Raw genomic sequence first — 57671 nt, 5'->3', positions numbered from 1 at the left:
CCCCGTGGCTCGACGGCCTCGACCGGCGCTGGATCGACTCCGGCTGGTTCGCGGGCGCCGTCGGCCCCAAAAGCCTGCACGGGGCGACCACCACGGTAACCGCGCTCATCGACTCGCTCACCACCACCGACGGCCCCGACCCGCACGCCCGCCCGCTGCACCGGCTGCTCGACCAGGGAGCCGACCCCGACACGGCCGCCGAAGCACTCGCCGCGGCCGTCGCCCGCGCGGCGGCTGACGCCCTGCGCGAGGTCCACCTCCACTCCGGCGGCCAAGACGGGCACGTCTCCGTCGACATCCCCGCCACCGCCGCGGGCCACGCGCGGACCGCCGAGGTGGCGGGCATGCGCGCGGCGGCCCTGCTGCGCCGCCCCAACACGATGGTCGCACTGCCTGCCACCCCCGCGGGCCTGGCGGCGACCCGCCGCTGCCTGGCCCGCGGGATAGGCGTGCACGCCACCGACGTGTACTCCACCACCCGCTACCGGCAGGTGGTCGAGGCCTACTTCGACGGCCTGACCGCGGCCCGGACCGCGGGCCTGGACCTGTCGACCATCCCCTCGCTGGTCGGCGTCCCGATCGGCCGCCTCGACGAGGCCGTCGACACCCGGCTCCGCGCGCGGCCCGCGGCCCCGCTGCCGGGATCCGCGGGCCTGGCCACCGCGCGGCTGCTCTACCACGAGTACGAGCGGTCACTGGGCGGCGACCGCTGGCGGGCCCTGCACGCGGCCGGGGCCCGCAAGCAGCGGCTGCTGTGGCACACCGCCCCCGGCGCCGTGGGCCGCGTGGTCGGCTGGGGCACGGCCACCGCCCTGCCCCGAACCGCCCTGGACACACCGGGGGAGTTGTTCGGCGACACCCTGCTCGGCGAGCACACCACCGCCCAGGCCGTACTCGACGAACTGCGCGGAACCGGAGTGGACCCGGACGCCATCGCCCGGCAACTGGAGCGGGAGGCCGCACACCGCGCCACCCGCGACTGGCACCGACTGATCCGGCTGCTCCACGACCGGCTCACCAACCCCACACCGACGCACCCGCGGTTGACGACCCCAGTACATTCGGACGTCAGTCGCCCGCGCGAAGGGGAACCGCGGGCCTGACGCACTGAGGGCGTGGGGCGTGGTTGAGGGGCATTCCGCCGTCGATTCCGCCGTGCTGGCGATGCTGGAACTGCTGTCCGGCACCGCCCAACCACACGAATACGACACCGCGATCACCCACGCCGTCACCCAGGGCGCCGACCCCGCCGTGCTCCACCACGCCAAACGGGTCGCGCTCGACGTCGCCGAACAACTGACCCGCCACCGCCACCGCGAAGCCGACTTCACCGCACTCGTCGACACCGCCCGCGAGTTCACCATCGCCACCGACGTCGACACCCTGCTCAAAATGATCACCCGCCGCACCCGCCTGCTCCTCGGCGTCGACATGGCCTACATCAGCCTCCCCGACGGCGACTCGATCCACATCCGCACCGCCGACGGACACACCTCCGTGCTCAGCGTCGGCCTGCGACTCCCCGGCGCGGGCGGCGTCGGCAACGAGGTCCTGCTCAACGCGGCCCCGTTCTGGACTGCCGACTACCTCAACGACCCACGCATCCACCACAGCCCCGCCATCGACGAGGTCGTCGAGGCCGAGGGCCTGCGCACCGTCATGGCCGTCCCCCTGTTCTCGCGGAACACACCCTTCGGCGCCCTCTACGCCGCCTCCCGCACCGTCCGCCGGTTCACCACCGACGAGGTCTCGCTGATGAGCAGCCTCGGCGACCTCGCGGGCGTCGCCATCGAACGCGCCCAACTCCAAGAACACTCCGACGACGTCATCACGCGGCTACGCGAACACCAAACCACCGCCGACACCGCCGCGGCCACCATCCGCGAGTTCACCGCCACCCACGCCAGGATGCTCGAACTGGTCATCGACGGAGCCGACCTCACCACCGTGCTCACCGAGGCCCACCACCACCTCGGCGGCAGCCTCCGCCTGACCACCACCGACTCCCGGATCCTCGTCTCCATCGGCGAACTCCCCGACGACGACCCCGACGCCCTCACCGCCGCCATGATCACCGCCCACACCGGACGCACACCCACCCGCGCACCCGACGGCCTGTGGACCATGCCCCTGCACGCGGGCAACCGACACCTCGGCGCACTGCTCCTGCGCCCCGACCACGAACCCGGCGAACACGAACGCGGCCTGATCCAAGTCGCCGCCCACGCCGCCACCACCTACCTCCTACTCGACAACCACGCGGACGCCTCCGACGACCGGCTCCGCGACGAACTGCTCGACGACCTCCTCGCCCAACCCCAACGCCCACCACACCAGATCCTCAAACGCGCCCTGCGGATGGGCATCGACCTGACCAACCCGCACACGGTCGTCCTCGTCCGCCCCGAAGGCGACGCGCTGGGCAAGGTATCGATCTGGGCCTCGGCCTACAGCCACCGACGCGGAGGCATGAAAACCCTGCACCACGACCGCGTCGTCCTGCTCATCCCCGGCGACGACGCCGACACCGCCGCGCGCGCCGTCCACGACAGCGTGTCGGCGTCGGTGCGAGAACCGACGACCGTCGCCGCCTCGAACCCCGTCACCGACGCCGCCGCGATCCTGCCCGCCCACCACGAGGCCACCCGCTGCCTGACGACCATGACCGCGCTCGGCATGGCAGGCCGCGCGTCCTCCACCGCACAACTGGGCTTCCTCGGCATCCTGCTGTCCGACCACCACGACGTCGACGGCTTCGTACACGCCACCATCGGCCCCGTCCTCGACTACGACCGACTCCGCGACACCGAACTGACCCGCACCCTCGAGGCCTACTTCGCCGAAAGCGGCAGCCCCACCCACGCCGCCAAGAAACTCCACGTCCACGCCAACACCGTCGCCCGACGACTCGAACGCATCACCGAACTCCTCGGCCCCGACTGGCAACACCCCACCCAGGCCCTCGAGGTACAGCTCGCACTACGCCTGAACCGCGTCCGCGCCCCCGACGATCAACCCGCGTAGCTCAACACCGCCTCGCTCAGCGCCGCCACCGCGTGCGCGACCGAAACGAGCGTGACGTGCCGATGCCAACCGTCATACGAACGACCAACGTAATCACGAACACCCAACCCGTCGGTCAACCGCCCGAAATCACCGTCGACCAGACCGACCAACCGCGACAACGACACCAACGCGGCGGGACCCGCCGTCACCAGATCACTCAACCAGTACTCGGGCTGAGCGCCACGCCCGACCCAATGCCCGACCAGCACGAACTCACAGGTGCCCCCAGGCAACCGCACCACCACCGCGGCCGCGGTGTGCTCGGCCGACCGCGCCCCGGGAACACGAACCGGCCTGCGCAGATGCCGCACCCCCGCCACCAGGTGCCTCGCGGCCACCTCACCGGCCCCGCCCCCCACCCGCACCAACCGCGTCGCCGACCCGACCCGCAACAGCACCGGCACACCCGCCGCCCGGAAACGACGCACGACAGCCGCCACACTCGCCGAACGAGCATCGAACACAACCGGACGCGACGGCAGACCCCAAGCCCCCGCGACCTCCAGCGACGCCGACACCGCGCAGCCCTCCACCGTCTCCGCGCCCGCCTCCTCCGGGATGGCCGCCCGGGAACGCCTGTCCCGGTCGTCAAGCCACACCCGCGGCAGATGCAACCGCCAACTCACCGGACCACACCCCGCCTCCGACGCCGCCCAAACCCCCACCGCGTACTGCGCGTTGCGCAGCTGACCGACCCCCCGATCCACACCGACCGAATGCTCACCCGCCTTCGGAATGACCATCGGCCGAACAACCCAAGCCCGCACAGGGACAACCCCGGCGACATACCGCGCCAAGACAGCCCGCACCGGCCGCCAATCCCACGTCGACTCACTGACGAAATGGTGCAACCCCTGCTCACTCACCGCCCCACCACTGACCGCCGCCAACTTCCGAACCGACTTACGCCCCTCCGCACACAACAACCCCCGCACATACACCGCCGCCTTGACCCGCTGGTCGACCCGCGGCAGACAACCGAAAAGCTCACCACACAACTCCGCGAACAACGCGTCGTCCACCGGCGCCCCGCGCGGACGCCTCGGATGAGTGGTCACAGGTGCCCCCTCTGCCTAGGACAGCCACCGCGGCCGACCTGTGGAAGTGGTGACAACACTGGCCACAGCGAGAGCAGCTGCCCAGGTGCGGCAGACACCGACCTCGACGACCCGGTGGTGGCCCAGCCACCACCCCCGGCAGCCAGGACCCCGCGGGATCGAGCCGGGGGAGAGTCAGGTGGTGGCCGGACCACCACCGGACCGCCCCCGAAAGCCCGCCTGGCCAGAATCGACCGGGGCCACCTCACCTGCCCGCCCCCGTGAGCGGGAAGAACGTCGCCCGCATCCACAGGTGACCAGACCACCACCCCCGTCCACCGCACTACATTCGGCGGCGACGGCAACCTCAACGCCGATCAAACCGACACCAGGACCGGAGAAGCACCAGACATGCACTACCTGATCCGCCCACCCGAAAGGACGTCATGGCGGATGGCCACACCCGACGTGGAGCACCTGCTCCACAGGCTGTGGCCGGACGCGGAGATCACACTCAAGCCCGTGGGGCCGCGGATGACGCTGACCTGGAATGTGGAACTCGACGACTCACGCTGGTTCGACGGCTCCCTGTCGACCAGCGGCATCTGCCTCTCCGCCGCCCGCAACCACCCGCACCTCGCCCGCCTGGCGTTCCACGCCAAGCGGGAACTCGCACCCGAACAGCCCCTGACCCTGTTCGACGAGTCACTCGACTTCGCGCTCCCGCTGGAAGGACTGACCGAGGAAGAGATCCTCGCCGCCCTGGCAGGCGACTAGACCCGGGGCCGACCCACCCCACCAGCAGCGGGGGAGTACCCCCCAAAACCTCACTCAGTCCGGAAACGCGACACCAAAGCGTTCAACCGCGCCGACAACAACGACAGATCACGCGCCGCCGAGCGGGTGTCGCCCGCACCCTCCGCCACCGAATCCGCCACCGCCGCCACCTCCGCGATGTGCGTCGAGATGTCCGACGAACCCGACGCCGCGGCGGCCAGGTTCCGGTTCATCTCACCCGTCGTCGCCTCCTGCTCCTCCACCGCCGACGCGATCGTCAACTGGTGCTGGTTGATCTCCCCGATGATCCCGTTGATCTCCGCGATCGCCGCCACCGCCGCACCCGTGTCCGCCTGGATCGCCTCCACCCGACGCGAGATGTCCTCCGTCGCCTTCGCCGTCTCCTGCGCCAAGTCCTTCACCTCACCCGCCACCACCGCGAAACCCTTACCCGCGTCACCCGCCCGCGCCGCCTCGATCGTGGCGTTCAACGCCAACAGGTTCGTCTGCTCCGCGATCGCCGTGATCGCCTTCACCACCGCGCCGATCTCCGAACTCGACACCCCCAACCGGCTCACCGTCTCCGCCGTGCCCGCCGCCGCCGTCACCGCCTGCTCCACGACCCGCACCGCCTTGCCCGCCGACTGCGCGATCGCCGACACCGCCACACTCATCTCCTGCGAACCCGACGCCACCGACTGCACATTCGTCGTCACCGACGCCGCCGACTCCGCCACCTCACCCGTCCGCGCCCGACCCGAATCCGCGTCCTTCGCCATCCGACCACTCGTCGACGCCACCCGACCCGCCGCCGTCCGCAACTCACCCGCCGACTGCCCGATCTCCGCCAACGCCGACCCCACACTGTCCAACGCGTCGTTCAACGACCCGGCCATCCGAGCGACCTCGTCCCCACCCGACACCCGCACCCGCGCCGTCAAATCACCCCGCGACAACCCCAGCAGCACCTCCGACACCGCCCCCAACTGCCGCACGATCCGCCGCGTCACCACCACACCCAACGCCACCGCCGCCAACAACGCCAACCCCAACACCACCAACGTCCACAACTCACCCGAGGACCGCACCGAATCCGCGTCCGCCCGCTGCGCCGCGCTCTCCGCGTCCCGCCGCGCCTCCAACCCGTCCAACTCCGCCACGGCCTGCTTGATCTCCGGCTGCACCCGCTTGGTGTACGCCTCCCACCAGCCCGCCGAGTCCCCCGCCTCCGCCGCCGGGAGCAGCAGCTTCCCGTACAGGTCGCGCACCTGACCCCACTGCAGCGTGAACTCCGCCAGATCCGTCGAATTGCCCGCCAACGCGTTGTACTTCGCCGTCGCCGCGTCCAACTCGGCCTCGTCCTCGGTGATCGCCTTCGCCCACGCCGCCCGATCCCCGGGCAGGGCCGCCACGTGCGCCATCAGGTCCATCCGGACCTTGATCTCCTGCTGGTGCACCAGCGACTCCTGCAACCCCGCCGCCACACCCCGCTCGTACAGCACATCCGACGTCGCACCCATGTTGTCCAGCGCCACGCGCGTCATCACCGTCGCGGCCACGATGCCCACCGACGCCACCGCCAACACGGAGAAGATCTTCGCGCGCACCGAGCGGTCGTCCAGCAACCCCATGACCCATGCCCCATTCCCTGTCGCGACGGCGTGATCCACTCATCGACCGCACCACGGGGGACATGAGCGTTCCCTAGTCCTCACCAGCCAACTCGGCCAGCAACCGGTACGTGCGGTTGCTCGCCGCCGCCGCGCGCCGCTGCTCACCGGTCGCGTCGATGTAGTTCTGGCTGGTGTTCAGGCTCGCGTGCCCCAGCAGCACCATGATCTCCACCGCGTTCGCACCGTCCTCGGCCAACCGCGTGGCGAAAGTGTGGCGCAACGCGTGCAGATTCGCGCCCGCAGGCACCCGGTCGTGCATCCCCGCCGCCCGAAAGCACGCCTTCACCAGATAATCCAACGCTCCGCGACCGATCCCCGCCCCATCACCACCCAGCACCAGGGGAGACTCGTCCGAGAACCGCGCCGCGGGGAACCGCGCCTCGCACGACGCCAGGTACGCCTCGATCACCCGCTCCAACGGCACCTCGATCGGGATCGACCGCTCCCGGTTGGCCTTCCCGTGCACGAACAGTCGCCGCTCACCGGGCCTGCCCACCACCGACGACCGCCGCAACGCCCGGATCTCCGACGCCCGCAACCCCGCCACCAGCCCGAGCGCGAGCACCAGCAGGTCCCGCTCCGACCACGGCGCCCGGGCCTTGCGGGCACCACCGGCGACCGCGGACAGCAGCTGCTCCGGCGTACCCTCGCCGCGCAGCGGCTTGGGGGAGAGGGGAGCGGGTCGGGGGCGGCCGATCGCGCCCATCGGGTTGCCCGCCACCAGGCCGTCGGCCACGCAGAACTGGAAGAACTGGTTCCACGTCGACCAGGCCCGCGCCACCGAGCTCTTCGCGTGCGTGTCGGCGAACAACCCGAACGCCTCCCGCAACACCTGGGCCGTCACGTCGTCGGCCAACACCCGCCCGACGTCGCCGACCCCGACCACCTGGGCGATCAACCGACTCACCCCGGCCAGATCCCGCCGATAAGCCGCCGTCGTATGCGGCGAGTCCTTCCGGGACCGCCGAGCCAGAAAGAACGCGTCCTGCGCTTCGACCAACCTCACCAGGTGTACATACCTGATCACCCCGACAGTCCGCGCACCGGCTGGATCATGGATAACCGCAATTATGCATCAAACAGACGTTCGAGAGCCAGGAGGTCACCGCCGGGGACCAGACCACCCGCCGACGAGTTCGCGCAGACGCGACACCGTCGCACGGCCCGGTTCGCCCGGTGCCCGGCTACGTGACGGCCAGGCGCTGATGGACGTCCACAGGCGCCCAGACGGGCCACTGGAGGCTGTCAGGGCCACATCTCGTCACACACCGGTAAAACGTCACGGTGACGCATAGTTGAGCACCTTCCGGGTGCCGACCTGCGGGTTGACGGGAGTTCGATAATCGACATTATGTCAAGTAGCGTCCGGAGGGCCGTCCCACGCGCCTCCCCAACGGCTCCCCGTCAGGCGTCCGAAGCCGCCGATTCGAGAACCGCGCCAGCTGGAGCGTCCCTCTCGTCACTCACGAGCCCCGCCGCCCGTCCCGGCGATCACGATCAAGATGTTCGCCGCAGCGCGTCTGTGCCATGCGATCACGCGCCGATCGGCGCGGGCATTGCGTGATCGCTCGCTGGTCGCCATCAGTCGACGGCACGGCCAGTACTGCGCGAGCAGGACGGACGCCGGCCGCTTCTACCTCAGCCATGGCCACCACCCGGACCTACCCAGGCGCGCAGCACAAACCTGTGCGGGAGAAAGCGACGCAGAGTGCGAACGCCGAGGTTCGACCCGTCAACCCGGACGCCGACCACCACCACGCGCCACCGCTCGTACCGCCGCGGAACGGCAGGTCGCCGCTCAAGCCTTGATTGCGGAGAGGGAGAAGCACCCTCACAAGCACATAGAACTCGGTACAAGCCGAGCATTCGGCTGAGCAGGCGGCGAGGTGGCAACGGGTCACTCTGCTCCGTGGCTACTGCGAGGCGTTGGAGCGTCGAATCGGCGAAGCCCCGCGTGATGACGAGGGTCTCGACGGTGCCCGGGCTTGGTTGGCCTGGGCGCATGAGTACGTCGCTGGCGCGGATCCTTTGAAGGATCTGCCTGTTATACCGGACGTTCCGGAGTTGGCGGGGGCGGATCTTGAGCCCTTCCTCGGCGGCTGGAGTCCGTACGGGCCGGAAACCGGCCAGTCGCGCTGGCGGTGATACGGATGGCGACTTGGCGTTGACTCCCCCGCCGCTCGCGTTGTCGTTTGAGTGCGATGTCTCCGGGTGGAGTTCGTCCCGGGTGAGCCGGTGGGGTGACGGTGGTCGGTGGGCTGCGACCTGGGCTCGGACCGTGTTCGCGCCCGGATGGTCCGTCTCGGCGAGGTGCGGCAGCGGGCGCCAATTGTGTGCGGCCGTCCATTGAGGACCGATAGGTTGGCTCGAGGTCACTTGAGGATGGTCCGTGATGGAGGGTGTGTCGGTGGCGAGGGAGACGTCCGCGCAGGTGGTCGAAGCCGTGTCGGTGGCGGCGCGCGGTGTGGTCAACGGTCGGGTGGTCGGTGTGGATCGGCTGCGCGGCGGGTCGAAGAAGGGTGTGTACCGGGTTCGGTTCGATGGCGGGTCGAGTGTGGTGGTGTACCGGTGGGCCGCTGAGGAGAACTTCTGGCCGGAGGTCGCCGAGGTCGACGTCTTCGCGGACGCGAGTGGGATGGACCTGTTCCTGGCGGCGGGGCGGGTTCTGGACGAGGTCGGGGTGCGGACGCCTCGGGTGTTGGCCGTCGGGGTGGATGTGGTGGTTGTCGAGGACGTTTCGGGTGGGACGTTGGAGTCGGTGCTCGGGACGGATCGGGCGCGGGTGGCGCTGGGTGACCTGGCGCGGTTCTTGGGGGCGATGCGTGGTCGCCGCTCCCCCGGGTTCGGTCGTGTGGATCGGCCGTTGATCACGGGTTCGTCGTGTGAGCGGGTGGTGTTCGACCGGGCTGTGCGGGATTTGGCGGAGGCGGCGGGGCGTGATGGCCGGGTCGAGCGGGCTCACGATGATCTTCGCGAGCTGGTGGTCGCGCTGCGGGAGCGGGTGGCGCCGCGTGCCGAGTACGGGTTGATCCACGGTGAGTTGGGGCCGGATCACGTGTTGGTGGGCGCTGATGGTGGGGCGGTGTTGATCGACGTCGAGGGGTTGATGTTCTTCGATGTCGAGTGGGAGCACGTGTTCCTGCGGTTGCGGTTCGGTCCGCACTACGCGCCGCTGGCGTGCAGCGACCTGGATGGGGCTCGGTTGGACTTCTACGGGTTGGCGATGCGGTTGTCGTTGGTGGCGGGGCCGTTGCGGTTGTTGGATGGGGATTTCCCGGATCGGGAGTTCATGGTGCGGGTTGTGGAGCGGAATCTGGGTGAGGCGTTGGCGCTACTCCCCTGACTTGTGGACGGTGGTGGTGTCGATGTCGGCGGGGGTGCCGTGGGTGTCGGTGGGGTGCAGCCGCGGGAGTGGTTGGCCGTGGTGGTCGATGAGGGTGGAGTGGGGTTCGTCGGGGGTGTAGGCGTGGCGTTCTCCCCATTGGCGGAGGGCGACGATGACGGTGAAGAGGTCGCGCCCGGTGGGGGTGAGTGTGTAGATCTGGCGTTTGCCGGTGGGGGCGGTGTGGCGGTGGAGGATGCCTCGGTCGATCAGGCGGTGGAGTCGGTCGGTGAGGATGTTGCGGGCGATGCCGGTGCGTTGTTGGAAGTCGGTGAAGGTTCGGGCGTTGTCCATGGCGTCGCGGATGATGAGGAGGGTCCAGCGGTCGCCGATGAGGTCGAGGGCGCGGGCGACGGGGCAGGTGGGGTCGGTCCAGGTGGTGGTCACCGCGCCTCCCGAAGAGTTGCTGTTTGAAACCATTCTGCCCTACCGTCGAATCAGTTGCAAAATGCTACTGATCGTGGGTGTGGATGGGCACGTGGAGGCTGGTGTTCGCCGCGGTGTGCGCGGTCGCGGTCGCGGGGATCTACGCGGCCCAGCCGCTACTCCCCCTCGTCGGCGCCGACCTGGGCGTGGCGCGGGCCCACCTGGGGTGGGTGGTGGCGGCCGGGCAGGTGGGTTACCTGGTCGGGTTGGTCGTGCTGGTGCCGTTGGGCGACGTGGTCGACCGGCGGGTGCTGCTGGTGGGCCACCTGGGGATGACGGCGGTCGGCGCGCTGGTGGTGGCGTCGGCGGCGCGGGCGTGGGTGTTGTTCGGGGGCCTGGTGGTCGTGGGTCTGTTCGCGGTGGTGGTGCAGACCGCGGTGGCCTACGCGGCGTCGTTGTCCGCGCCCGGGGAGCGGGGCCGCACCCTGGGTGTGGTGACCTCGGGTGTGGTGATCGGCATCCTGGGGGCGCGTGTCGTGGCGGGTGCGGTGGCCGGGGTGTGGGGTTGGCGCGGTGTGTACGTGGTGTTGGCGGTGCTGCTGGTGGCGTTGGCGGCGGTGGTGTGGCGGGTGTTGCCGCCGGATCCCCGGGTGGGTCGTGACGGGTACCGGCGGGTGTTGGTGTCGTTGGGTGGGTTGTTCGGTGAGCGCCTGTTCGTCTCGCGTGGGCTGATCGCGTTTTTCCTGTTCGCGTCGTTCGGCGCGTTGTGGGGCGGGTTGGCGTTGCCGTTGGCGGGGGCGCCGTGGTGGTTGAGTCCGGCGCAGATCGGGCTGTTCGGTGTGGCCGGGTTGGCGGGCGCTGTGGGCGCGGCGAGGTCGGGTCGGTGGGCGGACGGCGGGTTGGCGGGCGCGGTCACCGGTGGTGGGTTGGTGGTGCTGGTCGTGTCGTGGTGGGCGATCGGGCAGGTGTCGTTGTGGTGGTTGGTCGTCGGCGTGGTGGTGTTGGATTTCGCGGTGCAGGTGGTGCACGTGAGCAACCAGCACCTGTTGACCGCGGCGCATCCGGAGCGCACCAGCAGCGTCGTGGGCGGGTACATGGTGTTCTACTCGCTGGGTTCGGCGCTGGGCGCGGCCGCGACGACCGCGGCGTTCGACGCCACCGGGTGGGTGGGGTCGAACGCGTTGGGCGCGGGGTTCGCGGTGTGCGGGCTGGTGGTGTGGGTGTGGGCTCGCCGGGTCGCGCTGTAGGCGCGCTCAAGGGGGCGGGGCGCGCCGGTGGTCGGTGTGTGTGGTGCGTGCCTAGGGTCGCGGGAGGACCTGGGAGGGTGGCACGTGGACGCTGCGGCGGTGGTGGAGTCGGCGCGGGTTCCCGCCGCGGTGCGGGTGGCGCGGGTGTTGCTCGCGGTGGTGGCGGCGAGTCACCTGGGGATGGTGTCGGTGTTGTGGGCGAACCGGGGCTCGGTGGCGGGGTCCGAGGTGGTGTCGGGTTCGGTGTTCCACGGTTTCCTGGTGTTGCTGTGCGCGGTGTTGGTGTGGCGGTTGGCGTCGGGGCGCGCGTGGACGCGGCGGATGACGTCGATGTCGCAGGTGGTGTCGGCGGTGGCGATGGTGGTGACGTGGTCGTCGTCGGGGATGTTCCACGGGGTGATCCCGGCGTTGGACGTGGTGCAGCTGGTGGTGGTGGCGTTGTTGTGGGTGCCGCGTTCGGCGCGGGCGTTCTTCTCCCCCGGCGGGTGAGCCTGTTCAGGCGATGAGCCAGCCGGAGGCGGCGGGCGCGGGGGCGCGGGTGACCGGTCGGGTGGTGGGGATGATGGTGATCTCCTCGTGCAGCCGGGTGAGTTGCAGGCCGGTGAGGACGGGTCCGGTGGCCAGGACGCGGAAGGCGCGGCCGCGGCGGTGGCAGGCGCGGTGCGCGCGGAGGAGGACGGCGGCGCTGGCCCAGCTGAGGAAGGTGACGGCGGTGAGGTCGGCGGTGACGCGGGTGGTGTCGTCGGCGGCGGTGCAGGCGCGCATGAGGTGGTCGTGCCAGGGGGCTTCGGTGGCCAGGTCGATGTGACCCGACGCGGTGATGGTGACCGCGTGGGTGCCGCGGTGGACGCTGAGGTTGAGCTCGCGTCGGGGGTGCGGTGTCGTCGGCCGGGCGAAGCTCGGTGCCACGGGTATCCCACGCCTTTCGTCGGTGTGCGGTCTGCTACTCCCCCTGATCCGCGGTGGCGGGCCAAAGGTTGCCGGGTGTGTTCGGATTCGGCGAAAAATCGGGGCGATCTCGGGGCGCGGTGCCTACCCTCGGGGGCATGCGCGAGTTGTCCGGTCTGCCGAAGGCGCATCTGCACGTCCATTTGGAGAGTGCGGTGCGGTTCTCGACGCTGGTCGAGATCGGCGGGCCGGGCGGGTCACCCGGTCGGTTCTCGGGGTTCAGGGAGTTCGCGGACTGGAACTCCGGTGTGCGGGGGTGTTTGCGGCGGGCGGAGGATTTCCGGCGGGTCGCGGTGGAGTTCTGCGCGGATGAGGCGGCGGCGGGTGTGGGCTACGCGGAGGTGACGTTCACGGCGGCGTCGCACGGTGAGCGCGTGGGCGATCCGGAGATGCCGTTGGTGGCGGTGCTCGACGGGTTGGCCGAGGGGCGGCGGCGCCACGGGGTGGAGTTCGGTGTGCTGCTGGACCATTCGCGGCGTCGGTCGGTGGAGCGGATGCGCCGCACGGTCGAGTTGGCGGTGAAGTTCGCCGACCGGGGTGTGGTGGGTGTGGGTGTGGCCGGTGACGAGGCCTATGGGTTGGCGCCGTTCGCGGGGGTGTTGCGGGAGGCCCGGGAGGCGGGGTTGCGGTTGGTGCACCACGCGGGTGAGTCGGCGGGCGCGGTGAGCGTGCGGGAGGCGGTGGAGGTCGGGTTGGCCGACCGGGTGGGGCACGGGTTCCGGGCGGTGGAGGACCCGGAGGTGGTGGCGTTGTTGCGCGACCGCGGTGTGCCGTTGGAGGTGTGCGTGTCGTCGAACGTGGCGTTGGGGTTGGTGGGTTCGGTGGCGGAGCACCCGGTGCGGCGGTTGGTGGCGGCGGGTGTGGTGGTGACGGTGAACACCGATGTGCCGAACGTGACGGGTCGGTCGTTGGCCGCGGAGTACGGGGTGTGGCGGTCGGGGTTGGGGTGTGACGACGTGGCGTTGGCGGGTTTGGCGCGGGCGTCGGTGGAGTCGTCCTTCGCTTCGGAGGGGACGAAGGCAGCGTTGTTGGCCGGGATCGGCCGCTGGTTGGGGTGAGGTGGTGTCCCCGGCGCCCGGGTGGTGTCGGGGTGGCCGCTCCCTCGGCGCCGGTGGTCGCCCGTTGGTACTGGGGAGGGGTTGTGGTGACGAAGAACGAGACGAGTGCGTTGCGGCACGTGGCGGCCGGTGAGGTGTTGTTCCACTCGGGCCTGTGGGGTGTGCCGATGGGGTTCCTGTGGGCTGGTGGCGATGGTTTGTCGGCGGGTCGGTTGCCGCAGTGGGCGGCGGACGCGGTGGTGGTGCTGGAGCGTCGGGGTTTGGTGGCGATCCGGGCCGTCGCGGGTGCGCGTGACGCGGCGGTGCGGGTGACCGAGGCCGGGATGCGCCAGTTGGGTGGTGTCGGCGCGCGGTAGGTCCGGGTGTGGTGTGGGGTCGTGGCCGTGCTGGTCGCGACCCCACCGGGCCGTGCCCGGCGGTGCCGGGGCGTTCGTACTGGTGCGGCGGCGCGGGCGAGGCGGGGTGTGGATGTGCCGAGCGGTGAGCACCGGCGGAGTGGCCGGGGGTGATCACGCGGGTTATTCGCCGGTGGTGCCGTCGAGGAGTTCGCGGAGGATGTCGAGGTGGCCGATGTGGCGGGCGGTTTCCTGGACGACGTGGGCGATGATCCAGCGCAGGGTGTAGCGGTCGTCGGCGCGGGCGGGTGAGTCGGGGGTCAGGCCCGCGATGGCCTTGTCGACGGTGTCCCACTCGTCGCGGTAGGCGGCGAGGACGGTGCTGGGCAGGTCGTCGCCGGTGACGCGCCATTCGGCGTGGACGTCGGTGGGGTCCCACAGCAGCGGGTGGTCGGTGCCGCCCGCGGTGCGGGTGAGCCAGTAGCGCTCGACGGCGGTGAGGTGTTTGACGATCCCGAGGACGCTCATCAGCGGTGAGGTGGCCAGGGGTGTCTCGGTGGCCTGGTCCGGGGTGAGGCCGGTGGCCTTGGTGACCGCGGTGACGCGCAGGAAGGTCAGGAACTCGAGCCCGAGGCGCAGTTCGTCCCGGGCGTCGTTGCGCGGCCAGCGGCGGTCCAGTTCCGGGGTGGTTCCGGTGGCGGACATGGGTCTTGAGTTTACGGCATGGGGGCGCCGATCGCGTCCTGGTAGAAGGTGTCGAGGTCGGCGTCGGGGGCGCCGGGGGTGGTGCCCGTGAGGTGGGCGGCGAGGGCGCGGATGCCGGTGTGCCAGCGGACGAGCGCGGCGACGACGTGGGGTTCGGCGAGTCCGGTGTGGCGCAGGCGCAGGCGGGCGCCACCGGGTCCGGGGTCGAGGGTGACGTCGATGGTGGTGCCGTCGGCGGGGTGGGCGACGGTGGTGGCGCCGGTCGTGGTGGCGGGGGTGTCGAGGAGGTCGGCGAGCAGGGGGGTGACGGTGTCGGCGGGCGCGGTGAGCAGGCGTTCGAAGCGGACGTGCCAGGTGCCGTCGGGTTGGGGTTCGGCGGTGCCGCGCAGCAGGTCGAAGCGGGCGGCGTAGTGCTCGTGGGCGGCGGCCCGGTCGTGGGCGCGGGCGGGGGTGCCGTCGAGGGTGTCGGCGAGTGCGGCCAGGCAGCTGTCCCAGCCCGCGGCGAAGGAGGCGGCGGCGGGGCGGTCGTCGAAGTGGTGGGTGAGGACGAGTCGGGTGCCGGTGCCGGTGGGGGTCAGGGTGAGGTCGAGGAGTTCGCCCTCCCAGGTGAAGGCGAGGCGGCGGGGCGGGTCGTAGGTGGTGATGGTGCCGGTTCCGCCGTCGGTGCCGTCGGCGAAGGTGAAGGTGATGGCCGCGCCGGGGGCGCGGTCGCCGGTGAGGGCGGCGGGGAACCAGTGGGTGAGGTGTTCGGGTTCGGTGATGGCGCGCCAGACGCGGTCGGGTGGGTGGCGCAGGGTCCGTTCGAAGCGCAGGACGTTGCGTCCGGCGTCGGTGTGGAGGGTGGCGTCCATACCGCCGAACTTATCGACCACGGAATATGCCCGTCAAGGCATGTACTGGTGTGGCGGGTGGGGCGTTCACGGCCCGGCGAACGCGGACGAACACCCCGGCGCGGCAGAGGTCGAGCCCGTCGACGAGGACGAGGGCGGGGTCGACGGGTCCGTCGGTCAGGGTTCGGTGACGCGGAACTCGTGGGCCAGGCCCGGGTCGGTGGCCGCCATCAGGGCGTGGGCCTCGGTCTCGACGGCGCGGCGGGCGCGGGCGGTCAGGGTGCCGAAGGGTTCGACGGTGACGGTGGCGGCGCGTTTGCCGCGGTCGAGTGACCACATGGCCTCGACGGTGCCGTCGAGGAGGACCGTGGGGCGGACGATGCCGTTGCCGGTGCCCATGACGACGGTGGCGCGGTGCCGGTCGGGGATGACGTGGTCGCGGACGGCGTGGGAGAGGATGAGGTTGTCGAACCCGGCGACGAGCCGGACCGGCGCGGGGGTGTCGGGGTCGGGGCGCGGCGCGTCGGGCAGGTCGTAGAGGGCGCGGCCGTCCTCGTCGTGGAAGGCGCGCAGGTCGAGGCGGTCGAAGACCTCGCGCAGGCCGGTGAGTCCGGACCAGGTCTGGGCGTCGGCGGGGCTCGCGGGCCCGAACGCGGCGAGGTAGCGGACCGCCAGGTCCTCGACGGTGGACGCCGGGGCGGGCGTCTGCCCCAGCCAGGTGGCGGCGGGGGTGTGGCGGGCCTGCCCGGAGCGGCCCCACAGCCCGCGCGGGGTGACCTGGACGAGGGGGACGCGGGTGCGCACGAGGGCGGCGAGGCGGTCCTGGTCGAGGTCGGGCCAGCGGAGGGCGAGAGCGCGGCCGAGTTCGGCGAAGGTCATGGGGGTCTCGGCGAGCAGCCGCTCCCCCGCCTCGGCGATGGCGTCCTGGTCGACGCCCTCGAAGGCGCGGCCGTGGCCGCCGCGGAAGGCGCGGTCCAGGCCGGGTTGCAGCACCGATCGCAGCGGGAGGCAGTCACGGGCGGTGACCAGGTGGATGGTGGAGCGCATCAGGGCGATCCGCACGACGGCGCGGTCGGCGAGCAGGTCGGACAGGTCGGTGAAGGCGAAGTCGCGCAGCCGCGACCACAGGCCGGTGTAGGGCGGGTGGGGTGCCTGGGCCTGGAGACCGACGAGGTGCTCGACGGCGTCGAGGACGCCCATGGGGGCGCGTTCGAGCAGCAGCTGGCGGGCGAGCAGGGCGCGGTTGCGGGCGCGGCGGGTCAGCACGTCGGTCACAGGCGTGGAGCCTAGGCCCTGTTGCGGACAGGATCCGTCCGCAACGGGTGTCAGACTGGGGTCATGGTGGAGACCTCGGCACGGTTGTTGCGGCTGCTGTCGCTGCTGCAGACCCGGCGGGACTGGTCCGGGGCGGACCTGTCCGAGAAGTTGGGCGTCACCGACCGCACCGTGCGCCGCGACGTGGAGAAGCTGCGGTCGCTGGGCTACCCGGTGCACGCCTCCACCGGCGTCACCGGCGGCTACCGGCTCGGCGCGGGCGCGGCGTTGCCGCCGCTGCTGCTCGACGACGAGGAGGCCGTCGCGGTCGCGGTGGGGCTGCGCAGCGCGGCGGGCGGCGGCGTGGTGGGGATCGAGGAGACGTCGGTGCGGGCGCTGGCGAAGCTGGAGCAGGTGCTGCCCGCGCGGCTGCGCAACCGGGTCAACGCGCTGCAGTCGGTGGTGGTGCCGTTGCGCGGCGAGGGCCCGATGGTGGACCCGGAGCACCTGTCGGTGATCGCCGGGGCGTGCCGGGACCGGCAGACGCTGCGGTTCGACTACCGGGGCCGCGACGGCGCCGAGACACCCCGGCGGGTGGAGCCGTCGCGGCTGGTGCACACGGGGCGCCGCTGGTACCTGGTGGCGTTCGACCTCGACCGCGACGACTGGCGCACCTTCCGCGTCGACCGGCTCGTCCCCCGCGCCCCGGTGGGTCCGCGGTTCCCGCCGCGGGAGCCGCCGTCGGAGGACATGGCCGCCTACGCCTCCTACGGCCTGTCCAACGGCGCCTACCGCTACCAGGGCGTGATCGTGCTGCACATGTCGGCCGAGCGGGCCGCCGAGCAGGTCAGCCCGACCGCCGGGGTACTGGAGGCCATCGACGAGGACAGGTGCCTGCTGCGCACCGGCGGCAACAACCTCGACGCGATGGGCATGTGGCTGGCGCTGCTGGGCTGCGACTTCGAGGTCCGCTCCCCGCCGGAGCTCATCGACCGGATGACCGCGGTGGCCCACCGGCTGACCCACGCGGCGTCGAAGGGGATCACTACCCCTTCACCTGGGTGACACGCGCGCAGTACTCGTTCGGCGGTACCGGCCGTGAGAGTCTGGTGCGGATGCCGACGACGCCTCCCCCGCTGCCCGCCACCGCCTGCGCGGCGCGCTCGCGGGCACTCGACGAGCCCTTCGCGGGCACCGCCGCCACCGCGGTCACCTGGCTGTGCGTGGAACAACCCGGCCCGTGGGGGCGCGACGCGCTCGCCCAGAGCCACCTCGACTCCGGCCTGGCCGCGGAGCTGACCGCGCGCGCCGCCGGGACCGGGGTGCGGGTGGTGCTGATCCGGCGGCCGGGCCCGCACCCGGACCGGCACCGGCCCGCGCCCCGGAGGGTGTACCTGGCGCACACCGCGCCGGGGCGCGCGTTCCTGCGGCGGGAGGTGTTCACCGACCCCAAGCACCTGCTGGACCTGGACTTCGCGGCGGTGGGCGGCGGCGCCGCGGACGGGTTCGGGGAGGTCGTGTCGTGGCCGGTGCTGCTGGTGTGCACCAACGGCCGCCGCGACGTGTGCTGCGCGGTGGCGGGGCGCCCGGTCGCGGCGGAGTTGGCGGCGACGCACGGGGAGGCCGCGTGGGAGTGCACCCACATCGGCGGGCACCGGTTCGCGCCCACGGCGCTGCTGCTGCCCACCGGCTACACCTACGGCGACCTCGACGGCGCGCGGGCGCGGGCGCTGCTGGCCGACCCGGGGGTGGTCGTCGACCGGTGCCGGGGCCGCTCCACGTGGGCGCCCGCCGGGCAGGCCGCCGAGTTGGCGGTGCGGGAGCTGACCAACACCACCCACGCCGATGTGCTGCGGGTGCGTGACCCCGAGCGCGACGAGGACGGGAACTGGCGGGTCCAGGTCGCCCACGTCGACGGGCGCGGCTGGCGGGTGACCGTGGCGGTGCGCGCGGCGGGCCCGGACCGGCCCGCCAGTTGCGGGGCGGAGCCCGGACCGGCCACCGTGCACACGGTTGTCCGCATCGACTAGAGGGAGGCCGCGGTGAAAGTGACCCGCGCGCAGGTCCTGGCCCACCGCGTCGCCCGCCACGGCCTGCACCGGGAGACGACCGCCCTGCACGAGCTGGCGGTGCTGGAGCTGGGGATCCAGGACGCGGGCGGCGGGTCCCCGAGGGTGGCCGCGGCGGCGCGGCTGCCGGAGGGCACCGACCTCGACGACGACCGGCTGGTCACCGTGTGGGCGCACCGGGGCGCGCCGCACCTGCTGCGCCGCGCGGACCTCCCGGCGTTGGCGGCCGCGCTGTACCCGGCCACCGACGCCGACGCCACGGCCCGCCTCGGCGCGTGCGGGACGGCGTTGCGGCGCGCCGGGCACCCGGGGCTGGCGGCGTTCGCGGCGGGGGTGGCCGCGATGCACGCCGTGGTCGACTCCCCCAAGCCGCGCGGCCAGGTCAGCGGCGAGATGACGGCGCTGCTGCCGGGGCCCTTCGCCTACGACTGCTCGGTGTGCGCGGCGACCCACGTCTACGGCAGCCTGTTCCAGCTCGTCGGGCTCGCCGCCGGGGTGCGGGTGCGCGCCGCGTCCCGGCCCACCGTCCTCGCCCCGGTCGACCCCGACTGGGTGATCCCCGCCGGGCCCGCGGGCGCGGGCCCGGTCGCCGACGCCTACCTGCGGCTGCACGGCCCCGCGACCCTCGCCGACCTCGCCGGGTTCCTCGACACCACCCAGACCCAGGCCACACCCGCCTGGCCCGCCGACCTGGCCGCCGTCGACGTGGACGGCGCGGTCCGGCACCTGCCCGAGGCCGACCTGGCCGCGCTGCGGGACGCCCCGGACCCGCCCGGGCCCCGGCTGCTGCCCGCGCTGGACCCGCTGCTGCAGGGCCGCGACCGGGACCTGCTGGTCCCCGACGAGACCCACCGCAAGCGGCTGTGGAAGGTCATCGGCAACCCGGGCGCGGTCCTGGTCGACGGGGAGGTCGTCGGGACGTGGCGCACCAAGGCCGCGGGCAAGGCACTGGGCGTCACCGTCGACGCGTTCGGCACCCTGGCGAAAACCACCCGCGGCCTGCTCGACGCGGAGGCCCACCGCGCGGCGGCGGCGCGCGGGTTCGCCGAGGCCCGCGTCACCCACACCTGAGCGGCGGCCGGTCAGTGCGCGGCGACGCTGTCCCTGAACGCCTTGCCGCTGCTGAACTTGACCACCCTGGTCGGCGGGATGCTGATCGCCTCACCGGTCTTGGGGTTGCGGCCGGGTCCGCATTCCACCGCGCGTGGTGGCGCTGCGCAGGTCCACTACGGGTGAATCGCCGAGCCGGCGCGGCAACAGCGCGCCTACTGCGCGTTCCGGATGACGCCCGCCTGTGGCCGGGGGCGTGCCGCCGCCAGCAGGGCCACGCCGAGGGCCACCATCACCGCGGACATCAGGTACGAGTACCGGTAGCCGACCTTCGCCGCGACGCCCAGCAGCGGGCCCGAGATCATCATCCCGGTCACGGTGGTGTTGCTGAACATCGTCGTCGCCGCTCCCGGGCGTCCCGGCGCCAGCGACTGGAAGTACGAGATCCCCACGCCGGCGACCGCGGCGATCACCACCGCGTTGACCACCTGCGCCGCCGCCACCTGCCACACCTGGCCGGTGGCCACCATGATCGCGTGGTAGACGATCGCCAGCGCCGCGCCGCCCAGGACCAGCAGGTACTGGCTGACCCGGGTGGCCAGCACCCCGAACCACACCATCAGCGGGATCTCCAGCGCCGCGCACAACCCCAGCACCAGGCCCGCCTCGGCCTCGGTGCCGTGCAGGGTCTCCGACACGAACAGCGGCATCGTCGTCACCCCCAGGCCCCCGGCCGCCTGGATCAGCACCAGCGCCGGGACCGCCAACCACAACCGCGACGACGCCCCGCCCTCCCCCGCCGCGTCCGCGGGCGGGGCCGTTGTCTCCGGGCTCGCCCGCGGCAGCCACACCGTCAACGCCGCCACGGCCGCGTAGCAGACCGCGACCGCCGCGAACAGGCCCTTGAACCCCGTCGTGGCCAGCAGCAGCGCCGCCAGCGGCGGGCCCGCCACCCACGACACCGAGATCACCGTGCGCAGCGCGCTCACCACCACCGGCGCCCGCGACGAGCCCGACCGCTCGCTCACCTGCCGGGCGAAGGCGAACACCTGCGGGATCAGCGCCGCCGACACCGCGATCACCGTCACCGACACCGCCAGCAGCGCCCAGTAGTCGCGCACCACCACGAACGCCGCCCACCCCGCCGCGCCCGCCACACCCCCGACCAGCAGCACCAGGCGCCGGATCTCCCGCCGGTCGGACAACCGGCCGATCAGCGTGCTCACCACCACCCCGGCGATCGGCGTGGCCAGCAGGAACCCGCCCAGCGCCACCGGGTCCGCGCCGAGTTCCCGGGTCAGGAACAGCGACAGGAACGGTGTCGCCAACGCCGTCGCGATCCCCACCGCCAGGCACGTGGACGCCAACGGCAGGTACGACCGGACACGGACGGGCGACGGGGAATCGGCGACAGCGGTCACCCCGCCATGGTGACTGGGAGCGTGCCCGACACCGAACGGATTTCCCCGTCACCCGTCCGTGGAGCGCCGATCACCCTTCTGCGACACCAGGAACTCCAACGATGTGATCCAGGTCTCTACGCGGGTAGCGGCCAACCCCTTCGACGGGACACGGGAAACGCCGGCGCGGCTAGCGCGGGGACCGTCGTGTCCGCGTACCCCGACGACACCCACGTGGTCGTGTTGACCACGCCGGACGGGGCGACGCCCGGGCGAGAACCCTCCAACGCCGTCACTTCCTCGCCCGTGAGCGCGCCGGTGCGCTCGTCGAACACCAACACGCGCGGCGTTCGTCTCCGGTGGTCGACGTGCCCGACCGCCACGACCGGTCTCCCCCCGGAAGGGCGCGGGTACCGGCGCCGTCGAGATGTCCGGACACCCGGCGAGGTCGCTAAGCAGCAGGCGCTGCTTCCAGACACCCGCGAACACCTTCATCGCCCGAGCCGCCGAACCGTCGGGGTTCCCCTCCCGCAGACGTTCCGCGACGGCCACCGGATCGGCCGCCACGAGAAATCCGCGGACAACTCCCCCGGCCCGTAGTCGCCCGTCGGGCGAACGCTCGCGCCCTCCTCGACGACGTCCACGCGCCCGGACCCGTCCGCGGCGACCCACTGCCCGCGCTCGGACCCCACGACCGACGCGGCCACCACGCGCCCACCCATCGCCGATTCCGTCGCGCGGTAATCGGCCGACGGTGTGCACGTGGTGGTACGCGCCCGCCCCGGGCGGCCCCGGGGCGTCGCTCGTGTTGTCGGCGAGACGGCGGAGCACGCGGGACGCGGCCTCACTGTCCGGCACGGCTGCGCCTCCTCCTCAGCGCGACCCCGCGGTGGGTCACGCCTCCGGGCGCGGCGGCGGCTGGATGGACACCGTGCGGTCCTCGTCGGTGGCGTCCTCGATCGGCGCGCGGTGCCGGGGCGCCACCGGGGCGGGCGGCACCAGCGGGTCCTCGACGGTCTTGCTGGCCACCGCCTCCGCGGCGCGCACCGCGCGCGCCACCTCCGGGTCGGTGGAGGTGTCGAACCACTGCGCGACCTCCTCCTCATCCGACTGCGGCGACGAGGTCACCGGCTCCTCGGTGGGCTGCTCGTAGCGGAACACGCCGTCGTCGCCGCGGATGCCGAACTGGCGGGCGAAACCCTCCAGTGCCTTGCCGAAGTCGGTCGGGATCATCCACACCTTGTTCGCGTCGCCGCGCGCCATGTCCGGCAGCGTCTGCAGGTACTGGTAGGCCAGCACCTCCGGGGTGGGGCGGCCCGCCTTGATCGCGGCGAACACCTTCTCGATCGCCTTTGCCTGGCCCTGGGCCTGCAGGTAGCGGGCGGCGCGTTCGCCCTGGGCGCGCAGGATCCGGGACTGCCGCTCGGCCTCGGCGGCCATGATCGTGGCCTGCTTGGCGCCCTCGGCGGCGAGGATCTGCGACTGCTTGTTGCCCTCCGCGGTCTTGATCGCCGCCTCCCGCTGGCCCTCGGCGGTGAGGATGATGGCGCGCTTCTCCCGGTCGGCGCGCATCTGCTTCTCCATCGAGTCCTGGATGGACGGCGGCGGGTCGATCGCCTTGAGCTCCACCCGCGCCACCCGGATGCCCCACCGGCCGGTCTCCTCGTCGAGGACCCCGCGCAGCTGGCCGTTGATGTGGTCGCGGGAGGTCAGCGTCTCCTCCAGGCTCATGCCGCCGACCACGTTGCGCAGCGTCGTCGTGGTCAGCTGCTCCACGGCGATGATGTAGTTGGCGATCTCGTAGACCGCGGCGCGGGAGTCGGTGACCTGGAAGTACACGACGGTGTCGATCGACACCGTCAGGTTGTCCTGGGTGATCACCGGCTGCGGCGGGAACGACACCACCTGCTCGCGCAGGTCGATCCGGGCCCGGATCTTGTCGAAGAACGGCACCAGGAAGTTCAGCCCCGGCTCGGCCACGGTGCGGAACCGGCCCAACCGCTCGATCACCGCCGACTGCGCCTGCGGGATCACCTTGATCGACTTGAACACCAGCACCAACACGAAGAACGCCACGACCAACGCGACGACGACCGGTAGCTCCACCACAGCCTCCAACCAACCAGCAACACCCTGCGCCCGACCACTACGGGTGGTCGGCGAACACCACCGCCGTGGCCCCGGCGATCTCCATGACCGTCACCTGGGTCCCCGGCTCGATAACCTGCGTGTGGTCCAGCGACCGCGCCGACCACTCCTGCCCCCGCAACCGCACCCGGCCGCCGTGCTCGTCCACCCGGGTCGTCACCACCGCCCGCGTCCCCACCAGCGCCGCCACGTTGTCCCGCGTCTGCGGCGCGGTGATCCGCCGCCGCAGCACCGGCCGCGCCAGGGTGGTCAGGCCCAGGGCGACCGCGGCGAACACCGCCGCGCTCACCACCGTGGACCCGATCAGCGCCTCCGCGCCCGCACCGGCCACCGCCGCGGCGCCCAGCATCAGCAGCACGAAGTCGCCCGACAGCACCTCGGCGAGCATCAGCAGCACCCCGACCACCAGCCAGATCAGCGCCGCCATGCCGCCATCCTGGCAGATCCGGACCCCGTTCCGGGGATGATCGACCGGGTTGGCGCCGATCACCCCCGGTGCGGCAGGCTCGCGCCGTGACCGACGACGACCTGAAAACCCACCTGCACGGCGAACTGCGCTGGATCGGCGACGCGGTGCTGGCCAAGCTCGACGGGTTGGGCGAGTACGACCTGCGCCGCCCGCTGACCGACTCCGGCACCAACCTGCTCGGCCTGGTCAAACACCTGTCCACTTGGGAGGCCCGCTACCTCGGCGAGGTGTTCGACCGCCCCTTCCCCGAACCGCTGCCCGCGCGCGGCACGGACATGTGGGCCACCGAGCGGGAGAGCAGCGCGGACATCGTCGACCGGTACCGGCGCGTGTGGGCGCACTCCGCCGCCACCGTCACCGACCTGCCCCTCGACGCGCCCGGCCGCGTGCCGTGGTGGCCCGAACCCGACGTCACCCTGTTCGCCGTCCTGGTCCACCTGCTCACCGAGACCAACCGGCACGCCGGGCACGCCGACATCCTGCGCGAGCAGCTCGACGGCGCGGTCGGTGTGGACACCGCGGCCCGCCCGGCCCCCGGTGACCGGCGCGCGGAACCGGAACGGGTCGCCCGGACCTTCCGGCAGCCCTGACCCGGCGCCTAGTCCTCGGCCGGTTCGGTGACGAAGTCGATCAACCGCTCGACCGCGCCGACCAGCGGCGGCTCCAGGTCGCGGAAACCGCGCACCGCGGCGCGGACCCGACGCCACCCGTCCGCGGGTTCGCCCCAGCCCAGCGCCGCGCACACGCCCTGCTTCCACTCCACGCCGCGCGGCACCCGCGGCCACGCCGCGATCCCCAGCACCGACGGCTTCACCGCCTCCCACACGTCCACGTACGGGTGGCCGGTCACCAGCACGTTCCCGTCGCGCAGCCCGTCGACGATCCGGGACTCCTTGCTGCCCGCCACCAGGTGGTCGACCAGCACCCCCAGGCGCCTGCCCGGGCCGGTCCCGAACTCCGCGACCCGCTCGGGCAGGTTGTCCACCCCGTCGAGCGGCTCGACCACGACCCCCTCGACGCGCAGGTCATGGCCCCACACCAGCTCCACCAGCTCGGCGTCGTGCACGCCCTCCACCCAGATGCGGCTCTCCCGAGCGGTGCGCGCACGCAGCCCCGCCACCCGCGTGGACCCCGACGCCGACCGGGCGGGCGCCGCCGCCGTCTTCCCGGGAGCCGGGCGGAGGAGGGTGACCGGTGTGCCGTCGACGAGGAAACCGGCGGGCTTCAACGGGAACAGCCGGTGGCGACCGTGCCGGTCCTCCAGCACGACGTTGCCCAGCTCGAAGCGCACCACCGCGCCGCAGAACCCGCTCGCCGGGTCCTCCACCACCAGCCCGGGCTCGGCCACGACCTCGGGGATCGACTTGCGGGGCTTGCCGGCGAGGATGTCGCCGTAGTCGTGGGAGCGCACGGCCGACACGCTAGCGACCGGCCCCGCCCGCGCCGTGGAGGCCACGCCGGTCAGAGGTGGTCGTGCCCCGGGTCCCCGCCCACCGACGGCGGCGCCTCCCGGCCCGCGCGCAGGACGGCGGGCACGGTCGTCGTCCACCACCCCACGAAGATGACGAGCAGGCATTCCCACCACCGCTGCTCGGTCGCCACCCACATCCAGATGCCCCAGACCACCCCGCTCACGCCCAGCAGCACGCTGAGCACGTTCACGATCATCACAACCACCGGGTGCGCGTCCCGCACGTGCGTCCCCCTCTTGTGACGTCTCGCCGTTCGCCGTGCCCAGTGTGCCGAGCGGTGAACGCATCCGGTGCCGCCGAACAGCGCACGAGATACCTCCTCCGGCCCCGCCGCCGGGGCGGCGCCGCCCGTAGAATCGCTGGTAGACGCACATCTTGCGAGGCGGGGAGGTGCAACGGCAGGTGACCTATGTCCGCTACCGACCCGACCCCGCCGGGCCCGACCGCGTCCTGGACCTCGCCCGCCTCGGCGGCGACGACTTCCGCCTGGTCACCGGCCTGGCCCGGCAGCTGCGCCGCGGCGACCGGGTCCTGCTGTGCCTGCCCGGCGACCGCACCGGCGACGGCGAGCTCTACGTCCAGGACCACGTCGGCGGGCACCGCGCCGTGCACTTCGACCACCGCACCCACGAGCCCGGGCACCCGGTCAGCGCGCGCGGCGAGCACCACCGGCGCCAGCAGGACTACTGGACCCGCGCCGCCGACGAGGCCGGGCTGCCCACCGCGCGCGAGGTCCGCACCCCCGCCGACACGATCCTCGACGTCGCCATCGCCGGGCCGCGCGGCACCGGTGTGGAGCTGCGCCGCACCGACGTCACCGCGGCCGAGGCCACCGCCGACGCGACCGCGTCCTACCGGTCGGGGTGGCTGCCGGTGTGGTTCGCCGACGCCGACCACACCCCGGCCTGGTTCCACCACGTCCCCTCGGTCGGCTGCAACCGGGTCAGCTGGGACGACCTGCCCTCCCGCCGCTCGGCGACCGCGACAGGTCTGCGCACGATCACCGCGGCCCGCTGCGCCTACGACGACTTCGGCCGCTGCCCGGAGTCCCACCGCGGGCCCTGCGGCCGCTACCACCCCAAACCCGTGCCCCTGCGCGGGCTGACCATCGACGACGTGGCCGCCATGGTCCCGGCCGGGGAGCTGGAACCGCTCGTCGAGCAGCACGGCTACGTCTACCTGGTGCCGCCGCGAAGCCGTCGGGTGTTCGAGGAGCTGACCGGCGAGCCCGGCGCCTACGCCCCGGACACGGTGCTCACCGACACCGGTCCCGCGCCCCTGCACTGCACCCGGTGCGGGCAGCGGCTGGGGTTGCTGCGACCGGGCCGCAACGCCTGCCAGGGCTGCCGTCCGCTGCCGATGACGCAGGACTACCCGTACTGACCGCTCACCCGCGGAAGTCCGGGCCGGTGAGGGCGGCGAAGTCCAGGGTCACCGGCAGCACGCCGGCGATCGCGCGCCTGCGGCGGCCCAGTTCGGCGATGACCTCCTCCGGGGTGCCGGTGCCGCCGCGGCCGTACCAGTTGCCCAGGATCTCCAGGACGACGTCGGCGAGCTTGCGGGCCCCGGCGCCGTGCACGGCGTCACCGGAGCCGGTGAACACCCCGGAGTGCAGGGTCAGGTTCCGGGTCGCGTAGAGGCCGTCGAGGACGGTGATCATCCGTTCGCCGCGTTCGGTGAGCCGGTGTTCGCAGGCCTCGGGGGAGCCCAGCAGGGCGCGCCACCGCGCCAGGTCGTGGCGGGCCAGCGGGTGCGGGGTCAGCGCGGCCAGGGCCTCGCGGGCGCGCAGGACGTGCTCGTCGGTGGTCGGGACGTCGGAGACCGTCCACGCCCAGCGGTTGACGTCGAGCCCGCCGGGCGAGGCGTCGTCGTGGGGGTGGCGTGCGGCGGGCTCGAGCGCGCGGGTGAGTCCGGCCTCGGCGTCGGCGAGTTCGCGGCGCAGCGCGGCCAGGCGCGGGTGGCCGGGCGGGCAGCGGCGGACCGAGCGGTGGGTGTGGTCCACGTGGGACCGCGCGACCGTCACCAGCCACGCCCGGTGCGCGGCGGCGGCGCTCAGCGACCAGCGGAGGCGGCGGTGGGCCAGCACGAGTTCCTGGCGCAGGCACTGCAATGACAGTGCGGCGGCGAGGTGGGAGCGGTTCTGCACACCGGACGCCTCGACCGCCGACCACGACAGGGCCGCTGTCGCGTGTGGAGAGTCCGTCGAGGACGCCACGCGGGCCATGCGCAGCGCGCGCCGCACCCGGTCGGGCAGGGCGGTGACGGTCAGCGGGCGGGCCTCGCGGGTGCGGCGGGGCACCGCGGGTGCCTCCTGCCAGGTGTGGTGTCCCTCGGCGACCAGGGCGACCGGGTCCAGGCGCAGGTCCAGGAGCCGGTTGCCGGCGTGGTACTGGTCGAGTGCCTCGACGAGTCGGCGTCGGGCGAGTCGGGCCGCCGACGGCCGGTCGCGGGCCCGCACCCGCAGGGTCACCAGGGTGCCCTCGCCCGGGGGGAGTCCGGCGACGAAGTGCCGCAGCCGGTCGGTGGTGGGGCCCCAACGCGCGTCGGCTGCGGCCCGCAGCGGCCACTGGCGGGCGTCGGGTTCGAACGCGGGCAGGTCCGACAGGGCGCCGGTGCCGCGGACCACCAGCGCGACCTGGTGATCGGTGGCGTCGGGCAGCAGCGCCGACCACACGACCTCACCCTCCACTTCAGCCTCACCCTCAACCTCGACTTCACGGTGAGACTTGAGGCGGGCGGCGACCCGGACCAGGTCCTGGACGACGAACGCGGGGTCGCGGTCCGCCACGGCGAGCAGGCACGCCACCTGGTCGGCCACCAGGTCCCCGCCGCGCTCGGCCCAGGCGCGGGTGAACCGGCGCCGCAGCAGCCCCGGCAGCCCGGCCACCGCCGCGTCCACCCGCGCCGCGAACTCCCCCGCCCGCACACCGGTCCCGTCCGCGGCGATCGCCCGCCGCGCGTCGTCCAACGCCTCGCGCGCGGCCACCAGCACCGGCTCGGACCCCCACGCCGCCACCACGGCCCGCACCCGCTCGGCGGCGTTGACGCACAACCGGTTGAGCTGCCGCGGCGTCGGCTGCCGCTCGACCTCGTAGTGCGCCAGCGCCGCCGCGACCCGCGGCAGTTCGGTCACCAGCCCGGCCAGCCCGGAGGCGTGGCCGCAGAACACCGCCGCCGGGTCCACACCGGCCAGCACCCCTTGCAGCAGCAGCACCCGCCCCTCGGGCACGCCGCGCTCGGCCAGCTCCCCCAGCAACCGCGTGTCGAACGCCCGCTTCCCCATCCCGGCAGTCTCCCACCGGCGCCAACCCGATATCCCCGTTCCGCGGCCGGTCATCCCAACCGCGGCGGCCGTGCGGCGGCCGACGGTCGGGTACGCGTTGCTGCACCGGAGTGACGATCATGGCCCGGTGGGCACCCGGCGTGTGATCGTTCGCCCACCGGAAGTCGAAAGGGGACAGCGATGGGGAAGATAGCGGCCTTGGCCGCCGCGGCCGCCGCCGTGACGGCGACGATCGCCGGGGCCACACCGGCGAGCGCGGGCATCTGGGCCACCTACAACCTGGGCGCCTACGCCGACCAGCAGTACTGCGACAGCGTCTCCGACGGCCTGTGGGACCCGCCCTACTGGTACAGCTACGACTGCCACTACTACGCGTCCGACCCGGACAACCGCGGTCGCGGCGCGGGCTGGTACTTCTGGAACCGTGTCGACATCCGTTGACGGGCGTCGCCCCTCTCCGGCGCGGCCGCCGGACCGGGGGCGCGTCCACTCGGGAGCCCGCCGGTGAGCAGGCGCGCCGCCCAGGCGGCGTTCTCCCGGGAATGGCGGCGGGATCCGGTCCACGATTTCACGGGGCCCGAGGACGTGGCGCTGGCCGTGGTCGTCGCGGACTGGCTCGGCGGTGTCCTCGACGAGGCCGGGGTGGCCCCGCGGCCCGAACCGGGGCCGCTGCGGGACGCGGTGCTGCGGTCGCTGCCGGTGCTCTACCTGAACCGGGTGTTCCCGCAGCGGTACGGCCACCTGCGCGGCGTGTTCCGAGAGGTCTTCGCCGCGCGCGACACCGGCCGCCTCTCCGCGTCCGCCACGGCGCGGGAGTTGCGCGCGGTCGTGGTCGAGACCGTCGCCCCGGTCGTGGAGCACCCGTTCTACCGGTTCGCCTTCCCCGACCTGCCCGATGTGGTCCTGTCGATCGTCCACCAGGTGCTCGAGCGGCTGATCACCGTCGACGGCCTCGGCCGGACCGACCCGGTCGAGGCCCGGCGCCTCGCCGCGCGGCTCGCGCACCTGGGCTTCGCCGACCTGGCCGAGACCCTCGGCGCGTCGGCACCGGCCGAGGACCCCGTGGCCACCGCGCCGGTCGGCGAGGAGCACGGTTGACCGGTTCGCTCAGCGTGCCAGGGCGGGCGGCAGCGGCAGGCCGAGCGCGGTGAGGAAACGCGCGGCCTTGATCTCCACGAAGAGGTCGGCGTCGTCGGTCTTCGGGTGGACGTGCGGCGCGTCGTCGGCGGCGAGGAATCCCTCGATCTCCCCGGCCTTGCCGTCGGTGTCGGCCGCGTCGTCGCCGTCGGCCCACCACGCGGCCAGGCCCGCGGCCTCGCGGGGCACGTCGGTGGGGGCGGAGGCGTCCTCGTCGCCGAAGTAGTCGCGTGGGGTGTAGCCGAGGAACGCGGAGCCGGTACCGGGCCCGGCGGGCTGGTACCGGACCTCGGCGAGGTCGCTGTCGAAGATGACGACCGCCAACCACCGCCCGGGGTGCTCAGCCTGGCTCCACCCCTCCAACTCGTGCCACCGGGTGCCGTCGTAACGGTAAGTACCGGAGAAACCCACGTCCCCTCCTATGCTGCGCTGACCTGCGGCGGCAGCGTAAACGACAACCCGGTCGCGCGACACCCCCCAACGTGAGGGGGGCGCGCACCCGGTGGATGCGCGCCCCCTTCTACGGCCGGTCGGGTCAGGGTGGCGTCTCGAAGAACTTCACGCCGTACCCGGTGTTGCTGTTGTCGCCGGGCACGTTCTGGCGGCGGTAGGTGCTGTTGCCCCACCACATGAAGGTGCCGGTGTGCCACAGCCGGTTGTCCCACGAGTACGGCGTGCCCTTGGGGACCGCGTGGTACATCATCGGGAACGGCTGTCCGGCGGGTGGACTGGTGCCGATGTCGCCGTTCTCCAGGACGAAGCTGTTGCTGCCGGGCCCGTTGACCCACAGCGTGGGGTCCCAGCCGTCCATGATGGAGTCGCGGTTGGAGCCGAACTGGCAGCCGTTGGACTTGTACCAGTCCCACACGTAGGTGGGGTCCCCGCCCTTGCGCAGCCGCAGGTCGGCCAGGCAGTACTGGTCGCTCCAGGACCCGTTGGCCGAGTACACGACGTGCAGTTGCCCGTCGGGGTCGCGGATCGGGGCGGGTGCCTCGTTGATGTACGGGTTGCCGACGACCCGCTCCCACGGCTCCCGGGGTTGGGAGATCCGGGCACGGGGGCCGGTGGGTGTGGTCGGATCGCTCATCCGGACCAGGTACAGGTTCTGCTCGACGTTCGTGTCGCCTTCCCAGCCGGACCACACGAACCAGAGTTGGTTGTCGAAGGTGAACGCGGTGCCGTCCACGGCCCACTTGTCGTCGGGCAGCGCCAGTTTCCGGTGGTCGCCGTAGCCGGTGGTCGGCCGGTCGGAGCTGATCACGTACATCCGGTGGGCGTTGCCGCTCCCGGCGGAGAAGTACACGTAGTAGCGGCCGCCGATGACCACCAGTTCCGGCGCCCACACCTCGCCCAACCCCGGGTCGGTCCAGATCCTGCTCCGCGCGGCGCCGCCGAGCCCGGTGGGCGAGGACGACTGCCGGACGTAGAGGCCGCCGCCCTCGGACTCCACCGAGTAGTAGGTGCCGCCGACCCGGATCGCGCTGGGGTCGGCGTTGCGGATGGCGGTCTGGCCCGGGGCGCCGGTGGTGGGTTCGTCCTCGAAGAACTTGAGGCCGTACCCGGTGTCGCTGTTGTCACCGGGTACGTTCTGGCGGCTGTAGGTGCTGTTGCCCCACCAGCTGAACGTGCCGGTGAACCAGTGCCGGTTCGCCCAGTTGTAGGGCGTGCCCTTGGGGACGGCGTGGTACACCAGCGGGAACCTGGGCCCGGCGGGCGGGCTGGTCGAGATGTCGCCGTACTCGAGCACGAAGCTGTGGCTGCCGGGGCCGTCGACGTAGAGCGTCGGGTCCCAGCCCTTCGCGATCGTGGCCCGGTAGGACCCGAACTCGCAGCCGTTGGACTTGTACCAATCCCACACGTACGTCGGGTCCCCGCCCCGGCGCAGCCGCAGGTCCGCGACGCAGTAGTGGTCGGTCCACGACCCGTTGGCCGAGTACACGATGTGCAACTGCCCGTTCGGGTCGCGGATCGGCGCCGGGGCCTCGTTGATGTACGGGTTGCCGGTAATCCGCTCCCACGGCTCGCGGGGCTGCGAGATCCGATACCGCCTGCCGGTGACGTTGGACGGGCTGGTCATCTCCGCGAGGTACAGGTTCTGCTCGACGTTGGTGTCGCCCTCCCACCCCGACCACACGAACCACATCTTGTCGCCGAAGTAGAACGCCGACCCGTCCACCGACCACTTGTCGTCGGGCAGGGCCAGCTTCATCGGCTCGCTGAACGCCCGGTCCGGCACGTTCGACCACGTGTAGTACATGCGCTGCCCGCCCTGGCCGTCGCCGGAGGCGAAGTACACCGCGTACACCTGGGTGCCGAGCGCGGCGTTGAGGCGCGTGATCTTCGGCGCCCACAGGTTCGGCAGGTTCCGCGGCGCCGACCAGATCAGCCTGCGCTCGGCGTCGGCCAGGCCGTGGATGTCGGGGGCGGAGCGGGAGTAGATGTTGCCGCCGTCGGACTCCACCGAGTAGTAGGTGGCGCCCACGCGGATCACGCTCGGGTCCGCGTTGCGGATGCTCTGCCCCGGCGGGCCCGGTGTGGTCGGCGGCCGGACCACCGGCGGCGGGGGCAGCGGCGCGTTCGCGTCCTCGAAGAACCCCAGGCTGTAGCCGGTGTCGACGTTGTCGCCCGGCACGTTCCGCCGCCCGTAGGGGATGTTGTTCCACCAGGTGAACCCGCCGGAGTACCAGACCCGGTTGTCCCACTTGTAGGTCATGCCCTTGGGCACGCCGTGGTACACCAGCGGGAACTTGCGCCCGGCGGGCGGGCTGGTGCCGATGTCGCCGTTCTCCAGCACGAAGCTGTGGTGCCCGGGGCCGTTGACGTTCGCCGTGGCCGTCCAGCCCGACATCATGCTCGCGCCGTCGGAGCCCATCACGCAGCCGTTGGACTTGTACCAGTCCCACACGTACTCCGGGTTGCCCCCGGCTTTGAGCCGCAGGTCGCCCAGGCAGTACTTGTCCGTCCACGACCCGTTGGCCGAGTACACGATGTGCAACCGCCCGTTCGGGTCCTTGATCGGCTCCGGCGCCTCGTTGATGTACGGGTCGCCGGTCACCCGCTCCCACGGCTCGCGGGGCTGCGAGATCCGGAACCGGGCGCCGGTCGGGGTGGTGGGGTCGTTCATGCGCGCCAGGTAGAGGTTCTGTTCGACGTTGGTGTCGCCCTCCCAGCCGGACCACACGAACCAGAGTTGGTTGTCGAAGGTGAACGCGGCGCCGTCGATCGCCCATTTGTCGTCGGGCAGGCCCAGTTTCCGTTCTCGGCCGTAGTCGCGGTCCGGCGCGTCGGAGCCGATCACGTACATCCGGTGCGCGGCGCCTCTGCCGGCGGAGAAGTAGATGTAGTACCGGTCGCCGATCCGCGTCAGCTCGGGTGCCCAGATCTCGCCGAGCCCGTTGTCGGCCCACACCAGGGACCGCAGCGAGTCGCCGAGCCCCTCCGGGCTCGACGCCGACCGCACCATGATCCGGCCGTAGCTCGACTCCACCGAGTAGTAGGTGCTCCCCACGCGGATCACGCTGGGGTCGGCGTTGCGGATGCTCGTGCGGCCCACGGTCGGTTCGGGCAGCCGGTCGAGCCGGTTGTTGTTCGGCTCCACCACCCAGCCCCGCATCTGGGCGTCGGTGACGGTGCCCGCGAACGCGGCGGCGATCTTGCGGGCGCCCGCGTCGTTCGGGCTGAGCCCGTCGGAGTCCAGGTCACCCGTCGTGACCTCCCACATGGCGACCAGCAGCACCTTGTGCCCGGCCCGCTGCTCGTCGGCCACCAGCGCGCGGATCGCGGTGTTCACCTCGGTGATCCGCCGCTGGGTCTGCGGGTCGGCGGCGGGGGTGAGTTCGGCCAGGCCCACCACGATCTCCGGGTTCACCGCCCGCGCCTCGGCGACCAGGCTCCCCAGCCTGCCCGCGAGCCCGTCCTGCCGACCGGCCAGCACGTCGTTGAGCCCGGCCTGCACCAGCGCCACGTTGGGCTGGTACTCGGGGATGTCGCCCTCGCCGCGCTTGACCAGCCGGGTCGTGTCGTCGCCGGGTTTGCCCGTGTAGTTCAGGCCGTTGCCCGCCGACTGGGAGCCGACCAGCTCCACCTGCCCGTCGCGTTTGCGGGAGACCAGGATGGCCAGCGCGCCCAGCATCCCGGCCAGGGTGGTGCCGATCCACGCGCCGGGCGGTTTGTCGGCGTGCACCAGGTTCGCGGTCGTGTTCACCCGCATCGTCGCCGTCGGCGGACTGCCCGCCGCCGCCTGCAGCGGCCCCAACCGGACCGCCAGGTGGTCCGAGGAGCGCATGTCCTCCCGGTCGGGCACCCGGGTGTAGTTGATCTCGGTGGTGACGAAGTAGTCCAGCTCCCCGCCCCGCAGGTGCGTCGCCCGGCCGGAGTTGCGGATCACCGCGTTCGACGGGTAACCGCCGCGGGCCCGCAGTTCGTCGGGGTCGAGGTTGAAGTCGCCGCCGACGGTCCACTGGGCGTCGCGCGGGTTCAGGCCCGCCTCCGCCGCCCACGCCCGGACCCGGTCCTCGATCCGGTTGAGCATCGGCACGACGTCGTTGCCGGTACCCGACAGGGCGTGCATGGTGAAGTACCAGTGGTTGCCGAACCGGATACCGAGCGCGTTGCGACCCGCCGCGACCGGGTTCTCCACGATCCGCGCCTCGTTGGGCTGGTCACGGGTCACGATCGCGATGTTCACCCGCCCCTGGTTGTCGGTCTCCGGGGCGTTCGTGCCGCCCTGGGTCTGGGCGTAGTAGACGTTGTACGTCGTGGTGTCCCGGTCGCCGCCCGGCCGCCACTCGTAGTGGGTGTAGCGGCGCCGCTCCGGAGCCGGGGTCCACCAGTCCACCCCGTCCCCCGCCCCGGGCGGGCCGCCGCTGCCGACCTCCTGCAGCAGCACGACGCGGGCGTTGCGGGCGTAGGCGTGCACGTCGAGGGACCACTTGCCCGCCGCGTCACCCCCGGACGTGCGGCCCTGCATGTTGTTGGTGATCAGGGTCGTGCGGTCCAGCGGCGAGTCGTCGTTCGCCCGCGCCCGCGCCACCGACGGCACCGCGACACCGGTGAGCGCCAGCACCAGGGCGAGCCCGACCGCGACCGGCTCACGCGCCCGCCACCGCGCGGCGCGCCGACGACGCGCGCGGGCGCGCCGGAATATGTGAGGAAATGACATGAAAGAAACGTAACCACGTCACAGACCGACCCCGCGAGCAATTCACCTGAAACCCGCGAAATTCGTTGCCCGCATCGAACCGGAACCTGCCCGAAAATCCCGGATGTCTGCCCGAAAAACTCGAACCGGACATATCTCTATGGGGTCGGCAGGATTCTACCACCCATTTTGTTCTGATACGGACTCCGGCATCTCCGTTTTCGGGCGCTTGCCCGGACCGTCACCCGCAATTCGTTTCCGCGAGGGCCGCGCGCAGACCGGACGCGTGCTCGCGGTGCGCGCGGGCGGTGTCGGGGTCACCGGTCTCGTCGGCGATCCCGGCCAACTCACCCAGGGTCTCGATCTGCCGCAGGGGCTGCCCCATGCGGCCGAACAGGTCCAGCGCCGCCGCCAACCGGGTCCGGGCGCCGTCGAGGTCACCGAGCCCACGCGAGAGCGAACCCCACGTCTGCAGCACGGTCGCCTCCCCCATCACCGCCGTGGTGGCGCGGAACAACGACAGCGCCTCCGCGCACTGCGCCAACGCGGGCTCCGGCGACCCGAGCGCCGCCAGGTTCTGCGCCGAGCGCCACAGCAGGTAGCCCCGCAGCGTGCTGTCCACCGGCGTGCTCTCCCCGGTGGGATGCGCGAAATACGCCACACACGTCGCGTACTCCTCGGCGGCGCCGTGGAAATCACCGCGCCGGTGACGGTTACCGCCCCGGAACATCCGCGCCAGGTGCAGACCGAGCGGGTCCGCGGCCCGGTCGAACAGGTCGACCGCCTCGTCGAGCAGCCACGCCTGGTCGGCGTCCGGGGCACTGTTGGCCAGGTAGACCCGCGACCACGCCTGCTCCCTCAGGTCCCCCACCGCCTCGGCCGCCACCCGGGCCGCCCGCGCCATCTCGGCGGCCGCCACGGGGCGGTCGAACAGGGTGAACTCGGTCCAGGACAGGAAGTTGCGCAACGTCGCCTCGGCGTGCCGATCACCCAGGGCCAGCGCCGACTCCAGGCCCAGGCTGAACACCTCGTGCCAGGTCGCCGCCGTGCCGCCGATCTCGGAGTACCAGTGCATCGCCCGAGCCAAGGCGATCACCTCCTCGTGCCCGCCGCGCGCGGAGGTGGCGCGCAACGCCGCCAGCCAGTTGACCCGCTCCACCTCCAGCCACCGCGCCGCCGCGACGTGATCGGCCAACTCCGGGCACGGCACCCGCGGCGCGCCCGACGGCCGGAAGTAGCCGCCCGCCGCACCGGTCGCCGCCCCCACCAACCACGCCGTCAACCGCCCCCCGGCCTCCGCCACCACCCCGGGCGGCTCATCGCGCGCCAGGCACTCCGCGGCGAACACCCGCAGCAGGTCGTGGAACTGGTACCGGCCCTCCGCCGACGGCTGCAACAGGCTCGCGTCGGCCAACTCCTCCAGAAGGTCATCGGCCTCGTCCGGCGTCGCCCCGGTGAGCGCCACCACCCCGCCCGCCGCGAAATCAGCCCCCGGCACCAACGCCAACCTGCGGAACGCCGTCGCCGCCCGCTCACTCAACTGCCGGTACGACAGGTCGAACACACCCCGCAACCGCAGATCACCCGCCGTCAGCGCGGACAACCGCCTGCCCTGGTCGCGCAACTGCCCGACCAACCGGCCGATCGGCCACCGCGGCCGACTCGCCAACCGGTTCCCCGCGATCCGCAGCGCCAACGGCAACCGCCCGCACAACTCGACCAGCTCCGCCGCCGCCCCCGGCTCGTCGGCCACCCGGTCCGCGCCGACGATCGTCGTCACCAACCGCACCGCCGCCGCCCGCCCCAACACGTCCAACGCGGCCCGCCGCACCCCGGCGAGACCGACCAACATCTGCCTGCTCGTCACCAACGTCAGACACCGGCGCCCACCGACCAGCAGCGGCCGCACCTGCGCCTCGTCCGCGGCGTCGTCGAGCACGATCAACGCCCGCCGGTCCCGCAGCAGCAACCGGCACAGGTTCGCGCGCTGCTCCACCTCGGCAGGCACCCGCACACCATCCACCCCCATCGACCGCAGCACCACGTGCAGCAGATCCGCCGGGGTGCCCGGCCCATCGGACATGCCCCGCAGCCGCAGGAAGATCTGCCCGTCGGGGAACAACTCACCCAACGCGTGCGCGGCACTGGTCGCCACCGCCGTCTTGCCCGTGCCGGGCGGGCCGCTGAGCACCAACACCTGCCCGGCCCTACCACCCGCCGCGACCGCCTCCGCCAACTCCCGCACCTGCGCCAACTCCTCGGCGCGCCCCGCCAGGTCATCGATCGCGGGCGGCAGCACACCGACCACCGCCGGGCTGAACACCGGCGCGCCCGTCGTGGCGGGCGGCGGCGGCACCACCCTCGGCCGCGCCGACCTCGCCGAGGCCAGGAACTCCACCACCTCGACCTCGGACAACGACAGATGGCCCGCCAACGCCGTGACCGTGCGCCGCTGCGGGCTCCGCGCCACCCCGCGCTCGATGTCGCTGATCGCCCGGACGCTGACCCCCGCCCGCTCGGCCAGCTCCTCCTGCGTCAACCGGGCCCGCTCCCGGTGGGTGCGCAACAACGTGCTGAAGACCTCGGGACTCGGCTCCCCCGACGCGGTGGACATGCGCCCAATGAATCACGGCCCGCCGGACGACTTCCAGGGACCACGGTCCCTGGCCACCACCGGCAAGGCGGATAATCCTGCCGGTTCCCCGCCCTCCTGCCGGTGGTTCCGCGTGGCGCCGGGAGCGCGGACGCCGCTGTACTGGTCGCCCACCACGACACCGGACGACTCGTCGCCGGGCAGGCGGAACCGCGCGTTGTGTGGGCAGGTGCGGCCGGGTGACATTCCGCCGGTGCCGACCCGCCGACCGGTGTCGTGGTGCCCGGCCGACCGGGACCCCACGTGGATCGACAACGCCGAGCCGAGACCACGGCATGGTCGTGCGAGTCGCCGCGGCCCGGCACGCCGCACAAGCCGGGGAAGCCCGGCGCGCCGGAGAACGTGTCGCCGCTCCAACGCGACCGCCGGGACACCAGCGGCTCCGCGACAAACGACCGACGACTACCCGGTCACGCCCACCGGGCCTGCCGACGACGCGCCACCGGGGACAGCGAACTCCCACCACGGGCGATCCGGCCGCGCCCCCAACGCCCGCGCCGCCTCCGCACCCGCCTGGCCCACTTCCCGCCTCAGCTCCCCGGCACCGCGCGACTCCGCGTACCGGTACACCGCCCGCGCCGACTCCAGCACCTCCCGGTGCGCCCCGTCCGCGCGGGCCGCGCGCAACGCGCCGAGCCAGTTGGGCAGCTCGTCCACCAGCCACTCGTGCGCGGCGTCCCGATCGAGGATCGGATCCGGCCCGTCAACGGGCCCGGTGTCGTCGCCGTCGCGGTCGGGGTCGAACCACGCCGCCGCCTTCGCCGCCACCCGCAACAGCCAAGCCCGGGCCCGAACCGCCGCACGGGCGACCACGACCGGATCCTCGTCCTGGTCGAGCTGTTCGCTGGCGAACACCTGGATCAGGTCGTGGTGGGTGTAGCGGCCCGGGACCTCCGCCGTGCCGATCAACCCCGCGTCGGCCAACTCCTCCAACGCGGACTCCGCCACCTCCGGCGACAGACCCGACACGACCGCCGCCAACTCCACCGACGTCTCACTGCCCGGCACCAACGCCAACCCGCGGAACACACGCGCCACGTCGGCGGGCAGATGCCGGTACGACAGCTCGAACGCCGTCCGCACCCGCAGGTCACCCGCCGTCAACACCGACAACCTGCGGCGTTGACCGGCGAGCTGTTCAGACAGGTGCTCGATGGTCCACCGGCCCCGACTGGTGAGCCGGTTGCCCGCGATCACCAACGCCAACGGCATCCCCCCGCACAACTCCGCCACACGAGCCGCCGCGGCAGGCTCGGCCGACACCCGCTCAGCACCCGCCACCACCGCCAACAACTCCACCGCGGGCCCAGTCGACAACACCTCCACCGACAACCGGTGCCGCGCGGCCAACCCGGCCAACGTGCCACGACTGGTCACCAACACCATCGACCCCGGCCCACCCTCCAGCAGCGGCCGAACCTGCCCCTCCCACGCGGCGTTGTCCAACACCAGCAGGTGCGCCCGGTCACGCACCAACGACCGGTACAACGCCAACCGGTCCTCCTCATCCCCCGGGATGGCCCGCTCCTCGACACCGAACGCGCCCAACAACCGGTGCAGCGCGAGCGCCGGAGTCAACGGGTCGGCGTCCACACCACGCAGATCCAGAAAACGACAGCCACCGTCGAACCGGTGCGCCAACCGATGACCGGCCTCCACCGCCAACGCCGTCTTGCCCACCCCGGGCAACCCCGACACCAGCACAGTCCGCACACCAGGCCCCACCTCAGCCAACCGAGCCTGCGCGCGCAACTCCCCCAACTCACGATCACGACCGGTGACCTCGATCACCACCGGCGGCAACGCGCACAACCCCGTGTGCGACGACACCTCCTCAGGCGGCTCCACCGCACGCGGCGACGAACGCGCCAACCCCATGAACTCCGACTCGCACTCCCCGGCCAACCCCAGACCGGACGCCAACAGCTCCGCGGTCCGCAGCCGCGGATTGCGGGCCCGCCCGCGCTCCATGTCACAGATGGCCCGCACACTCACCCCGGTCCGCTCGGCCAACTCCTCCTGCGTCAACCCGGCCCGCAACCGGTGGAACCGCAAGAGGTCCCCGAACACGGCGATCCCCACGCACCCTCCCCCCGACGACCACGAGTCTGCCACGGCCCCGACCACACGTGGCCACAATCCCCAACACGACAACGCTTTCCACGCCCGGCAATCACCGGACACCCGGATCCTGCCGGTCGTTCCGCGTGTCACCGCCACCACCCCGCGTGCTGCACTGGATCAACAAGACCAACAGGCACCAGGAAAAGGGGCCACCACCGATGCGATCACCGAACCACACCGTGGTGACACCCAACCGCACCACCGCCTTCGGGCCGCGACTGCGCGACCTCCGAGTCAGCGCGGGCCACACCCAGCGACAACTCGCACACGCCAGCGGACTCAGCGTCCGCGCGATCCGCGACCTCGAAAACGGCCGCGTACAACGCCCCCGCGCGGTCACCCTCCGGCTGCTCGCCGGCGCCCTCGGCCTCAGCGCCCCCCAACTCGACCGGCTCACCCGCGAAACCACACCCCGCCTCCCCCCACGCGGCCCCCTGCTCGGCCGCGAAACCGAACTCGCCGCGCTGACCGCCATGCTCGGCTCCGAACAGCACCGCCTCGTCACGATCACCGGCCTCGAAGGCGTCGGCAAGACCCGACTCGCCCTCGAAGTCGCGCGCACCCTCGACACCGACGACCACCCAACCCCCCTGTGGCTGTCCCCCCACGGCCCACCCCACAACAACCACCACAACGCCAGACGGCTCAGCGACCACATCGGCCACACACGCCGCCTCCTGGTCATCGACGGCGCCCGCCCCGGCGACACCACCGCCACCCACCTCCTCACCACCTGCCCCCGGCTGCGGATCGTCGTCACCACCAGGGACCCCGCCGACCTACCCCCCGACACCCTCTTCCCCCTCGCACCACTGCCCGTGCCGCCCACGGGCACCGAACCCGCCGACCTCGGCGCCGTGCCATCGGTATCCCTGCTGCTCACCCGACTGGCGCGCACCCACCCCGCCTTCCGCCCCAACCCCGACACACTCGCCGACATCGCCCGCATCTGCCGCGCACTCGACGGCCTACCCGCCGCCCTCGAAGCCGCCGCCCGGTGGAGCCTCGTCTACTCCCCCAGACAACTCGCCCAGCAACTCACCACCGACCCGCTCACCGTCGCCCGCGGCCCCGACGGCCACCCCGGACGCGCCACCTTCGCGTCGGTACCCGGCACCGTCGCCGCGCTCAGCCGCCGCCAACGCCACCTGCTCGCCGCCATGTCCCGAGGCACCTCGACCGAACCCGACGGCTACTGGTCGGTCCCGCACCTCGCGCGCACCGTCGACCGCACAGCCGCCGACTGCGCCGACGACATCTACCGACTCCTCGTCCTCGGCGTCGTCCGCCGCGCCGACCACCACCACACCGCGCTGTTCAAGGTGCTCAACATCGTCAGCGAGGCCGGGTGCCACGCCGCCGCCTGAGCCCACCCACGCACCGCGAACAGCGGTAACGCCGCACCACAGCCCTCGCGCGAGCCGCGGTGCGGCCGGAGATCGCGCCTGGCCGGACCGCCGCGGCACCGGGACGCTTCCCCGGCTCCGCGCCCGTCCGACGGCCTCGGGCGGCGCGATCCCGGCGCGGTGGGGCCGGGTGCGACCAGACGCACCCGGCCCCACCTGCGACGACACGCGCCAACACAGCCGATCCACCCGACCCGCGTGGGACAGGAGACAGCCCGATGCACCCCAAAGACACCGAGCAGCCCGACCACACCACCCGGGGGCCGCGGTGACCGTCTTCGACACCCTCGAATCCGCCGCCCGCAGCTACAGCCGCTCCTGGCCGGTCGTGTTCCACCGCGCCCGCGGCGCCCACCTCTACACCGAACGAGGCCGCCCCTACCTCGACTTCTTCGCAGGCGCAGGCGCCCTCAACTACGGGCACAACGAACCATCCCAGAAACAAGCGCTGCTGGAATACCTCGCCGCCGACGGCATCACCCACTCCCCCGACATGTTCACCGCCGCCCGCCGCGAGTTCCTCGAAACCTTCGACGAACTCGTCCTACGACCCCGCGCCGCCGACTACAAAATGATCTTCCCCGGACCCGGCGGCGCCAACGCCGTCCAAGCCGCGCTCACACTCGCCCGCCGCGTCACCGGCCGCACCCCCGTCATCAGCTTCACCCGCGGCTTCCACGGCACCAGCCTCGGCACCCTCGCCGCCAGCGGCGACGGCCGCAAACGCGCCGCCGCCTGCCTACCCCTCACCAACGTCATCCCCATGCCCTACGACGGCTACCTCGGCACCGGCAAACCTGACGCGGCATCTCCCTCGCCTTCGTCACCGGCGCCCTGCGCACCCACTGGAGCGACAACACACTCGAGAAAACCACCCGCGAACGCGGCGACCACGTCAACCAGGCACTGCGCCGCACCGCCGCCACCACCTCAACGAGCGTCCGCGTCCGCGGCCTCGTCTGGGGCCTGGACCTCGGCACCACGGGCGGCCCCGGAACCGCCGCCAAGGTCTGCGCCGCCGCCTTCGACCGCGGCCTGCTCATCACCACCTCCGGAGCACGCGACGAAGTCGTCAAACTCCTCCCACCCCTGACCATCCACGACGACGACCTCGACGAAGGCCTGCACATCGTCCACGACGCCGCCACCAGCGTCCCCAGCCGCTGAACCCCGCAACAACCAGGAAGGACCCATGTCCCCGGACACACCCACGATCAACCTCATCCGCTGGCAAGGCGGCCCGACCACCGAACGCACCACCACCCGCCACCACCTCGACACCGCCCTGCGCCGAACCGGCACGTTCCGAAACGAACTACTGGCAGGCACCCTCGGCCTCCCATTCGACTACTTCACCGCCCGCGCTGAACACGCCACCTGGCCCCAAGACCCGTTCCACACCGACCCCGGCACCTTCACCATCCGCACCGGCACGACCCCACACGACCCGGACACGCTCACCGTCACCCTCGGCGACCTGATGCACCGCTGGACCAACGGCCGCTGGCACGCCCTACGCCACCACCCGCACCCACCCGACGACGAACCACTCACCGTGACGTTCCGCTTCGAAACCGACCCCGCCCGACCACTACCCACACCGGCCAGCCGAGGACGCGCCACGACCCGCCGCACCACCCCGACCACACTCGACGCCGCCCTGTGCGGCGGCGAACGATGAAAATCGTGGCCATGGTCTCCGGCGGCACCGACTCCGTCGTCATGGCCCACCACCTCGCCACCCAAGGACACCACCTACACCTGCTCGCCATCGACTACGGCCAACACCACCGCAAAGAACTGATCTTCGCCGCCGCGACCGCCCACCGACTCGACACCCCCTACGACGAAATCGACCTCCGCGCACTACGCGCCCTCCACCGCGGAACACCCCACACCGGGCACATCCCCAACCGCAACGCCGTCCTGCTGTCCATCGCCTTCGCCCTGGCCACCAGCACCACCGCCCGAGCCGTCGCCATCGGCACCCGAGCCCAAGACCCCGACACCACCCCCGAGCTTCTCCGCCGATTCCGCGACATGCAGCTCACCGCCGACCCCGAACCACTCGACCTGCTCACACCACTGATCGAACTCCCCAAAACCGGCGTCATCGCACTCGGCACCGAACTCGGCATCCCCTGGGAACAAACCTGGACCTGCCTGCACGGCGACGAAGTCCACTGCGGAACCTGCGCCGCCTGCACCGAACGCCGCGCCGCGTTCACCACCCTCGGCCTGACCGACCCCATCCCCTACCGCGAACCACTACCCAACCACCCCTAGCCGCGACTCACGACTCCCGAGGAATCCGCGCCAACCGCGCCGCGCGGTCGGCGCGCCCCTCCGCCCGACCCACGATCCACAACGTCATCAGGTTCTGCACCGGGTGTAACACCCACCGCCACGCCCCGATCACCGGCAACGGCGGCGCCACCCGACCCCGCGCCCGACGCACCACCCGCGACCGCCACGCCATCTGCAACTCGAACAACACGATCCCGATCGCCGCCGGAGCCGCGAACATGATCGACGCCTGCACCCCGTACCCCTTGCTCGCCGCGTGCTCCCAGTTCAGGTAGATCGACCCCGCCAACAACACCAACATCATCAACCGCGGCCCCGCACCCGACCCCGCCGACGACGCGTACCGCTGCGCCAACCCCGCCACGATCAACGCCGCCGCGTCGAACACCAACGACACCGTCGCCGCCAACGGCGTCGGGATCGCGAACGACCGCGCGTAGTCGAACAACGACCACCACGAAATCCCCAACGCCACCACGACCACCACCAACCAGGCCGCCGTCGCCACCCACCGCAACACCCGCGACTCCGCCACCGGCGCGACCCGCTCGGCCACCACCTCGACGCGCTCCCGCACCGGCGCCTCGACCCGCGCCACCACCGGGACCTCGTCGACCACCGCCACGGAAGCCCGCTCACCGACGGGCACCTCGACCGTCGCCAGCTCCTCCACCGGATCCCGACCGAGCGCGTCCAACTCCGCGAGCAACTCCGGCGTCAACCGCACCAGGTTCCCCGTGTCGCCCACACCCCGCTCCCGGCGCCATTTCGACACCACACTCGACGCGTACGAGCGCTTCGTCTCCACACCGTGCCCGGCGAGCCACGCCCGCACACCGGCGGTCGTCGGCGGATCCACCCACGCGCACGCGTAGCGGATCTTGTCCGCCACCCCGGGCAGGGCGTCCAGCGCCGCCGCGTGATCGGCGTCGAGCACGTCGGCGTGGGGCGAGACCGAGACCATGGCACCGTCCTCTTCCAGCACAGCCACCGGAGCGCGCGGGTCGCGTCGACGGCTCGGACACCCAGACGGTGACCTCCGTCCCGACGGCGAGATCACGGTAGCGACCGCGCCACCGACCACCGCGCATCCCCCGAATGGCCCACACCACCCGTCCAGGCCCCGCGCGATACAGCCCGCCAACGCAGCGGAACCCCTCTCCCCCACCACCCCACGTCGGCCGCCCCTCCCCAGACCTCGCAGGCAGCACCACCGCGCCACCGGGCCCGCGGCGTTGACGATCACCGTGGCGGAGGCACGCCCGACCGGGCCCGCCGTCCAGGCGGTTTTTTTGTCTCCACCGGTTCAAGTCCCGGTCTGAGCCTGGACCCATAGTTAATTATCTTGATAGTGAATAGTGGATAGTTAGGTGCAGGAAGATTGATGGCGCGGATAGTGCTGGTCAGCGGGCATACGACGGCCCTGGAGACGGTAAGAAGACCGCCCCCGGACGGGAGTCCGGGGGCGGTCAGTGGCAGTGCGGCAGGTGGGTCAGGCGGGCGGGGTACCCGCGGCGACGAGGACCAGGTCGTCGCCCGGCAGCTCGATGCCGAAGCCGCCACCCGGGTTCACCACCAGGGTCAGACCGGCCAGGGCCTTGGCCAGGTCGCGGCCATCGGCCTGCTGGACGTTCTGCGCGTTCGGCGGCACGAACCGCGGCGACGAGTACACGACCAGGAACTGGCGGCCGTTGGCGTCCACCCCGATGCGCAGGCCGCCGCGGCCGTCGGACTCCAGGATGAACGGTGACTCCATGGCCGCGGCCAGGATCCACTCGTGGGCCAGCCACCCGGCCGCCACGTAGCCCAGCACCTGCTCGAACGGCGTCTGCGGCTCCGGGTAGCCGCGGCGGCGCGGGCTGGGCCGGTACTCGTCGTTGACCCAGGTCTCGCCGGTGAACCGGCCGTCCGGGCCGACCCGGTGGCCGCCCAGCAGGATCGCCGACGGCATGTCCGGGAAGTACTGGGGGTCGGCGTCCGGGTCGGCGCAGTAGACCCAGCCGCCCGGGGTGCGGGCGGCCTCGGCGCGCATCGCGTCGGTGACCGGGGGCAGGCCGGGGTGGTCGGCGACCGAGATCTCCCGGAGGTGCCCGGACCGCACGTACTCGCCGACGGACTCCGGCAGCACGTACCCGACACCGCCCGCCGCCGCCGTCACGGCGACGACCTGCCACGCGGCGCCCGAGATCCGGTACCGGTGGTAGGGCCGCTGGGCGAACTCGGGGGGCAGGCCGCGCTGCTCGAACGGGGTGCCCGCGCGGAACACCAGGTTGCCGTCGGGCCCGCCGTACCGGTCCACGTCCAAGTTCTCGATCATGACCGTGGTGACCGCGGCGAACGCCGCCACCGGCGGGTCGTCGCCCAGCACGGCCAGCGGCGACTGCCAGGCCGGGATCTCCTCCTCCAGCTGGAACTCGAGGTCCTCGGCGTTGACGAACAGCTGCCCGGTCAGGTGCGCGACCGCCTGCCCCACGTCGGCGAAGTCGACCGCGGTGCGCTGGTCCAGGCCCCACTGCACCCGGTACCGGTCGCCGACCCGCAGGATCGACCAGGCGCGGTCGCGCGCGGTGAACAGGCTGTAGAACCGGGGGCTGATCCGCTTCTCGACGATCACGGGTTCGAGCGAGCGCCGTACCTGCTCGGCGAGGGCGTCCGCCGCGGGCTCGTCCCACGGCCTGCCCATGGCGACCGCCGCGGCCCGGTCGAGCACGAGCGTCGGGATGTCGGCGGGCAGCCGGTGCCGCGCGGCCCGGATGTGCTCGAGCAGCGGCATCGCGGGCGGCACGCCGTGCGCGTCCAGGTAGTACGCGGCGGCGCTGGGCCAGACGTAGCGGCCGTCGGTGTGGAAGCCCATGGGCACGGTGCGGTCGGGGTCGAGCTGGTCGACGGTCACGCCGCGCGCGGAGAGCACGACGGGCGCGCCGCGCAGATAGGCCGAGACCGCCGCGCGTTCCCGCGTGCCGAGCACCGGCCGGTACCAGATCGGCTTGCCCGACTCGTCCACGCCGTCGAAGAGCCGCACCGATTCCGGCTCGCCGTCGTAGTCCTCGTCCGCGGCGAAGTAGGCGCGCTGCGACTGCTCGCTGGCGACGGCCAGCCGGAGCAGGCGCTCGGGGGCCAAGGCCAGGTTGCGCGGCATCAACCGCAGCTCGTCGGCCGCGTCCTCCTCCGACATCATGGCCGCGTTCAAGGGGGCTTGGACGTGCGCGGGCCGCTGACCGGGCTTGAACCGGTAGACCTTGTGGTGCCACACGCCCCGGTGGGGCTTGTACTCGCGCGCCCGCATGCGGTGGAACCACTGGCCGACGATGGCGGGTGGCGCCCAGTGCAGCTTGGCGCCGTCGGCCATGGTGACGGTGCTCCAGACCGCCAGCCGCGCCCCGACCGCCTCGCACTCGACCAGCAGCTCGTGCCAGCCCTCCGGGGCGGCGGCGGCGACCGCGCGGTCGATGGCGGCGAGCACGTCCCCGGTCGGACTCGAGTCGACCTCCCACTGGTCGTCCGACGGCGACCCGGGGAACCACACCGCGACGCTCTCGTCGCGGATGCCTTCACGGAGGTGCACGACCAGGCGGCGGCTGCTCAGGTGGCCCGCGAGGGGGTCCACGCCCGCCACCGGGTCGCCGCTGTCGAGGTAGAGGGTGCGCACCGTGACCAGGGACTCGAAGTCGGCGGGCGTCACCTGCTTGACGGTCCGCCCGTCCGGCAGGGTGACGAGCCGCCCGTCGACGGGCGCGCCCGGGTCGACGTACCCGGTCCGCCCCGGCCCCTCCTCGACGACGACCGCGCTATCCCCGCTGAACCCGATGCGCGTGCTCAAGAACCGTCCCCCGTGCGTTGTGTGCGTCCCGCCCCACAATAGGGGTGCCCCACTCCCCCGTTGTGCGGATTCACCCGGCCAGCGCGCCGAATTCGAGCCGCCACGTGTGGAACCAGTCACGGAACCACGGGTGGCGTTCGGCGAGCGGCAGGATCGAGCGGACGGTCTCGGCGTAGTAGGAGCGGGCCTTCTCGGGCCGGGGGTGGGTGTCCAGCCGCTGGACGTTGCTCAGCCGGTCGGCGAGCTTCACCAGGACGGCGTCGTCCGGCGCCGAGCCCAGCCGCGCCAGGTAGGCGGCCCGCGCCTCCTCCCGCCCGACCCCGTCGGCGCGCGGCGGCTTGGTCACCCAGTCGACCAGGGTCGCCACGCGGTGGCCGAAGCGGTCCCGGACCTCGTCGAGGGTGGTGTCGGTGTCCTCCACCACGTCGTGCAGGACGGCGGCCAGCAGGAGGTCGACGTCGGTCACACCGATCCCCTCGACCAGCACGACCGCCGCCTCGAGCAGGTGTTCGACGTACGGCTCCCCCGCGGGCCGCGTCTGGTCGCCGTGCCGCTCGACCGCGAACGCGACCGCTTCGTCGAGCACGGCCAGGTCGCCTTTGGAGAGTCGGTCGGCCCACCGGACGCGCAGGACAGGCCAGCCGTCGCGCGCCGTGAAGATCCGCATCACAGGCCTCGTTTCCGGCGAATGTCTCCGCCTGTAGTCACCCCTGGTAGGAACGCAGCACCCCGCGCAGGACCTCGAGGTTCGCCTCCAGCCGGACGCGGCGGAAGCGACCGGGCTCGGCCTGGTACTCGGCAAGTCCCTCAGGCGAGGTGAAAGCCTGCGCGGGCACGGCGTCACCATTCGGGGGGATGAACTTCACGACCTCGACCGCCGCGGCGACCGCCAACTCGAGCATGCCCGCCGCCCGAACCCGCTCCCCCGCCGAAACCCCACGCGGGTCGGCCCTCACCGCCCCCGCCAACCGCGTGGAGTACCGCATGAACTGCCCGGGGCACAGGATCCGCGACGGCCGATCCCCACCGTAGGCGGGCGGAGGCGGCGGAATCTCCTCGTCGAGTTCGAAGACGAACGTCCGGCCCGCGCCGCACCGGGGGCAGGTGCCCCAGTAGTCGGCGACCAGCGCGCCGCCGGGGTCCGCGCGGAGGGAGTGCTCGACCTGGAGGCGGTGCTCGCCGCAGTGGCAGGGGTGGAGGTCGATGTACAGGCGGCACTCCGGCGCCGAACGCGCGACAAGCATGTGTTCTCCCCGTCCGACCCCCGCTTCGCAGGCCACGCTAGCAGCGCGCGAGGGGCGGCTCACGGGTTATCGGAAACAGACCCCGAACGGATTTCGATTCCACTGTGGACGGTATGGTTCCATCATCCGAGCAGGCCAGGCACACGACCACCATCTCCATGGCGAACCAAGCGTGGACGTGCGCTCACCCAGGTAGCCGCTATCCGTACTTGAGGTGACGGGCCGACTGCCATCCGCAGTGAACTGGAGGACCTCGGGATGTGGGAGCGGGAGCTCGGCGAACTGGTTTCGCTGGCGGGTAACCAACGCGGGTTGGTCACACCTGGGCAAGCAGCGAAGCTGGGGGTCAGCGTCGAGGGGCTCGACCACCTGACAGAGACCCAGCTCATCCGCAGGCTGCCGAACGGCATGTACTACCTCAAGCACACCGACATCTTGGGCCGGAGGACCAACAGCCGTACAGCGATTGGCTTGCCCTGGAACCGGACAAGACCGTGCACGAACGCCACGAGAACGAGCGTGCTGGTGGACATGCGGGAACTGCTCCGCTACATGACTCCCCTCGCCAATAGGGTCCAATACCCATTCCCGGTGCACGGCAGGTCATTCATCGAGTACTTCATGCCGTTGCCGCACCTCGGCAGCCTGTCCCCCGCAACGTCCGGTCGTGCACCATGATGATGTTCCCCAAACAGGTCGAAGAGTACGGCGGATGATGCGCTCCACTCGCGGCACCGTGCTGGGGTCCGGAGCGGACGAGAAGACCATGACAGACGAACTCGTCGCCAACCTCGCCGCGGACGTCGTCAGCCAAAGCCTGTGGCCCGACATCAAGGATCGGTCCATCGTCTGAGCCGACGCCGGACACCGGGCTTCCGACAAGACGAGTACCGACCCGACCGCGCCCGGGTAGCCTCTACCGTGCTTGAGGTGGCGGACTGACCGCCGTCGTCAGGATCTGGGAGGAACCGGGATGTGGGAACGGGAGCTGGGCGAACTGGTGTCGTTGGCCAGGAACCAGCATGGGTTGGCCACGCCTGCGCAGGTGGCGAGACTGGGGATCAGCGCCGAGGGACTCACCCACCTGATGGACATGAGCCTGGTCGAGCGGTTCCCGAACGGGACCTACTACCTCAGCTATACGGACCGGGTTGGGACGATTTACCAACAGTCATATGAAGACTGGCTTTCCCTGGAGCCGCACGAGACGTCGTATGAACGCCGCAAGAACGAGTTGAACGCTGTGATGTCACACGGCGGCGCGGCCCGTCTGCACAGAATCGGCAAATACGTTGGAGCGCGATCGCACTTCACAGTGCGAAATGATCGCGAGGCGCTGCCGAATATTACCTTCACAGTCGCAGAAATCCCCAAAACGGAAGTAATGCGTGTCGAAGGCGTCCCTGTCACCACGCCCCTTCGGACCATCGCCGACCTCGTGGTCGAATGTGGCGGTGGAGCACCCGAGCGCCTGGTTTCCGATGCGGCGCATCTCGATCTCGTGGACCTGCGAGAACTGCTCGCCTACATGATCCCATTGGCCACGAAGGTCAGGTATCCATTCCCGATCCACGGCAGAGCGTTCATTGAATACTTCGCGCCAGATCTACACCTCGGCAGCCTGTCTCCGCGCAACGTGCGGTCGGCCACAGCAATGATGTTCCCCCAACAGGTCGAGGACATGCTGCCGGAAGCGCGACGTCTGCTGCACTCCACCCGCAGCATCGTGCTGGGGTCCGCGGCGGACGAGAAGACGGTGACCGACGAACTCGTCGCCAACCTGGCCGCGGACATCGTCAGCCAAAGCCTGTGGCCCGACATCAAGGACCGGTCCATCGTCTGAGCAGAGCCCGTCGACACGGCGTCTCGCGCACACCGGCGCGGTGTCGGTCGTCTCTACTCGGAACGGCGAACCACCCGGTCGATCGCTTCCCGCAGGTTCTGGATCTCCGCCGGATCGAAGGCGAAGACGCGCATGTCGTCCACGGCCTGTCTGCGGAATCCGGGATCCGACAGCAGGTCGGTCAACACCTGGGTGACGGCTGCGGCCCGTTCCTCGGGCGCGGCCGCGAACGCCTGGCGGATCCGGTCCGCTTGGTCCGCGGGTAGCGGTTGGTCGTTGCGGAAACCGGCGTAGGCGAACAAGATGTCCGACTTCTCTATCTGTCGGTCAGCAGTGAAGCCCGGATCGACAACGCCATTGAGCGCGAGGCGGATACCGTCCCATTTGCGTGTCATCCCCTCGGAGGTGTCAGCCTCCGCGCTGAGCCACCGGTGCAGCTGGTCGACGTAGAACTCGCTCTCCGCCCACTGCTGGTCGCTCCAGGTCTGCCACTCCGCTCCGGTGAGCCCGGCGGTGCGACCAAGCCGTTGGGACCAACTCCCCAGCTCGCCGCTGTCCACCAACCGGACGATCCGGTCCGCGGTCACGGCGACCCTGGCGGACTCGTAGACGGCGATAGGCTGCGCTCGCCTGTTCGACGGGTCGTCCAGATCCCGGCCGTAGAGCACGCGCTCGATCGACGACAGCGGGGCGGAACGCGCTTCGGTCTCCGCGAACCTCGTGATGATCGGCCTGCCGGAGCTGTCGTAGAGCTGCGCGCCGCGTGAGTCCACGGCCGCTTCGTGGCTCCCGTAGGCCCATTCCTGCCAGTAGAGGGCCCAGCGGTTGCCCTTGTTGCCGTCGTGCTCCTTGGCTTCCAGGTAGACCGTCGGGGTACCGAGGACGGCGGGCAACTCCATCGCACCGCTCTCCATGCCGATCTGCACGACGTCGTGCTGCTCGGTCAGCCGGTGGAAGAACAACGCCTGCTCGGCGTGGCTGAGGGGTTGTCCCCCGTTGCGGTCCGCGTCCCAGTAACCCACCAGGGTGTCGGCGTCCACGCCGTCGAGCACGCCGTCGCGCCGCCACTGGTCGAGCAGTTCCGGGCGCCGGGCGAACACGTCGTCGCCGAGCAGTACCGGTCGGACGTCCGGGTGGGACTCGCGAAGCGCCTCGATCGTCTGGCGCAGCATCTCCGGTCGGGTGTCCAAGTGGGGGCCGTGCCTGCTGCCGACCGGTTGGTCACGAGAGTCCCGAACCCAGAGCAGTGCGTACTTCTGACGCGTCCGCTCGCCCTGTCCGTCGCGGGGCGGTGTGGCTGCTTCGAGGCGGTCGACAACGTCCTGCGCGCGGCGCTCGCGGTGTTCTCCCCGCTCGCCGGACCCGCGCATCGCGTCGAGCATGTCTTGGCGCGCCTGCTCGGGGTTGTCCCGGATCGCGTCGAGCGTGAGCAGGTGCGCGCGGACCCAGCGGCTGTCGCCGTAAACGCCCTTGTCCTTGCCGTCGTCGTGGACCAATCGGATCCGGCTGGGATCGATGCCGTGGTCGTCGATGAGCCGTTGCCGCATCTTTATCGCGTCGCGCAGCGGTTGCGCCTGCATGTCGACGAGGTCGCGCGTCACCGTGTCCGCGCTTGAATCGGTGCGTGGGAGGCCGTTGCTCTGCCGCCAGTAGGCCGCGGCGTTGGCGTCGTTGGCCTCGATGCCGTCCGGAACCGGGCCCAGGTGCGCGACGTGTGACTGGTGCGCCTCCCAGCGGTAGGTGCCGATCGTGCGGTTGAACTCGTAGGCGATTTCCAGCGTGGTACCCCGGTCGGCCATCAACGCCGCGCTGTGGATGTACAGCTCGCCGCGCTGGTGGGTGTAGACCCGGAGGTTCTTGGAGTCCAAGCCCGTCACCGGCGAAGGGGTCTCGCCCACCTCGGCCATGAAGTCGCGTACGGCCCTGAGCTTCTCCGAGGTTCCGAGATCTCCCTCTTTGAGCCGGTCCACGAACGCGTCATAGCTGTCCGGAGAGCGTCGATCGGCCAGCGCGTCCCACCGCTCGACCATCGCCGGATCTGCCAAGGCGTCGGAGGGCGGCGCGTCGCCGGTGCGTTCCAGCAGCTGGGCTTGCCGAACGCGGGGTTGCTCACCCGAGTCCTGGACTTGCTCGGGTGAGCCGCCGCGCTCGGTGTCCGGTGTGTCGAACTGCTGCCCGTCGAGTTCCGACTTGTCCACCCACCGCCACTCCCGGTGGTCCCAGCGGGCGTCCGGCGGGTTGTCCGACAGCAGCGGGTCGAGGAACCTGCCGGCCAGCATCTCCGCTTCCTTCAGGCTCTTGTGGGCAAGAGCGGGCAGGGTCTTGGCGTATTCCGCGAAGCTGCGGGCCCAGTCCGGGTTCGGCACCTCGAAGCGCTTCGGCACCTGCAGGGCTTCCTGCTGGTCGATCCGCCAGGCGAACTCCCGCCGCAGTTCCGCGTGGGTCTCCCTGGCGTCCCACGGGCTGTTCGTGGCGAGCATGAGGACGTCGGCCAGGTCCTGGGACCGGATCGGCGGGGCACCCGACCTGCACGTGAACTTGTCCCTGCTGATCAGCACGCACTCATCGCATTTGGTTTCCAGCGTTCGGCTGCCGTGGGTGTACATGCCGGACACCTTGTGCGCCAGCGTCTCCTCCAACGAGATGACCCGCAGGTTCGGTGTCGCTCCCTCGGCGCCGGTCGAAAGAGCGCGGTCCGGGAACGGGACCACATCCGGTTCGCGCCACACCGGCCCGGCACCGGACGGATCAGGCCTCGGCCGCGGTGGGGCGAGGTCGACACTGAGGTCCATCATCGGGTCGACGCCGAGGTAGACGGTGTGGGAAAGGCGGACGCCGGTGCCGTTGAGCAGCGACTTCGTCGCACCTCGGACGAACGTCAGGTGGTCACCGAGATCACGCGCCAGAGCGCGCTCGTAGTCGCGGACCATGCTCTCCGGGTCCGCCGTCGTGGTCCTCGTGAAGTCGAGGTCGGTGCTCGATCTACTGCCCGGATAGCGGGCACGCAGCGCTTGCCCACCCTTGAGCACCCAGCCATCGGGGTTGTCCGCGAAGAACCGAGCGAGCGCGCGCCCGATGATGAACTGCTGGATCTCGTCTTTGGGCGTGGTCCCTCGTTGTGCCGCTTCGATTTCAGCATTTCGTTTGAGGTCGGCCGTAAAACGCTCGATCCCCGGAGCCGCATCTGCTGGCGGATTGGACAGGTCGGCCTCTGCCCGTTGTTCCGTATCCGACCGCTCGCTGTTGGGGCTGTCGTGGTGGCGGTCGCCGGGTGGTAGGTCGTGTTCGGGGCGTCCGACGTCGGCGAGGAAGGCGCGGACGTCCGACCTGCCGGACTCGGTGAGCAGCTGGTCGACCAGGCCGCGCCGCTCCGGGGCGCCCGCGGTGTCGTCGCGCAGGCCGAGGTGGTCGACCAGGGCCAAGCCCTCCCGGCGGACGCGGGCGAGGCTGATGGCGTCGGCCGGGGTCAGCTTGCTGTACTGCTCTGCCAGGACCCGCAGTTCCTGGGCGCGGCCCGCGTCCCGGCTGGAGGGGCGGGTGCCGGGTTCGGGGGTGCCCGGGCGCAGCGCGTCGTGGGCGGGGGGTGTTTCGCCGTTCGCGTGGAGTTTGCGTTCGTAGGCGATGGTGCCGAGTTCGTTGGCGACCGCGCGGTCGACGTGCCTGCTGTCCATGTTCCTAGATAGCTCGACGAGGTGCCTGCCGCCCTCGTGGTCGGCGGTGGTGCGGGCCACCATCCGCTCCGGAAGTGGGGCGGAGCGGACGTCGACGGTGTAGGAGCCGTGGGGATCCGTGACGCGGTGGGAGCCGTCCGCGAGCCGTTCGACGCGGGTGTGGTCGAATCCCCCGGCGATCCGCTCGACGGCGGCGCGGCCCTGGTCGGCCAGTCGTTGGGCGTGGGCGTTGCTCGCCTCGGGGACGCCGTGGCCGTGGAAACCCGAGTCCGGGACCGGTGGGACGTGCCGCCGCTCGGGGCGGGGGCGGTGGTCCTGGGTCGTGTCTTCGCCGCGGTGGGCGGCTTGCTGTGGCGCTCGGGTGGGGGTGTTCGTACCCCAGCTCGGGGTGTGGCCGGGCGGGTACGGTCCCTTGTGGACAGTCTGGTCGCCGTCCGGGGAGAAGGTGTGCCACTCGCCGTTGGGGGGCCAGGTGGGCTTGGCGGGCTTGCTGGGGTCGGCGCCGTGTTCGCGGCTGGAGGCGAACATGTTGCCGGTGTGGTCGACCCAGGAGTCGCCGGTCGGTGCGGTGACCTTGGTGCCGAGTTCCCGGGACAGCTGGGCGGCGAACCCGTCGCGGGTGCTGCCGGTGCCGCAGCCGAGGACGGTGACCGGGCCGCCGTCGTAGTCCGGGTTGGCGCGGATGAGGTCGGCCACCTGCCGCGGTGACAACGGGGTGTTGCCGACCCGCATCGCGTCGGCGGAGCCGTGCATGTCGACGAGGAACTGGCCGGGGATCCCCTGGACCCGTCCCGCCGTGTAGACGTCGTTGTTGTGGGCCGACTTCTCGTTGACGAACGGCGAGGCGGCGCCCGGGGCGAACGCGGACATGCCACCCGGGGTCGACCGCAGGTGCGGGCGCAGGGATTCCAGGGTCGGGTCGGCCAGGTGACCGATGCGGTCGCCGAGCGAACCCTCGCGGATCGGGCGGCTTTCCTGGCGGGGCGGGGTGTTCGGCCCGTAGTTCCGGTCGGGGCCGTCGTGGAGTTGCGGGGGCGCGTGCGGCCCGTCGATCCGGGGGTTCGGCTTCGGGGGCGACTGGGTGGCGGTCGAGGTGTCCGTTGTGGACGTGTTCCGGTCGCGGTACAGGTAGTCCGGGTTGGGTACGAACGGGCCGCGCACGAACTTCCTGTCGCCCGGGTCGTACGTCATCTTGTACCAGCCCTTGACGTACTTCCAGTCGATGCCGCCGGGGAAGAGGACCTCCGACTCGCCGCGGTCCTTCTTGCCGGTGCTCGGGTACAGGGTTGCGTCGGAGTAGATACCGCCCGGTGCGGTGATCTCGTAGAGGTACCGGCCGAGCGCGAAGTCCTCGGCGGTCTTGCGGTCGGTCGAGGTGGAGACGAAGGCGTTGGTCTGGCCGTCGGCGTGCTGGGCGATGTCCGGGGTGACACCGTTCGGGTACTTCGAGGCCCACTCCGGGCGGTTCGTGTACGGCGGGAGGAAACCGCTGGCCGCCGCGAGCTCCTCCGGGGACCGGGCGTCGCCGCGGTACAGCGTGTGATCGCGGTGCAACCAGTCGATGATCTTGCGGACGATCACCTTGGCCACGCCGTACTTCGTCGGGTCGACGCCGTGCATCGCCACGGGCGGGCGGTCCGAGTCGCCGCGGTCGATGCCGTACTCGCGGAGCTGGTCGGGGGTGAACGCGGGCCCGGACGGCTGTGTCTCCGGCCGGGTCGACCACGCGTTCTCGGGCGGCCCGGGCCGCCGCGGCGGCGCGCCAGGCCCGGGCGGCGGGTTGCCCTGCCATCCGCCGTTGCCCCGGTGCTGCCCCGGCGGGACACCCGGCCGACCCGGGTGGGGTGCCTGCGGTCCGTGCTGAAGTGGCGGTCGGTGGCCGGGTGGCGGCGCCTGGTGGAAAGGGCGGTTCGGCGGCGGGGCGAAGCCGCCGGGGCGTGTGGGTCCGCCGTGCGGGTTGCCCTGGGGCGCGGGCGGCCTACCTCCCGGCGGGAACCCGCCGTGGGGAGGCGTCTGGCCGGGTGGGCGAACGCCCTGGGGTGGGTTTCCCGGGTGACCGGAGTAGGCGGCGGGCGCTCCCGGGTGCTGTCGGGGCACGTTCGGCGGCCGACCGGGCCCGGCAGCGGGATCACCGGGCAACGTCCCCGGAACACGGCCCGGCGAGGTCCGCGTGCCATCCGGGGTGGCGCCGCCCGGGAAGCCGGGGTGCCCACCGGGAGCGTTCGGCCGGAAGCCCGCCGGCGCGTGCGGACCGGCCTGCACTCCTCCCTGACGTGGTGCCCCACCGGACAGCGCGTCGGCGATGCGGTTGGCCGGGCCGGCCTGAGCGCCAGGCTGATGGGCACCCGGCTGGCCGATGGCGGGCCGGGGCGGGTTCGTCGACGGGCCGGGATCCGCGCCGGTCGGACGGGAACCACCCGGCAGCCCGCCGGCGGCGGTCGGCGGACGAGCGGGACCACCGGGTGGCTGAGCACCAAGCGGACGGGAGCCGGGCGGGGGGAGGGAACCCGGGGTGCCCGCCGACGGGCCGCCAGTGGGCTGGATGCCAGGCGGACGCGAGCCGCCGGGAGCGCCTGCCCCGGTCGCGGGCCGAGAGGCAGGGGTGCCCGTAGTCGGCCCATTGGTCGGCTGTGCACCTGTCGGACTGCTTGGGGTGCCTGCCGCAGACGAGGAGCGGGAAGCGGTGGCACCCGAGGGCGGACCAGCTGCCTGCTGGGCACCATGCGGACGTGAGCCTGGGGTGCCCGTGGACGGGCCACCAGTCGACTGGGTGACTGATGGACGCGAGCCTGCCGGTGCGCCCGCCTGGGCAGTGGGGGGACGAGTGCCGGGAGCACTTGTGAGCGGGCCGCCGGTCGATTGGGTCGCGGGTGCGGGTGAAACCGGGGCACCGGCCGCCGTCGACGGACGGGAGGCCGGAGTACCTGCTGGCGTGCCCGGTGGACGCGAGCCGGCCGGGGCACCTGCCTGCGCACTGAGAGGGCGCGTGCCGGGAGTACCTGCCGACAGGCCGCCGGTCGGCTGGGCGCCGTGCGCACGCGAGCCGGCCTGGGCGCCGGCAGCCGCCGACGGACGGGAGGCCGGGTTGCCTGCTGGTGTGCCGCCTCCCGGAGCGCCCGGCGGACGCGATCCCGCGGGGTTGCCCGCCTGGGCAGTGGAAGGACGCGAGCCCGGGGTGCCCGTTGACGGGCCTGCGGTCGGCTGGGCACCGCGCGAGCCTGCCGGAGCGCCGGCGGCGGTCGAGGGACGCGAAGCAGGCCCGCCGGCCGGTTGAGCGCCGGGTGGGCGTGCACCGGTTGGGGTGCCCGCTTGTGTGGTGGGAGGGCGTGAACCAGCCGTGCCCATGGGTGGGCCGCCGGATGGCTGGGTTCCGGGTGTGCGGCCGGACAGGTCCGGAGGGCGTGCACCGGCAGAGGCGCCTGCTTGCGCGGTCGCCGGGCCCCCGCCGGGGGTGCGAGACGCGGCCGGCGGGCCGGCCTGCTCCGCAGTGCCTGGCACGCGGGGTGCGGAGGTCGGTCGGTTGGTCGGGCCGGTGGGGGTCTGTTGCGGCGTGCCCGTCGCGGTGGGGTTGTTGACCTGGCGGGGAGCGCCCGGAGTGCCCGCCGGGCCACGAGGGGCGGTGTCGGTGCCGCCCGACACCGCCGGTGCGCCGCTTGGTCTTGCCGCGCCCGGGGCGTTCGCCGTCCGTGGTGCGACGCTTGAGTCGGAGGACGCGCGGGGCGCGGTCTTGCCCAGGCCGTCGCCGGAGCGGCCGAGG

At 72.1% G+C, this 57671-nt stretch carries 45 protein-coding genes and 1 pseudogene (1 of these 46 running past the window's edge); 22 read left to right on the top strand and 24 right to left on the bottom strand.

Going from position 1 to position 57671, the window contains the following annotated elements:
- Positions 1-1103, top strand: the 3' portion of a protein-coding gene (locus tag CLV40_RS24790) for a transaldolase family protein (protein ID WP_181043715.1). It extends 43 nt beyond the left edge of the window; only the last 1103 of its 1146 coding nucleotides appear in the window; its start codon lies off the left edge, out of view; it ends in the stop codon at positions 1101-1103.
- Between the two features lie 19 nt (positions 1104-1122).
- Complete coding sequence (locus tag CLV40_RS24785; protein ID WP_146108230.1) at positions 1123-3024, top strand: helix-turn-helix domain-containing protein; 1902 nt, start codon at positions 1123-1125, stop codon at positions 3022-3024.
- Here CLV40_RS24785 and CLV40_RS24780 read toward each other — a convergent pair.
- Positions 3012-4088, bottom strand: a complete 1077-nt coding sequence (locus tag CLV40_RS24780; RefSeq protein ID WP_104481384.1) for an IS701 family transposase — start codon at positions 4086-4088, stop codon at positions 3012-3014. The genes CLV40_RS24785 and CLV40_RS24780 overlap by 13 nt on opposite strands.
- 468 nt (positions 4089-4556) lie before the next feature.
- Between CLV40_RS24780 and CLV40_RS24775 the strand changes: the two genes are divergently transcribed.
- On the top strand, positions 4557-4880 hold the full coding sequence (locus CLV40_RS24775) for a hypothetical protein (RefSeq protein WP_104481383.1): 324 nt from the start codon (positions 4557-4559) through the stop codon (positions 4878-4880).
- Between the two features lie 50 nt (positions 4881-4930).
- Here CLV40_RS24775 and CLV40_RS40395 read toward each other — a convergent pair whose 3' ends face one another.
- On the bottom strand, positions 4931-6511 hold the full coding sequence (locus CLV40_RS40395) for a methyl-accepting chemotaxis protein (RefSeq protein ID WP_104481382.1): 1581 nt from the start codon (positions 6509-6511) through the stop codon (positions 4931-4933).
- 73 nt (positions 6512-6584) lie between these two features.
- The gene (locus tag CLV40_RS24765; RefSeq protein WP_104481407.1) at positions 6585-7577 is read right to left on the bottom strand and encodes a tyrosine-type recombinase/integrase; all 993 of its coding nucleotides are present in this window, start codon (positions 7575-7577) and stop codon (positions 6585-6587) included.
- Between the two features lie 1383 nt (positions 7578-8960).
- Here CLV40_RS24765 and CLV40_RS24760 point away from each other — a divergent pair.
- A complete protein-coding gene (locus tag CLV40_RS24760; RefSeq protein WP_219824095.1) occupies positions 8961-9896 on the top strand; it encodes a phosphotransferase family protein in 936 nt (311 codons plus the stop codon).
- On the opposite strand, the gene CLV40_RS24755 is transcribed toward CLV40_RS24760, so the two are convergent.
- Positions 9885-10355: a winged helix-turn-helix transcriptional regulator gene (locus CLV40_RS24755; RefSeq protein ID WP_104481381.1), complete on the bottom strand. Its 471-nt coding sequence runs from the start codon at positions 10353-10355 to the stop codon at positions 9885-9887. The genes CLV40_RS24760 and CLV40_RS24755 overlap by 12 nt on opposite strands.
- A gap of 50 nt (positions 10356-10405) precedes the next feature.
- Here CLV40_RS24755 and CLV40_RS24750 point away from each other — a divergent pair, with 50 nt between their 5' ends.
- Positions 10406-11548: an MFS transporter gene (locus CLV40_RS24750; RefSeq protein ID WP_104481380.1), complete on the top strand. Its 1143-nt coding sequence runs from the start codon at positions 10406-10408 to the stop codon at positions 11546-11548.
- Between the two features lie 84 nt (positions 11549-11632).
- Positions 11633-12037, top strand: a complete 405-nt coding sequence (locus CLV40_RS24745; RefSeq protein WP_104481379.1) for a hypothetical protein — start codon at positions 11633-11635, stop codon at positions 12035-12037.
- 6 nt (positions 12038-12043) lie between these two features.
- Here CLV40_RS24745 and CLV40_RS24740 read toward each other — a convergent pair whose 3' ends face one another.
- Positions 12044-12457, bottom strand: a complete 414-nt coding sequence (locus CLV40_RS24740; RefSeq protein ID WP_181043714.1) for an STAS domain-containing protein — start codon at positions 12455-12457, stop codon at positions 12044-12046.
- A 137-nt stretch (positions 12458-12594) separates the two neighbouring features.
- Between CLV40_RS24740 and add the strand changes: the two genes are divergently transcribed.
- Together add and CLV40_RS24730 are read left to right on the top strand one after the other, a co-directional pair.
- Complete coding sequence (add, locus tag CLV40_RS24735) at positions 12595-13554, top strand: adenosine deaminase (protein WP_104481377.1); 960 nt, start codon at positions 12595-12597, stop codon at positions 13552-13554.
- Between the two features lie 86 nt (positions 13555-13640).
- Positions 13641-13910 (top strand): hypothetical protein, encoded by a 270-nt coding sequence (locus CLV40_RS24730; RefSeq protein WP_104481405.1) that lies wholly within the window; start codon positions 13641-13643, stop codon positions 13908-13910.
- 162 nt (positions 13911-14072) lie between these two features.
- Here CLV40_RS24730 and CLV40_RS24725 read toward each other — a convergent pair whose 3' ends face one another.
- From CLV40_RS24725 to CLV40_RS24715, 3 genes are all read right to left on the bottom strand, one after another.
- A complete protein-coding gene (locus CLV40_RS24725; RefSeq protein WP_104481376.1) occupies positions 14073-14594 on the bottom strand; it encodes a DinB family protein in 522 nt (173 codons plus the stop codon).
- An 11-nt stretch (positions 14595-14605) separates the two neighbouring features.
- Entirely contained in the window at positions 14606-15445 is an 840-nt protein-coding gene (locus CLV40_RS24720) for an SRPBCC domain-containing protein (protein WP_104481375.1), read from the bottom strand.
- Positions 15446-15601: 156 nt separating this feature from the next.
- Positions 15602-16699: a winged helix DNA-binding domain-containing protein gene (locus CLV40_RS24715; RefSeq protein ID WP_104481374.1), complete on the bottom strand. Its 1098-nt coding sequence runs from the start codon at positions 16697-16699 to the stop codon at positions 15602-15604.
- A 63-nt stretch (positions 16700-16762) separates the two neighbouring features.
- Between CLV40_RS24715 and CLV40_RS38305 the strand changes: the two genes are divergently transcribed.
- From CLV40_RS38305 to CLV40_RS24695, 3 genes are read left to right on the top strand one after another with little or no spacing between them, the layout of a single operon-like run.
- The gene (locus CLV40_RS38305; protein ID WP_181043713.1) at positions 16763-17743 is read left to right on the top strand and encodes a helix-turn-helix transcriptional regulator; all 981 of its coding nucleotides are present in this window, start codon (positions 16763-16765) and stop codon (positions 17741-17743) included.
- Positions 17740-18708, top strand: coding sequence for a ferredoxin family protein (locus CLV40_RS24700; RefSeq protein ID WP_245931540.1), 969 nt, complete (start codon positions 17740-17742; stop codon positions 18706-18708). Before CLV40_RS38305 ends, CLV40_RS24700 begins: the two co-directional genes overlap by 4 nt.
- A 12-nt stretch (positions 18709-18720) precedes the next feature.
- Positions 18721-19818 carry a DNA glycosylase AlkZ-like family protein gene (locus CLV40_RS24695; protein WP_104481372.1) on the top strand — a complete coding sequence of 366 codons (1098 nt, stop codon included), beginning with the start codon at positions 18721-18723 and terminating at the stop codon, positions 19816-19818.
- 11 nt (positions 19819-19829) lie between these two features.
- Here the strand turns inward: CLV40_RS24695 and CLV40_RS24690 are convergent, their stop codons facing one another.
- The 4 genes from CLV40_RS24690 to CLV40_RS24665 form a co-directional block, all read right to left on the bottom strand.
- Positions 19830-19946, bottom strand: coding sequence for an HU family DNA-binding protein (locus CLV40_RS24690; RefSeq protein WP_104481371.1), 117 nt, complete (start codon positions 19944-19946; stop codon positions 19830-19832).
- Between the two features lie 66 nt (positions 19947-20012).
- Complete coding sequence (locus CLV40_RS24685) at positions 20013-21218, bottom strand: MFS transporter (protein ID WP_104481370.1); 1206 nt, start codon at positions 21216-21218, stop codon at positions 20013-20015.
- Between the two features lie 873 nt (positions 21219-22091).
- Entirely contained in the window at positions 22092-23303 is a 1212-nt protein-coding gene (locus CLV40_RS24670) for an SPFH domain-containing protein (RefSeq protein WP_104481403.1), read from the bottom strand.
- Between the two features lie 40 nt (positions 23304-23343).
- Positions 23344-23772 carry an NfeD family protein gene (locus CLV40_RS24665; protein WP_104481367.1) on the bottom strand — a complete coding sequence of 143 codons (429 nt, stop codon included), beginning with the start codon at positions 23770-23772 and terminating at the stop codon, positions 23344-23346.
- An 86-nt stretch (positions 23773-23858) separates the two neighbouring features.
- Between CLV40_RS24665 and CLV40_RS24660 the strand changes: the two genes are divergently transcribed.
- Positions 23859-24404 (top strand): DinB family protein, encoded by a 546-nt coding sequence (locus tag CLV40_RS24660; RefSeq protein WP_104481402.1) that lies wholly within the window; start codon positions 23859-23861, stop codon positions 24402-24404.
- Positions 24405-24412: 8 nt separating this feature from the next.
- On the opposite strand, the gene CLV40_RS24655 is transcribed toward CLV40_RS24660, so the two are convergent.
- Together CLV40_RS24655 and CLV40_RS24650 are read right to left on the bottom strand one after the other, a co-directional pair.
- The gene (locus CLV40_RS24655; protein ID WP_104481401.1) at positions 24413-25225 is read right to left on the bottom strand and encodes a DUF3097 domain-containing protein; all 813 of its coding nucleotides are present in this window, start codon (positions 25223-25225) and stop codon (positions 24413-24415) included.
- A gap of 50 nt (positions 25226-25275) precedes the next feature.
- Positions 25276-25482 (bottom strand): hypothetical protein, encoded by a 207-nt coding sequence (locus CLV40_RS24650; RefSeq protein ID WP_146108228.1) that lies wholly within the window; start codon positions 25480-25482, stop codon positions 25276-25278.
- 206 nt (positions 25483-25688) lie between these two features.
- On the opposite strand from CLV40_RS24650, the gene CLV40_RS24645 reads away from it, so the two are divergent.
- Positions 25689-26669, top strand: a complete 981-nt coding sequence (locus CLV40_RS24645) for a hypothetical protein (protein WP_104481365.1) — start codon at positions 25689-25691, stop codon at positions 26667-26669.
- A gap of 4 nt (positions 26670-26673) precedes the next feature.
- On the opposite strand, the gene CLV40_RS37435 is transcribed toward CLV40_RS24645, so the two are convergent.
- On the bottom strand, positions 26674-28569 hold the full coding sequence (locus tag CLV40_RS37435; protein WP_146108227.1) for a hypothetical protein: 1896 nt from the start codon (positions 28567-28569) through the stop codon (positions 26674-26676).
- 180 nt (positions 28570-28749) lie between these two features.
- On the opposite strand from CLV40_RS37435, the gene CLV40_RS24635 reads away from it, so the two are divergent.
- Together CLV40_RS24635 and CLV40_RS24630 are read left to right on the top strand one after the other, a co-directional pair.
- Positions 28750-29010, top strand: a complete 261-nt coding sequence (locus CLV40_RS24635) for a hypothetical protein (protein WP_104481364.1) — start codon at positions 28750-28752, stop codon at positions 29008-29010.
- 63 nt (positions 29011-29073) lie between these two features.
- The gene (locus CLV40_RS24630; RefSeq protein ID WP_104481363.1) at positions 29074-29667 is read left to right on the top strand and encodes a hypothetical protein; all 594 of its coding nucleotides are present in this window, start codon (positions 29074-29076) and stop codon (positions 29665-29667) included.
- 9 nt (positions 29668-29676) lie between these two features.
- Here CLV40_RS24630 and CLV40_RS24625 read toward each other — a convergent pair whose 3' ends face one another.
- The 4 genes from CLV40_RS24625 to CLV40_RS24595 all read right to left on the bottom strand — a co-directional run bounded on the left by CLV40_RS24625 (position 29677) and on the right by CLV40_RS24595 (position 39581).
- The gene (locus CLV40_RS24625) at positions 29677-30117 is read right to left on the bottom strand and encodes a hypothetical protein (RefSeq protein WP_104481362.1); all 441 of its coding nucleotides are present in this window, start codon (positions 30115-30117) and stop codon (positions 29677-29679) included.
- A gap of 124 nt (positions 30118-30241) precedes the next feature.
- The gene (locus CLV40_RS39080) at positions 30242-34867 is read right to left on the bottom strand and encodes a family 43 glycosylhydrolase (RefSeq protein ID WP_219824094.1); all 4626 of its coding nucleotides are present in this window, start codon (positions 34865-34867) and stop codon (positions 30242-30244) included.
- Positions 34868-35087: 220 nt separating this feature from the next.
- Positions 35088-37460, bottom strand: a complete 2373-nt coding sequence (locus tag CLV40_RS24605; protein ID WP_104481361.1) for an ATP-binding protein — start codon at positions 37458-37460, stop codon at positions 35088-35090.
- A gap of 441 nt (positions 37461-37901) precedes the next feature.
- Positions 37902-39581 (bottom strand): helix-turn-helix domain-containing protein, encoded by a 1680-nt coding sequence (locus CLV40_RS24595; RefSeq protein WP_104481399.1) that lies wholly within the window; start codon positions 39579-39581, stop codon positions 37902-37904.
- 200 nt (positions 39582-39781) lie between these two features.
- Between CLV40_RS24595 and CLV40_RS24590 the strand changes: the two genes are divergently transcribed.
- The 4 genes and pseudogenes from CLV40_RS24590 (at position 39782) to CLV40_RS24575 (ending at position 43315) form a co-directional block, all read left to right on the top strand.
- The gene (locus CLV40_RS24590; RefSeq protein WP_146108226.1) at positions 39782-40990 is read left to right on the top strand and encodes a helix-turn-helix domain-containing protein; all 1209 of its coding nucleotides are present in this window, start codon (positions 39782-39784) and stop codon (positions 40988-40990) included.
- 307 nt (positions 40991-41297) lie between these two features.
- Positions 41298-42196: pseudogene (locus CLV40_RS24585) on the top strand (aminotransferase class III-fold pyridoxal phosphate-dependent enzyme).
- A 25-nt stretch (positions 42197-42221) separates the two neighbouring features.
- Positions 42222-42710 (top strand): isopenicillin N synthase family oxygenase, encoded by a 489-nt coding sequence (locus tag CLV40_RS24580; protein WP_104481358.1) that lies wholly within the window; start codon positions 42222-42224, stop codon positions 42708-42710.
- A gap of 11 nt (positions 42711-42721) precedes the next feature.
- Positions 42722-43315, top strand: a complete 594-nt coding sequence (locus tag CLV40_RS24575) for a 7-cyano-7-deazaguanine synthase (RefSeq protein ID WP_245931545.1) — start codon at positions 42722-42724, stop codon at positions 43313-43315.
- 7 nt (positions 43316-43322) lie between these two features.
- Here the strand turns inward: CLV40_RS24575 and CLV40_RS24570 are convergent, their stop codons facing one another.
- The 4 genes from CLV40_RS24570 to CLV40_RS24555 form a co-directional block, all read right to left on the bottom strand.
- On the bottom strand, positions 43323-44300 hold the full coding sequence (locus CLV40_RS24570; RefSeq protein WP_104481356.1) for a DUF2637 domain-containing protein: 978 nt from the start codon (positions 44298-44300) through the stop codon (positions 43323-43325).
- Positions 44301-44828: 528 nt separating this feature from the next.
- Positions 44829-47156, bottom strand: coding sequence for a glycohydrolase toxin TNT-related protein (locus CLV40_RS24565; protein ID WP_104481355.1), 2328 nt, complete (start codon positions 47154-47156; stop codon positions 44829-44831).
- Between the two features lie 70 nt (positions 47157-47226).
- On the bottom strand, positions 47227-47823 hold the full coding sequence (locus CLV40_RS24560; RefSeq protein ID WP_104481354.1) for an HD domain-containing protein: 597 nt from the start codon (positions 47821-47823) through the stop codon (positions 47227-47229).
- Between the two features lie 37 nt (positions 47824-47860).
- A complete protein-coding gene (locus tag CLV40_RS24555; protein ID WP_104481353.1) occupies positions 47861-48400 on the bottom strand; it encodes a hypothetical protein in 540 nt (179 codons plus the stop codon).
- A gap of 258 nt (positions 48401-48658) precedes the next feature.
- Here CLV40_RS24555 and CLV40_RS24550 point away from each other — a divergent pair, with 258 nt between their 5' ends.
- The 3 genes from CLV40_RS24550 (at position 48659) to CLV40_RS24545 (ending at position 50243) form a co-directional block, all read left to right on the top strand.
- Complete coding sequence (locus CLV40_RS24550; RefSeq protein ID WP_104481352.1) at positions 48659-49078, top strand: type IV toxin-antitoxin system AbiEi family antitoxin domain-containing protein; 420 nt, start codon at positions 48659-48661, stop codon at positions 49076-49078.
- Between the two features lie 34 nt (positions 49079-49112).
- Positions 49113-49253, top strand: a complete 141-nt coding sequence (locus CLV40_RS38295) for a hypothetical protein (RefSeq protein WP_181043712.1) — start codon at positions 49113-49115, stop codon at positions 49251-49253.
- A 120-nt stretch (positions 49254-49373) separates the two neighbouring features.
- Entirely contained in the window at positions 49374-50243 is an 870-nt protein-coding gene (locus CLV40_RS24545) for a type IV toxin-antitoxin system AbiEi family antitoxin domain-containing protein (RefSeq protein WP_104481351.1), read from the top strand.
- A 53-nt stretch (positions 50244-50296) separates the two neighbouring features.
- Here CLV40_RS24545 and CLV40_RS24540 read toward each other — a convergent pair whose 3' ends face one another.
- Positions 50297-55534, bottom strand: coding sequence for a nucleotidyl transferase AbiEii/AbiGii toxin family protein (locus tag CLV40_RS24540; protein WP_245931544.1), 5238 nt, complete (start codon positions 55532-55534; stop codon positions 50297-50299).
- Positions 55535-57671: the final 2137 nt, after the last annotated feature.

The sequence above is a fragment of the Actinokineospora auranticolor genome, from assembly GCF_002934265.1.
Lineage (GTDB): Bacteria > Actinomycetota > Actinomycetes > Mycobacteriales > Pseudonocardiaceae > Actinokineospora > Actinokineospora auranticolor.
Note: the sequence above shows the minus strand (reverse complement) of the source record. Positions and strands in the feature narration are given on the sequence as shown.

Excerpts from the sequence above, each read along its gene's own strand:
- CLV40_RS24775 (WP_104481383.1), top strand. The coding sequence starts at position 4,557 with ATGGCCACACCCGACGTGGAGCACCTGCTCCACAGGCTGTGGCCGGAC.
- CLV40_RS40395 (WP_104481382.1), bottom strand. The coding sequence starts at position 6,511 with ATGGGGTTGCTGGACGACCGCTCGGTGCGCGCGAAGATCTTCTCCGTG.
- CLV40_RS24755 (WP_104481381.1), bottom strand. The coding sequence starts at position 10,355 with ATGGTTTCAAACAGCAACTCTTCGGGAGGCGCGGTGACCACCACCTGG.
- CLV40_RS24750 (WP_104481380.1), top strand. The coding sequence starts at position 10,406 with ATGGGCACGTGGAGGCTGGTGTTCGCCGCGGTGTGCGCGGTCGCGGTC.
- add (WP_104481377.1), top strand. The coding sequence starts at position 12,595 with ATGCGCGAGTTGTCCGGTCTGCCGAAGGCGCATCTGCACGTCCATTTG.
- CLV40_RS24725 (WP_104481376.1), bottom strand. The coding sequence starts at position 14,594 with ATGTCCGCCACCGGAACCACCCCGGAACTGGACCGCCGCTGGCCGCGC.
- CLV40_RS24720 (WP_104481375.1), bottom strand. The coding sequence starts at position 15,445 with ATGGACGCCACCCTCCACACCGACGCCGGACGCAACGTCCTGCGCTTC.
- CLV40_RS38305 (WP_181043713.1), top strand. The coding sequence starts at position 16,763 with ATGGTGGAGACCTCGGCACGGTTGTTGCGGCTGCTGTCGCTGCTGCAG.
- CLV40_RS24665 (WP_104481367.1), bottom strand. The coding sequence starts at position 23,772 with ATGGCGGCGCTGATCTGGCTGGTGGTCGGGGTGCTGCTGATGCTCGCC.
- CLV40_RS24650 (WP_146108228.1), bottom strand. The coding sequence starts at position 25,482 with ATGATCGTGAACGTGCTCAGCGTGCTGCTGGGCGTGAGCGGGGTGGTC.
- CLV40_RS37435 (WP_146108227.1), bottom strand. The coding sequence starts at position 28,569 with ATGGGGAAGCGGGCGTTCGACACGCGGTTGCTGGGGGAGCTGGCCGAG.
- CLV40_RS24635 (WP_104481364.1), top strand. The coding sequence starts at position 28,750 with ATGGGGAAGATAGCGGCCTTGGCCGCCGCGGCCGCCGCCGTGACGGCG.
- CLV40_RS39080 (WP_219824094.1), bottom strand. The coding sequence starts at position 34,867 with ATGTCATTTCCTCACATATTCCGGCGCGCCCGCGCGCGTCGTCGGCGC.
- CLV40_RS24605 (WP_104481361.1), bottom strand. The coding sequence starts at position 37,460 with ATGTCCACCGCGTCGGGGGAGCCGAGTCCCGAGGTCTTCAGCACGTTG.
- CLV40_RS24590 (WP_146108226.1), top strand. The coding sequence starts at position 39,782 with ATGCGATCACCGAACCACACCGTGGTGACACCCAACCGCACCACCGCC.
- CLV40_RS24580 (WP_104481358.1), top strand. The coding sequence starts at position 42,222 with ATGTCCCCGGACACACCCACGATCAACCTCATCCGCTGGCAAGGCGGC.
- CLV40_RS24575 (WP_245931545.1), top strand. The coding sequence starts at position 42,722 with ATGGTCTCCGGCGGCACCGACTCCGTCGTCATGGCCCACCACCTCGCC.
- CLV40_RS24570 (WP_104481356.1), bottom strand. The coding sequence starts at position 44,300 with ATGGTCTCGGTCTCGCCCCACGCCGACGTGCTCGACGCCGATCACGCG.
- CLV40_RS24560 (WP_104481354.1), bottom strand. The coding sequence starts at position 47,823 with ATGCGGATCTTCACGGCGCGCGACGGCTGGCCTGTCCTGCGCGTCCGG.
- CLV40_RS24555 (WP_104481353.1), bottom strand. The coding sequence starts at position 48,400 with ATGCTTGTCGCGCGTTCGGCGCCGGAGTGCCGCCTGTACATCGACCTC.
- CLV40_RS24550 (WP_104481352.1), top strand. The coding sequence starts at position 48,659 with ATGTGGGAGCGGGAGCTCGGCGAACTGGTTTCGCTGGCGGGTAACCAA.
- CLV40_RS38295 (WP_181043712.1), top strand. The coding sequence starts at position 49,113 with ATGATGCGCTCCACTCGCGGCACCGTGCTGGGGTCCGGAGCGGACGAG.
- CLV40_RS24545 (WP_104481351.1), top strand. The coding sequence starts at position 49,374 with ATGTGGGAACGGGAGCTGGGCGAACTGGTGTCGTTGGCCAGGAACCAG.
- CLV40_RS24540 (WP_245931544.1), bottom strand. The coding sequence starts at position 55,534 with ATGCACGGCGTCGACCCGACGAAGTACGGCGTGGCCAAGGTGATCGTC.